The 57263-nt window shown below is 37.7% G+C and carries 54 protein-coding genes and 1 pseudogene; 16 read left to right on the top strand and 39 right to left on the bottom strand.

Going from position 1 to position 57263, the window contains the following annotated elements:
* Window positions 1-116: 116 nt before the first annotated feature.
* The 4 genes from Q0W04_RS05535 to Q0W04_RS05520 all read right to left on the bottom strand — a co-directional run bounded on the left by Q0W04_RS05535 (window position 117) and on the right by Q0W04_RS05520 (window position 3818).
* On the bottom strand, window positions 117-977 hold the full coding sequence (locus Q0W04_RS05535; RefSeq protein WP_298501141.1) for a hypothetical protein: 861 nt from the start codon (window positions 975-977) through the stop codon (window positions 117-119).
* A 523-nt stretch (window positions 978-1500) separates the two neighbouring features.
* Window positions 1501-1944, bottom strand: a complete 444-nt coding sequence (locus Q0W04_RS05530) for a hypothetical protein (protein ID WP_298501140.1) — start codon at window positions 1942-1944, stop codon at window positions 1501-1503.
* Window positions 1937-2449, bottom strand: coding sequence for a Panacea domain-containing protein (locus Q0W04_RS05525; RefSeq protein WP_298501139.1), 513 nt, complete (start codon window positions 2447-2449; stop codon window positions 1937-1939). The genes Q0W04_RS05530 and Q0W04_RS05525 overlap by 8 nt, the downstream gene beginning before the upstream one ends.
* A gap of 520 nt (window positions 2450-2969) precedes the next feature.
* Entirely contained in the window at window positions 2970-3818 is an 849-nt protein-coding gene (locus Q0W04_RS05520; RefSeq protein WP_298501138.1) for a hypothetical protein, read from the bottom strand.
* A gap of 363 nt (window positions 3819-4181) precedes the next feature.
* Between Q0W04_RS05520 and Q0W04_RS05515 the strand changes: the two genes are divergently transcribed.
* Entirely contained in the window at window positions 4182-4775 is a 594-nt protein-coding gene (locus Q0W04_RS05515) for an Hsp20/alpha crystallin family protein (protein ID WP_298501137.1), read from the top strand.
* Window positions 4776-4838: 63 nt separating this feature from the next.
* On the top strand, window positions 4839-5210 hold the full coding sequence (locus Q0W04_RS05510) for a putative zinc-binding protein (protein WP_298501136.1): 372 nt from the start codon (window positions 4839-4841) through the stop codon (window positions 5208-5210).
* Here the strand turns inward: Q0W04_RS05510 and Q0W04_RS05505 are convergent.
* Window positions 5207-6217 (bottom strand): SIS domain-containing protein, encoded by a 1011-nt coding sequence (locus Q0W04_RS05505; protein WP_298501135.1) that lies wholly within the window; start codon window positions 6215-6217, stop codon window positions 5207-5209. The two genes, Q0W04_RS05510 and Q0W04_RS05505, sit on opposite strands and share 4 nt — an antisense overlap.
* Before the next feature lie 91 nt (window positions 6218-6308).
* On the opposite strand from Q0W04_RS05505, the gene Q0W04_RS05500 reads away from it, so the two are divergent.
* Window positions 6309-6935 carry a DUF447 domain-containing protein gene (locus Q0W04_RS05500; protein ID WP_298501134.1) on the top strand — a complete coding sequence of 209 codons (627 nt, stop codon included), beginning with the start codon at window positions 6309-6311 and terminating at the stop codon, window positions 6933-6935.
* Here the strand turns inward: Q0W04_RS05500 and ade are convergent.
* The 6 genes from ade to Q0W04_RS05470 form a co-directional block, all read right to left on the bottom strand.
* On the bottom strand, window positions 6932-8647 hold the full coding sequence (gene ade / locus Q0W04_RS05495; RefSeq protein ID WP_298501133.1) for an adenine deaminase: 1716 nt from the start codon (window positions 8645-8647) through the stop codon (window positions 6932-6934). The genes Q0W04_RS05500 and ade overlap by 4 nt on opposite strands.
* Window positions 8648-8650: 3 nt before the next feature.
* Entirely contained in the window at window positions 8651-9871 is a 1221-nt protein-coding gene (locus Q0W04_RS05490) for a TIGR00300 family protein (RefSeq protein ID WP_298501132.1), read from the bottom strand.
* 111 nt (window positions 9872-9982) lie between these two features.
* Entirely contained in the window at window positions 9983-10786 is an 804-nt protein-coding gene (locus Q0W04_RS05485) for a zinc ribbon domain-containing protein (protein ID WP_298501131.1), read from the bottom strand.
* 9 nt (window positions 10787-10795) lie between these two features.
* Window positions 10796-11758 (bottom strand): zinc-ribbon domain-containing protein, encoded by a 963-nt coding sequence (locus tag Q0W04_RS05480; RefSeq protein ID WP_298501130.1) that lies wholly within the window; start codon window positions 11756-11758, stop codon window positions 10796-10798.
* Between the two features lie 9 nt (window positions 11759-11767).
* The gene (locus tag Q0W04_RS05475; protein WP_298501129.1) at window positions 11768-12313 is read right to left on the bottom strand and encodes a hypothetical protein; all 546 of its coding nucleotides are present in this window, start codon (window positions 12311-12313) and stop codon (window positions 11768-11770) included.
* A gap of 5 nt (window positions 12314-12318) precedes the next feature.
* A complete protein-coding gene (locus Q0W04_RS05470) occupies window positions 12319-12807 on the bottom strand; it encodes a hypothetical protein (RefSeq protein WP_298501128.1) in 489 nt (162 codons plus the stop codon).
* Window positions 12808-12921: 114 nt separating this feature from the next.
* Here Q0W04_RS05470 and Q0W04_RS05465 point away from each other — a divergent pair, with 114 nt between their 5' ends.
* Entirely contained in the window at window positions 12922-13203 is a 282-nt protein-coding gene (locus Q0W04_RS05465; RefSeq protein WP_298501127.1) for a winged helix DNA-binding protein, read from the top strand.
* Here Q0W04_RS05465 and Q0W04_RS05460 read toward each other — a convergent pair whose 3' ends face one another.
* From Q0W04_RS05460 to Q0W04_RS05445, 4 genes are all read right to left on the bottom strand, one after another.
* Window positions 13204-14025 carry a 4Fe-4S dicluster domain-containing protein gene (locus tag Q0W04_RS05460; protein WP_298501126.1) on the bottom strand — a complete coding sequence of 274 codons (822 nt, stop codon included), beginning with the start codon at window positions 14023-14025 and terminating at the stop codon, window positions 13204-13206. It lies immediately after the preceding gene.
* Window positions 14026-14089: 64 nt separating this feature from the next.
* Window positions 14090-14956, bottom strand: a complete 867-nt coding sequence (speB, locus tag Q0W04_RS05455; protein WP_298501124.1) for an agmatinase — start codon at window positions 14954-14956, stop codon at window positions 14090-14092.
* A 31-nt stretch (window positions 14957-14987) separates the two neighbouring features.
* The gene (locus tag Q0W04_RS05450; RefSeq protein WP_298501122.1) at window positions 14988-15386 is read right to left on the bottom strand and encodes a translation initiation factor IF-5A; all 399 of its coding nucleotides are present in this window, start codon (window positions 15384-15386) and stop codon (window positions 14988-14990) included.
* A 137-nt stretch (window positions 15387-15523) separates the two neighbouring features.
* Window positions 15524-15880, bottom strand: coding sequence for a hypothetical protein (locus Q0W04_RS05445; protein WP_298501120.1), 357 nt, complete (start codon window positions 15878-15880; stop codon window positions 15524-15526).
* A gap of 74 nt (window positions 15881-15954) precedes the next feature.
* Between Q0W04_RS05445 and Q0W04_RS05440 the strand changes: the two genes are divergently transcribed.
* From Q0W04_RS05440 to Q0W04_RS05400, 9 genes are all read left to right on the top strand, one after another.
* Window positions 15955-16401, top strand: coding sequence for a pyruvoyl-dependent arginine decarboxylase (locus Q0W04_RS05440; RefSeq protein ID WP_298501118.1), 447 nt, complete (start codon window positions 15955-15957; stop codon window positions 16399-16401).
* Between the two features lie 67 nt (window positions 16402-16468).
* Window positions 16469-18328: a bifunctional NADP phosphatase/NAD kinase gene (locus Q0W04_RS05435; RefSeq protein ID WP_298501116.1), complete on the top strand. Its 1860-nt coding sequence runs from the start codon at window positions 16469-16471 to the stop codon at window positions 18326-18328.
* Complete coding sequence (cfbE, locus tag Q0W04_RS05430; RefSeq protein WP_298501114.1) at window positions 18321-19739, top strand: coenzyme F430 synthase; 1419 nt, start codon at window positions 18321-18323, stop codon at window positions 19737-19739. The genes Q0W04_RS05435 and cfbE overlap by 8 nt, the downstream gene beginning before the upstream one ends.
* 143 nt (window positions 19740-19882) lie before the next feature.
* Complete coding sequence (hemC, locus tag Q0W04_RS05425) at window positions 19883-20752, top strand: hydroxymethylbilane synthase (protein WP_298501112.1); 870 nt, start codon at window positions 19883-19885, stop codon at window positions 20750-20752.
* 15 nt (window positions 20753-20767) lie between these two features.
* Window positions 20768-21727 carry a Gfo/Idh/MocA family protein gene (locus Q0W04_RS05420; protein ID WP_298501110.1) on the top strand — a complete coding sequence of 320 codons (960 nt, stop codon included), beginning with the start codon at window positions 20768-20770 and terminating at the stop codon, window positions 21725-21727.
* A gap of 4 nt (window positions 21728-21731) precedes the next feature.
* The gene (locus tag Q0W04_RS05415; protein WP_298501108.1) at window positions 21732-22343 is read left to right on the top strand and encodes an orotate phosphoribosyltransferase-like protein; all 612 of its coding nucleotides are present in this window, start codon (window positions 21732-21734) and stop codon (window positions 22341-22343) included.
* 70 nt (window positions 22344-22413) lie between these two features.
* Window positions 22414-24354: a cation:proton antiporter gene (locus tag Q0W04_RS05410; RefSeq protein ID WP_298501105.1), complete on the top strand. Its 1941-nt coding sequence runs from the start codon at window positions 22414-22416 to the stop codon at window positions 24352-24354.
* A 36-nt stretch (window positions 24355-24390) separates the two neighbouring features.
* Complete coding sequence (locus tag Q0W04_RS05405; protein ID WP_298501103.1) at window positions 24391-24777, top strand: HIRAN domain-containing protein; 387 nt, start codon at window positions 24391-24393, stop codon at window positions 24775-24777.
* Window positions 24778-24788: 11 nt separating this feature from the next.
* Window positions 24789-25730, top strand: coding sequence for an ARPP-1 family domain-containing protein (locus Q0W04_RS05400; RefSeq protein ID WP_298501101.1), 942 nt, complete (start codon window positions 24789-24791; stop codon window positions 25728-25730).
* On the opposite strand, the gene Q0W04_RS05395 is transcribed toward Q0W04_RS05400, so the two are convergent.
* The 5 genes from Q0W04_RS05395 to mtrA all read right to left on the bottom strand — a co-directional run bounded on the left by Q0W04_RS05395 (window position 25720) and on the right by mtrA (window position 29594).
* Complete coding sequence (locus Q0W04_RS05395) at window positions 25720-27381, bottom strand: N-6 DNA methylase (protein WP_298501099.1); 1662 nt, start codon at window positions 27379-27381, stop codon at window positions 25720-25722. The two genes, Q0W04_RS05400 and Q0W04_RS05395, sit on opposite strands and share 11 nt — an antisense overlap.
* Window positions 27382-27945: a restriction endonuclease subunit S gene (locus Q0W04_RS05390; protein WP_298501097.1), complete on the bottom strand. Its 564-nt coding sequence runs from the start codon at window positions 27943-27945 to the stop codon at window positions 27382-27384. It abuts the gene before it with no gap.
* A gap of 43 nt (window positions 27946-27988) precedes the next feature.
* Complete coding sequence (locus tag Q0W04_RS05385; RefSeq protein WP_298501094.1) at window positions 27989-28366, bottom strand: hypothetical protein; 378 nt, start codon at window positions 28364-28366, stop codon at window positions 27989-27991.
* A gap of 8 nt (window positions 28367-28374) precedes the next feature.
* Window positions 28375-28722, bottom strand: coding sequence for a hypothetical protein (locus Q0W04_RS05380; RefSeq protein ID WP_298501092.1), 348 nt, complete (start codon window positions 28720-28722; stop codon window positions 28375-28377).
* Window positions 28723-29036: 314 nt separating this feature from the next.
* Window positions 29037-29594 carry a tetrahydromethanopterin S-methyltransferase subunit A gene (mtrA, locus tag Q0W04_RS05375; protein WP_298501090.1) on the bottom strand — a complete coding sequence of 186 codons (558 nt, stop codon included), beginning with the start codon at window positions 29592-29594 and terminating at the stop codon, window positions 29037-29039.
* 100 nt (window positions 29595-29694) lie between these two features.
* Here mtrA and Q0W04_RS05370 point away from each other — a divergent pair, with 100 nt between their 5' ends.
* Window positions 29695-30225: a phosphatase PAP2 family protein gene (locus Q0W04_RS05370; protein ID WP_298501088.1), complete on the top strand. Its 531-nt coding sequence runs from the start codon at window positions 29695-29697 to the stop codon at window positions 30223-30225.
* On the opposite strand, the gene Q0W04_RS05365 is transcribed toward Q0W04_RS05370, so the two are convergent.
* Window positions 30222-30512, bottom strand: a complete 291-nt coding sequence (locus Q0W04_RS05365; RefSeq protein WP_298501086.1) for a hypothetical protein — start codon at window positions 30510-30512, stop codon at window positions 30222-30224. The genes Q0W04_RS05370 and Q0W04_RS05365 overlap by 4 nt on opposite strands.
* Before the next feature lie 275 nt (window positions 30513-30787).
* Between Q0W04_RS05365 and Q0W04_RS05360 the strand changes: the two genes are divergently transcribed.
* Window positions 30788-31045 (top strand): hypothetical protein, encoded by a 258-nt coding sequence (locus Q0W04_RS05360; RefSeq protein ID WP_298501084.1) that lies wholly within the window; start codon window positions 30788-30790, stop codon window positions 31043-31045.
* A gap of 8 nt (window positions 31046-31053) precedes the next feature.
* Here the strand turns inward: Q0W04_RS05360 and Q0W04_RS05355 are convergent, their stop codons facing one another.
* From Q0W04_RS05355 to Q0W04_RS05315, 9 genes are all read right to left on the bottom strand, one after another.
* Window positions 31054-31572 (bottom strand): nitroreductase family protein, encoded by a 519-nt coding sequence (locus Q0W04_RS05355; RefSeq protein ID WP_298501082.1) that lies wholly within the window; start codon window positions 31570-31572, stop codon window positions 31054-31056.
* 33 nt (window positions 31573-31605) lie between these two features.
* Window positions 31606-34254, bottom strand: a complete 2649-nt coding sequence (locus Q0W04_RS05350) for a glycosyltransferase (RefSeq protein WP_298501080.1) — start codon at window positions 34252-34254, stop codon at window positions 31606-31608.
* A 63-nt stretch (window positions 34255-34317) separates the two neighbouring features.
* On the bottom strand, window positions 34318-35118 hold the full coding sequence (locus Q0W04_RS05345) for an acyltransferase (RefSeq protein WP_298501079.1): 801 nt from the start codon (window positions 35116-35118) through the stop codon (window positions 34318-34320).
* Between the two features lie 61 nt (window positions 35119-35179).
* The gene (locus tag Q0W04_RS05340; protein WP_298501078.1) at window positions 35180-35653 is read right to left on the bottom strand and encodes a Panacea domain-containing protein; all 474 of its coding nucleotides are present in this window, start codon (window positions 35651-35653) and stop codon (window positions 35180-35182) included.
* A gap of 136 nt (window positions 35654-35789) precedes the next feature.
* Complete coding sequence (locus Q0W04_RS05335) at window positions 35790-36974, bottom strand: coenzyme F420-0:L-glutamate ligase (protein WP_298501077.1); 1185 nt, start codon at window positions 36972-36974, stop codon at window positions 35790-35792.
* A gap of 200 nt (window positions 36975-37174) precedes the next feature.
* The gene (locus tag Q0W04_RS05330) at window positions 37175-37435 is read right to left on the bottom strand and encodes an alanine:cation symporter family protein (protein ID WP_298501076.1); all 261 of its coding nucleotides are present in this window, start codon (window positions 37433-37435) and stop codon (window positions 37175-37177) included.
* Window positions 37436-37461: 26 nt separating this feature from the next.
* Entirely contained in the window at window positions 37462-37929 is a 468-nt protein-coding gene (locus tag Q0W04_RS05325; protein ID WP_298501074.1) for a DUF4411 family protein, read from the bottom strand.
* Between the two features lie 6 nt (window positions 37930-37935).
* The gene (locus Q0W04_RS05320; RefSeq protein ID WP_298501072.1) at window positions 37936-39054 is read right to left on the bottom strand and encodes an ImmA/IrrE family metallo-endopeptidase; all 1119 of its coding nucleotides are present in this window, start codon (window positions 39052-39054) and stop codon (window positions 37936-37938) included.
* A gap of 162 nt (window positions 39055-39216) precedes the next feature.
* Window positions 39217-46080, bottom strand: a complete 6864-nt coding sequence (locus tag Q0W04_RS05315) for an Ig-like domain-containing protein (RefSeq protein ID WP_298501070.1) — start codon at window positions 46078-46080, stop codon at window positions 39217-39219.
* A gap of 436 nt (window positions 46081-46516) precedes the next feature.
* On the opposite strand from Q0W04_RS05315, the gene Q0W04_RS05310 reads away from it, so the two are divergent.
* A complete protein-coding gene (locus Q0W04_RS05310; RefSeq protein WP_298501068.1) occupies window positions 46517-47392 on the top strand; it encodes an ROK family protein in 876 nt (291 codons plus the stop codon).
* 236 nt (window positions 47393-47628) lie between these two features.
* On the opposite strand, the gene Q0W04_RS05305 is transcribed toward Q0W04_RS05310, so the two are convergent.
* The 9 genes and pseudogenes from Q0W04_RS05305 to Q0W04_RS05265 form a co-directional block, all read right to left on the bottom strand.
* Window positions 47629-47928: a transposase gene (locus tag Q0W04_RS05305; RefSeq protein WP_298501066.1), complete on the bottom strand. Its 300-nt coding sequence runs from the start codon at window positions 47926-47928 to the stop codon at window positions 47629-47631.
* Window positions 47901-49136: an IS1182 family transposase gene (locus Q0W04_RS05300; protein WP_298501064.1), complete on the bottom strand. Its 1236-nt coding sequence runs from the start codon at window positions 49134-49136 to the stop codon at window positions 47901-47903. The genes Q0W04_RS05305 and Q0W04_RS05300 overlap by 28 nt, the downstream gene beginning before the upstream one ends.
* Before the next feature lie 195 nt (window positions 49137-49331).
* On the bottom strand, window positions 49332-50174 hold the full coding sequence (galU, locus tag Q0W04_RS05295) for a UTP--glucose-1-phosphate uridylyltransferase GalU (protein WP_298501063.1): 843 nt from the start codon (window positions 50172-50174) through the stop codon (window positions 49332-49334).
* Window positions 50175-50319: 145 nt separating this feature from the next.
* Window positions 50320-51417: a hypothetical protein gene (locus Q0W04_RS05290; RefSeq protein WP_298501062.1), complete on the bottom strand. Its 1098-nt coding sequence runs from the start codon at window positions 51415-51417 to the stop codon at window positions 50320-50322.
* 106 nt (window positions 51418-51523) lie between these two features.
* A complete protein-coding gene (locus Q0W04_RS05285) occupies window positions 51524-53734 on the bottom strand; it encodes a right-handed parallel beta-helix repeat-containing protein (protein ID WP_298501061.1) in 2211 nt (736 codons plus the stop codon).
* A 135-nt stretch (window positions 53735-53869) separates the two neighbouring features.
* Window positions 53870-54023: pseudogene (locus tag Q0W04_RS05280) on the bottom strand (sugar phosphate nucleotidyltransferase); the annotation flags it as partial.
* A gap of 202 nt (window positions 54024-54225) precedes the next feature.
* Window positions 54226-55410, bottom strand: coding sequence for a coenzyme F420-0:L-glutamate ligase (locus Q0W04_RS05275; RefSeq protein ID WP_298501060.1), 1185 nt, complete (start codon window positions 55408-55410; stop codon window positions 54226-54228).
* Between the two features lie 13 nt (window positions 55411-55423).
* Entirely contained in the window at window positions 55424-56587 is a 1164-nt protein-coding gene (gene metK, locus Q0W04_RS05270; RefSeq protein ID WP_298501058.1) for a methionine adenosyltransferase, read from the bottom strand.
* An 11-nt stretch (window positions 56588-56598) separates the two neighbouring features.
* The coding region (locus Q0W04_RS05265; protein WP_298501056.1) for an adenosylhomocysteinase at window positions 56599-57263 on the bottom strand (665 nt) is incomplete at its 5' end.

Raw genomic sequence — 57263 nt, 5'->3', positions numbered from 1 at the left:
ATTATTCCTATAATATCTTATTTCAATTTCATTAATAATAAATATTTTTGAAGTGCGACTTTGTGCAAAAACACAAGATTAAAATAAAACATAAGTGAAACCCGACCTCTCGAATATTATTTTTGAGTCATGTCTTTAATTTTACGTATGTAAAGAATTGCTATAAGAATTCCTGTTCCCCACATGATAGCTTTTCGGACAATACCCTCAAAAGATAAATCAATGTTAATTCCAGTTAAATTATTACCACCGGTGATAAAAAAGCATAATATCGCATAACATATTATTAATACACCAATATAAGCTAAAAAGCCGTTTATTCTCCTAACTTCAAAAAACAGAACTTTGTTTAATTTGTCTGGAATTAAAAGCAATACTTGGAATATTACTGTTATGGTGAATAGCATAACTGCTAAGTTAAAATTTGAATTCAATAAATTATCCACAGTCAGATAACCATAAATGCCTAAAAACAAACTCAATAATCCATATGCAGATGGATGATATCCAAAAATAATTTCATCGCCCTCAATGGAGCTATTGTCGTTGAAAACATCAGTCCTGAAAAATAAGGCTAAAAATGGAGGTAAGAATGCAAAAGCAATTAAGGATGCTTTTATTGTATTTTCAAGGATTAAACCTACAAATATAATATTTATTATCAGTCCCGGAATTAGATAAGAAAGAGTTTTGGAGATAATCTGATAGGTAGATCCAAACCTTATTTTGGAGTACCAACCATACTTTTCTTCATATTTTTCAAAATAGATTAACGGGTAACCTAAACCAATGAAAAATATCCAAATCCCAAACAACCATAAAAATATTAAAACCTCATGGGAAGTAACGAACATGTGCAATAACATGCAAGTTATAAAAATTAAAGGAATGAGAATAATGCCCATTCTTTCTGTCATTGACAAACTTCCAGGATCAGTTAAAATAATATATTTAAAAAATTTAGAATCCTTTTTCATAATATCAGAAACACATATACTTCATACAATCATAATGTAAATTATTTTAAACAATATATTTTAAGATACAATGTTATTTAAATTTATGTAAATTTCAAATTTTAATGAAATAGATACCGGAACATTATAAAAGATATTTGGTAACTATCAAACATTCCCATTTAATTTAACAAATTGAAAATTAATATAATCTGATTTTAACAATCTAAAAAGAATTATTTATATCATTGATTGGAAGATTCATAATTTTTTATAAAATAAAACATTATCACTATGATAAATCGAAAATTAAAAGAATTATTTTTTAAATAACTTTTAGTTACAAAAATAGAAAACTTTATATACTAACAAAAGGTAATGCAGAGAAAAATCGCATACTTACTATTTTGTCAGAATCTATCTAATCAAAAATTTCAATTTTGAGTAAGTATATTTTTAAAATTTTATTTACAAATGGTAACTACAAGAATAATTACATACTTACCATTAAATCAAATAACACTAAGACATCCTTATTCCAGAGTTAATTTCTACTTAAATATTCTTTTTCATGTTCATACAATTCATCATTGATTTCAACTTCTTTTACAAATAGTTCATTTATCCTATTCTTATCAGGAATTTTCTTTTTATTCTTATGGAACAGTTCGACAAAAATAAATTTACTTTCTTCTTTATCAAAGAGGAATGTTATTCTGAAACCTGAATTTACACCTTTATTTATTCCTTCACAACGGAACTTTTTAATAATGAATGCTGGCACGTTCACATGATTCTCTAAACCTGCCATACGCATACAAACATGGGATTCGAATTTATCTGATTCCGAAAGATGTTGGATTAAAATATCGTACAAGAGTTTAAAGTCGCTTTTAATTGTAGGGCATTGGTGTCTGGCGAAAGTTTTTTGAAACTCTTTTTTAAATTTATGATGGTATTCAAATGTGTAACCCTTGTACTCAGTCATCGTACTCCCTCACAGAATATTCAGGATCCCTATAAAAGACAGCTTCATAATTTAATATTTCACCATCTTTTGCTAATCTCCAAGGAATATCACCGTGAGAATATTTACTTATCTCTTCAGAATAGAAATGAGAAAGTTTATTGATTGTATCGTCCATTACTTGAATCTCATCAGAGGATAATAAACTGATATCCGGGTCTGTTAATGAGGAATATTTATATTTTAAATAATTTATAACACGTTCGGAACTCTCAGCTATTTTTTCTTCATCAATTAATTCACCAATAGCTTCAAAAAAGTGTGAAGGAACTGGTCCCATTTGTTTTCTAATATAAGTTTCACCGCTAATCGGTTTTTCATATTTCTCATAATTATCAAAATCAGAAAAATACAATAATTTATATAATACAACCCTAGCAAAATTATCCTTTGTGTGACATCTGCTGATAATGTAGTGTATCATTGATTTAAATTTTTCAGAGTCATAACTTATATTATCATTCATTTAAAAACCCCATTACAGTTTTAAACATTGAAAAAATAATTTCACAGTATAATATATGAAACCGAGCATATAAATAATATCGTGTAACTAGTTTTAATATATCATTCAATACCTTGAAGTTAATTATTATTGAAATTTTAATAATAATTAGTTTATAATCGTTTAAATATCTTTTTATTTGCTTTTAGAACAATTTTACAATATTAAATCAATTTTACAAACTCAAAACAATTTTTAAGAAAAGTTACTAGATTACAAAACATTTGAAAAAATGAAGAATTGAGTAAAACTTCAACTTGTGCAAAAATTGCACATGTTAAAAAAAAAGAAGGTAATCATCAACCATCATAAATTTTTTATTTTTAATTAAAACTATTTAAATCACAAAAATAAGTAATTTAATAAATTTTAAAAAATTAATCATCAACCATATACTATAAATATTTTTGAAATGTGATTTCGCACAAAAATACAGTATTAAATTGAAATATTTTTCGAACTGACTTTAATATGAAAAATATTATTCCCTATCCATATCTTTAATTTTCCTTACAAAAAGTATCACTAAAATAATAGTAATAATCCAAATAACAGATTTTCTTATAATTGATTCAAAAGAGAAATCAATATTATTAAAATTGATTCCATATGAACCTAATATCATAGATATTAAGAAAAATATTATAATTAATGAAATCAAAAGTACTATGCATCCTTTCTTTCTTCTAACTTCAAATGATAAGATTTTATTGAATTTATCTGGAATGACAAATAATATTTGAAAAATTAAAGTAATTAAACCTAAAGTTATTGCCATGGTTAAGTTACTTAATTTAAATGCATTAAAATAACCGTAAATTCCCACAGCCAAACTTAACAATCCATACCATGTTGGAATATAACCTAAAATAATTTCTTCCCCTTCAATACAACTTCCATCATTAAAAACATCATTTCTAAAGTATAATGCCAATGACGGTACAATGAAAGCAGAGGAAAGAATGATTCCTAAATTCAATTGGTTTAAAAAATAACTAATTGTAATTATTGCAATAATGATTCCTGGAACTGAAAATACCATCAATTTAGACAAAAATTCATAAGGACTGCCAAATCTAATATCTGACATGATTTTATATTTCTTTTCCAATCTTTCATAATCCAAAATGTAATAAAACCAAGGACTAAACAAAATGCAATATAATATCCAAATTACAATACTAAAAAAGTCATTTAAATTAATATATGTTAATATGGCCAATAATAAGAGAGGAACAGTGTAAATTAGTATAGAACATACTCTTTCCACCATTGATAAACTTTTAATGTCCAATGGAAACATTATTTTCAATATTCGTGAATTGCCCATATTCACCACCTGTAAATTATTTTTGATATATTACTATCACATTTAATTGTATAAAAATCTTGTGCAGTTTAATATTGACACACCCATTAAAAAAAAATAGTTATTTTAAAATTATACCCAATATAATTTAACTAATTGAAAATACATATAATCAAAATTTAACAATTTAAAAAGCATTATTTATATCCTTGATTGAAAAACTCATGATTATTATAAAATAAAGCATCACAAATATGAAAAATCAAAGATTAAAAGAATTACTTTTTAATTACTTTTAGTTATAAAAATAGAAAACTTTATATACTTACAAAAAGTAAATAAAATATGTTAATTACAAAATTATCAATATGGAGTGTGAAAACTATGGTAAGCACAGACGATATTGAAACTAAAATTTCAGACAAAAAAGAAGAATTTGATGAAAAAGTCGAAGACGTAAAAGAAGAATTCGATGAGAAAAAAGAAGAAGCAAAAGAAACCTTTGAAGACAAAAAAGAAAAAGGTAAAAACATTGCAGACAATGTGATTAGCGATTTATCAAAAACCATTGATGAATTCAAAGAAAATCTCAAAAACATGCAGAAAAATGCTGATCAAAGATATCAAGATTACAAAAAAACAACCGTGCAGACTTTAGACATTGATTTGGTGGAAACCAAAGAAAGTTACTTCATCAAAGCAGCAGTTCCTGGAGTCAGCAAAAAGGACATTTTAATTGAAGCTGGCGACAATGACATTACCATCGAAACTACCTTTGTTCCATACATCGAACAATTCGACGAAGAGGATGAAGCTGAAGTAATTGTTTCTGCAATCAAAACCGGAAGATGCGTAAAAACCGTAAGATTTGAAAACAGCATTGATATTGAAAACATCAAAGCAAAATTCAGAAACGGAACCGTTACTGTAACCCTTCCAAAATTAATCATACCAAAACATAAAGTCAAAGTAGAATAATCATTCTACTTTTCTACTCTTTTTTTCTTAAACCTTTATATTATACTTAAACCAACTATTTTTATGAAAGATAAAATTGCGCTTGCACCATGTAACGGAATGAGTCCCAACGGACTGGTCTGCCGTGTTGCGGTGGGAGATTTTAAAAAGGAAAATGAAAATGCAATATCCATCTGCATGGGCTCAACATCAGCAGACATTGAAAACAAAAACACCGAAATGCTTAAAAAATATCCAATAATAGCCATCAACGGATGTTCAAACAACTGCGTAAACACCATCCTGGAAAACAAGGGCGTTAGTGTTGCCAAAACAATTAATGCAGGTGACGTTTTAGAAAAATGTGATGTCAGTGCTAAGGATTCATTCAGACTGGACGGCGATGGTGAGGAGTGCGTAAAAATAATTAAAAAAGAGTTGGAAAAACTCTTTTAGTATCTGACTTTTCCGATGTGTCTGGTTGCACCTGGATCTTCGCCTGTGAAGTGGGCGAGATAGTATACAAACCATTCAAGAGGAATTACAAGAATAAACGGAGACAACAGTTTGTCCACGCTTGCATAATCCTTCAAATCGTAGAGTATTGTTTTTGCCTCTATGTTATCGCAAAAGTCAATTGCCTTTTGGGTTATCTCGTCGGATTCAAAGTCAGACCTTAAAACAATAATCGGAACATCTTTTTCTGCCCTTTCAATCAGACCGTGTCTGAACTCAGCTGCATATTCAGGACAGGCATGTTTTATTGCCCCTTCCATAAGCATTGTCATTGCAAGCTTGTATGCAAGTCCGAAGTTAGGTCCGCTTCCCATACAGTAGAAAATGTCTTCCTCAGCGTATTTTTCGGCCAGATCCCTGTTTTCATCTTCGGTTAAAAGCAGAAGTTTTTCAAGCATTTTAGGCATGTCTGAAAGTTCCGCCAACAGCTCATCCCTGTTTTCATAGTCTGATGCCTTGAATAGAATCTGATACAGGCAGGCAAGTTGGGTAATGTAGGTTTTGGTACCTAAGATTGCAGTTTCTGTGTCGCCTCTTGTTATTATTGGAGTTTTAGCTTCGGCTATCATTGAACTTTCAGGTTCATTTGAAATGGAAACTGTGTGGATACCGAATTCATTGGCCCTTCTCAATGCTGCAAGGGTATCTGCGGTTTCACCTGACTGGGATGTGAAAATAGCTATTGAATTTTCGTTTTCTATAAGTTTCTTGTTGTAGTAGAACTCATAACCGACATACACTTCAATGTCAATGTTTGTGGATGACATCCTAATTGCGTCACGGACGCTGTAACAGGTTGATATTGAACTTCCGCAACCGATTAAATAGACTTTGTCCGCCTCTTCGACTAATTTTGAGACTTCATCCATCTTTTCATATTCACTTTCAAACGTTCTTTGAAGTGCTTCTGGCTGTTCCATCATCTCATCATACATTTTATATTTCATGGCTTAAACTCCTTTAAAATTAATAACTAATATTAATATGTAGTAATTCAATATATAAAAATGTTTATCAAAAAATGCAAAAATGATTGTTATGCAAATCGATTTATCTTTAATTGGAATGGAAAAAGGAAGGCAATATGAAACAATAATAACCACCGAAAATGGTGAAGGTGTGAAAAATGCCGCTCCAATGGGTGTGATTTGCTCCGGCAGTGACATGATTTTAACCAGAATATTTAAGGGAAGCCACACTTTGGACAATATAATCACCCAAAAGGAGTTTGTTGTAAACATCACCCACTCTCCAGAGATTTTTACCTCTTCACTTCTTGGAAATCTGGATGATGAATGTTTCAATGATGATTTGTCCCTTAAAGATTGCAATGCATATTTCAAATGTGAAGCCATAAGCTTTACCGAAGCCGTAAAACAAAGCGATCCCATTAAAAAGAAAGGCGAGGCAATCATCATCAAATCAAAAGTCACAGAACTTAACATCAAAAAAGACACGGCTGCATTCAACCGTGGTTTCGGCTATGTTATCGAATCTCTGACCAACTTTTCACGCTTCGATCTGGTCGAAGGGGATTTGAAGGATTTTTACATAAAACGTTTCAGGGAAGCCTATCGTGTCGTAAAGAAAGTCGGAACCAAACAGGACATCAAGGCAATGAATAAAATAAAAAAAGAATTGAAAGCTAAAGGTCACGACATTTAGCTTCTTATGACATCCATAAATTCGAAACTGTCCCCATCAAACAGTCCCTTATCAGATATTTTGATTGACGGAATTACCAGAAGCGCCATGAACGCCATTGTCATGAAAGGTGAGTCCAGTGTGCATCCAAGAGCGGCAGTCATCTTGTGCAGGACGTCAAGCTTTTCGGCCACGACATATGCATCCTCATTGCTCATAAGTCCAGCTATCGGAAGTGCAAGTGAATCTTCAAAGTCTTCGCTTACAACTGCAATTCCCCCATGATTGTCTATTACCTTGTTGACCGCTTCAGCCATCATGTCAGAGGAATATCCAACAGCAATGATGTTGTGTGAGTCATGTGCTACCGAAGATGCTATTGCTCCTTTTTTGAGATTGAATCCTTTTATAAACGCATTTGAAACCTTGTCTCCACCATACCTTTCCACAACGGCAATCTTTAAAACGTCCTGATATATGTCAGGCTGGACCTTTCCGTCCCTAGTTTTTAAAACTGCAGTAGTCTTTTCTGTTAAAAGTTCACCGTTGAAGCATTTGATTACATTGACTTCGCATTCTTCACCGTCGAAATATACTTCAAAGTCATCAGCAACCTTTTTGGAGGTGTTGATTGAGTTTTTATGAGAAATTTCCTCCACATCAAACAATACGTCTTCACCGTCAAAGACGCATTCCCCATCAATATAAGTTTTAAGGACATTGAATTCACGCAGGTTGTCGATTATTACAAAGTCTGCTTTTGCCCCTGTAACTATTGCTCCTTCATGCAGGCCGAAGTGTTTTGCCGGATTGATTGTTACCATTTCAATTGCCTGAATGATATCTATTCCAAGGTCTGCAGCCTTTTTGACTGACTTGTCCAGATGGCCTTCAAGAAGGTCATTAGGATGCTTGTCATCGCTAACTATGAAGTCAAATATTGGAGAGTGAAGTCTTCTCTCGATTATTTCAGTCGGCACTATGCTGAATCCATCCTGTTTTTTCAAGTGGTTTAACTTCTCTGAAAAATCAAAGAGAGCCTCCATATTTTTAGCAGATGACCCATCACGAACCATAATTTTCATGCCTTTCTGCTTTTTTTCAATAGCTTCTGCAAAATTACTGCATTCGTGATCGGTTACTATATGTTGAGCCACATATTTATCCAAATCTCTTCCACTTACAAGTGGGGCATGACCATCGATGGGTTTGCCTGAAGCCCTTGCAAGTTCCAGTTTTCTTAGCACTTCAGGATCACCACCTATTACTCCAGGGAAGTTCATCATTTCAGCCAAACCAACGACTTCTTCCTTTTCAAGAAGATATCCTATGTCTTCAGCGTCAAGAACTGCTCCGGATGTTTCAAAAGAGGTTGCAGGAACACATGAAGGCGCTGTGAAATAAAAGTTAAACGGAACCTTTGAGGCATCCTCAATCATGAACTCGATACCGTCGATTCCTGCGACATTTGCGATTTCATGAGGATCACATACAACAGAAGTAGTACCGTGGCGAACGGCAATCTTTGCAAACTGCTGAGGTGTAATCATACTGCTTTCAATGTGGATGTGCGCATCAATGAATCCCGGAACAAGCAAACCGTCCACATCAATTTTGGTTTCTTCAGTAACGACAATCGGTTCGATTTCCTTAAAGAATCCGTCTTCGATTGTTATTCTGCCAGGATAAATAAATTCTGTTAAGACATCTAAAATATAGGCAGTGAATTTCATTTTCTAGTCTCCATGTAAAGCATTATAAAGAAGCGGCAGGAATGTACCGATATCGGTTACGATACCTACAACCTGAGCGCTGCCCCTGTCGGACAGTTTGGTAACTGTAGACGGATTGATGTCTACACATATGCTTTTGACTCTTGAAGGAAGCAGGTTTCCTGTAGCGATTGAATGAAGCATTGTTGCAATCATTATGACCATGTCCACTTCCTGGGCATACTTTCTCATTAGCTTCTGGGCTTCAACAGTATCGGTTATGACATCCGGAAGAGGTCCGTCGTCACGGATGGAACCTGCAAGAACATATGGAACGTCATTTTTAATGCACTCATACATTATTCCCCCTGTCAGTGTTCCGTCCTCAACTGCTTTTTGAATGGAACCGGAATTGTTGATTTTGTTGATTGCCCTCATATGGTGGGTATGGCCGTGAGCAACGATTTTTCCTGTTTCCACCTCGATACCAAGAGAAGTTCCAAAAAGATTGGATTCTATATCGTGGGTAGCAAGGGCGTTACCTGCCATGATAACATCAATGTATCCCTCTTTAACCAAGGATGCGAGATATTTTCCTGAACCGGTGTGTACGATTGCAGGTCCTCCGACGATTCCTATTTTTCCGCCTTTGGCTTTTATTTCCTTCATTTCCTTGGCGATTCCATTGATTAAGTTCATCAGAGGCTTTTCGGAAGATACTTCACTGTTCATGAACTCGAACACCTGCTGTTCGTCCCTTGATCTGTGAGGTGGAGTTACCCTTACACCGTCAAGGCCCACAACAATCATGTCCCCTGCCTTTACATTGGCTATTGGCTTTACAAAAGCCCTTTCGGCTTCCTCATCAACTACAACCAGACAGTCCATTTCAATCTCTTCAACCAGAATCCAGTTTCCCTTATAGTAGATGTGAGTTGTATGATTAGATGATGAATAAAAACCTTCAGGAGCAACCTTGTCTTTTGTTGATGCCACCAGTTTGACCTCTTTGATTTCATCTATGGATGCACCAAGAACAGACAATTCATCTAAAATTGAATTCAATAACTCGGGAGAATCTGCAGAAACTTCGATTTTAGCTCTACTTACATCTGATTTTTTACGTCCAACATCGATTTCCAAAATGTCAAATTCTCCGCCTTTGTCCATGATTATGCCCATTGTTTTTGTAAGTGTCAATGAGTCGATAATATGGCCTGAAAGCTCTATAGTTCTTTTATTCATAATATTTGCTCCAATAGTTAATATTATAGATTTATGTTATGGTGATATTTAATGGTATTGAAAAAAAGAAAATTTGAAAATATTATCTGAATAATATTTTCATTTAAAATATTAAATCCAAGTCAAATATTTTCCTGCAATGTTCTGAATGTTATCTTTCAGATAAATATTTGAAATGTATGCACAGACAATTCCAAGGATGATTAGAAGAATTATTTGTCCTCCAAAAATCCAGTCATAGACTCCTGCTACAAAACCCCCATACCAAAACTCGACCAACGGATTTTCCAATAGTCCTAAAAGCAAACCCACAATCAAACCCATTATGGTAGCGTTGGCTTCATTGTCAACAAGACCTGCAAAAAATCCTGCGCTAAGAATTATCGCAAAAATGAATGAAAGCCATGAAAATCCAATCAAGAGCCCTATTGAAGACAATACTAAAGCAACCACCAATGAAATTATTGTCGGCTTTATGATTGAATTCAAATCAATTTTATCGACGAACCCCTTATTTTCGATTATTGGCTTTGAACCAGTTTCAAGATTGGTTCCGCATTCCTGACAGAATGGATTTTCATCATCTATAGGGAAACCACAGTTAGGACAGGTCTTAACCACTTTAGGTGGTTGTTTCTGTTCCACTTTAGCTCCGCATGTCGGACAGAACAATACATTTTCAGGCACTTCAGAGCCACAACCCTTGCATCTGTTGCCATTATCTGTTTCAACTTTTGAACCACAGGAAGAGCAGAATGTTACATCATCTTTCAGTGCAGCTCCACAATTGCCACATACTTTTTCATCCTTTGATTCGACAGGCGCCTCTTGTGATTCTTCAAATGAATTTCCACAGTTGGGGCATGTATTAAATGAATCATCAACAGTAACCCCACAACGACTACATTTAACCATATTCTGCACCTAACCAAACAATAAATCCTTTTTAAACTGATCGAACTCATCTTGGGTTATTGCACCACTTTCAAGCAATTCCTGGAATTCCTTAATTTGCTGAGCTTTTGTCATTTCTGCAGTCTGATTTTCAATGACTACCTTTTGAGGCTGATTTCTTAAGCTTTCAAAAAGTTCAATCAGGTTCTGACCGAACTTGTAGCTTGGAAGTCTGATTTCATAGAATGTGTTGTCAACAAGCTTTATTAACAGTCTGTCAAACATGTCTGCACTGTCATTGTTTGCAATCAAATCCTTGAATCTAGTTGCTTTAAGTGATTGGATATCGTTTTGTATGACCCTTTTGATGTCATGTGCAGATGTTGGGGCTCTTTTAGTGATGTCCTCATATCTGCTTTCATCTCCAAGACCTAAGGTTACCCTCATTGAAACGATTTTGTCGAAATAGAAATTGTTTATTCCTGCATTGACCTTTTCCCAGTCCCTGTTGTCGATTTCCATGAACACAAACTTATCATCCTTTATCATGAAAAATCCATCAATCATTGTTTCATTACCAAATGCCTTGGAAACATTCATGAACGGAATTCCTGCTGAATCAAACAGGTACCTGTCAGTGAAAAGCGCATTAAGGGTTCTGTGCTTTGATGTTCCTTGTTCCAATTTGTTGAATCTGCGAACACTTGTCAAGAAATAATCCTCATCCTTAATGCCGAATTCCTCTGCAAGTTTATCGTATCTTTCAAGAATTTCATTACGTCTTGCATTCCATTCCTGCTTTTTGAATGATACTGAAGCACCGTTGGCCAATTTGTACCCACATTCGACGCAGAAATTTGTGTCTTTGGAGTTTTTTGCACCGCATTTTGGGCAAATGCCAGAATCGCTTTCAAATCTTTCTACCTTTTCTCCACAGTTAAAGCAAAAGTCAGATCCAACAACTTCCGCTCCACAATTACTACATTTAACCATCATTAACACCTATTGCTGATTGATTGTTTTTCTGATTCTGTTTCCCCAATCCTTTTCTTCGATATTATTTACGGTAGACTGCAGGTCACTGGAGACATCCGCAATTGAAGAGTTTAGGGAATTGATTTTGTTTTCCATGATATCGATTTCAAGCTTCATGAACCCCTTCTCAATATCAGTATATGTTTTAGAAGTTTCTTCTGAAATCATCACCACTTCAGTACCCTCGTTCAACAAGTCCATCAGTCTTAAGAATACATGTTCCTGATGCTGCTTTTCATATTCTTTAATATCTGAAGCACTGTAGATTCTATCAAGAAGCATTTTAATTACATTAATGAAATCCTGCCTGTCTGAGTGTTCATTGACATTGTTTGGAAGAATATCTGTTTTAAGCAAAAATACTGAGTCAATATTTTCGTCTTCCTTTAAAACCAGAGAATATCCTTTTCCTTCAATGTAGACTAAAGCAATTGATTGGTTGTTGTAAATTTCAACTTCCACCTTTGAAAATTCCTTTGGAATTGACAAAAAGTCTAAATTTCTCACTAACATGTTTTTCACCTAAATTTTATAGTATTTGCATAATGAATCAAATCATCAAGGTTATGACCACCAACAAAAACGACTTTGCTTGCATCGCCATTCACTTTACCAACGAGATATGTGGGAGTATTGTGCATGGAATAATCTGTTTTTAGCACCAAAGAATTTTCATCATCATTATGAATTTCATACAGATATGTATAAGTCAAATCATCAACTGCATACTGCAATACATTTGATTCGCCATCACCAAGTAAAGAATCATCATAGTAATAAACTACCATCTCATTTTCATCCAAATCGCAGCCGGCATTCTCTTCCCAATATTCGTCCGCACAGCCCAATGCACCATTGGCCCTGCACCAAGCAACATTGGAGTAATGGCTGCCAAATGGGACTTCCATCGTGAAATTCCCATCGAAATCCTGAGTGGAAGTTATTGGCATTATCAAACACAATGCAATGATGACAACCAAGATTAAAATGAAAATTTTTTTGTTCATGGACTTTCACCTTCAATGTTAATATATAGGATATGCACCTCATATAAACATTGCTATTAGCATGCTACTATCGTATACATATCAATAAAATAGCCAATGAATAAACTAAAAAATATGAGCAAAAAAGATGACATGAGCATAATATCTTTACTTGCAAGGTCCAAAAAAAGAATAAGCGTGCTAAAATCACTTGAAAAGGAAGACAAAATTCCTTCAAAAATCAGCAAAGACATAAAAGACAACAGCAATCATGTCTCTAAATATCTAAAAACTTTAAAAGAAGCGGAACTTGTGGAATGCCTCAACGAGGATGACAAAAGATACAGATTCTACAGCATCACCGATAAAGGCAAATACTACCTGGATAAAGTTGAAAATGAATATAGTGATGATTAGCTATACCTTTAAGGCATCCTGCTTGCATGAATGAACACATTCGAGACACAAAATGCATTCCGTACCGTTGACCCTTTTTTTTGAATTATTCATCATGTCCACATCCATCGGACATGATTTGATGCATTTGTTGCATTCAATGCATTTTTGCTTATCGACAGTTACTCTTAAAATTGAAAAATAGCTTGAAATCTTTAAAAATACTGTAATTGGACATACATACTTGCAGAAAGCACGATTATCCTTAAGTTTAAATGCCAAAACAATTCCGACAGCATAATAAATGATATTGCCAATTATAAAGAGATAAAACATTATCAGGTCCAAATCAGATACTTTAAATATGAATAATCCGGCTACAAAGCAAAATATTAAAGCAAACAATATGTATCTTACATATCCCCAATTTTTTCTTTCGTTTTGGGAAGTATTATATGGAAGCAGATCCAGAATCATTGCTGTCCAGCAGGCATATCCGCACCATCCACGGCCAAAAAGGAATGGCCCTGCTATCTTTGCGATTAAATAATGAATTACTGCCGCTTCAAAAACGCCTGAAAAAAGATAATACCAAAAACCTGACATCAACATGTTTTCATGGCCCATTATTCCAACATAGATTAGGATGTATGAACCAACCGCAAGCATTATAATGTTTCTTGCATAACTCTTGTTTTTAGCCATTAAGAATAATTCTAGCGAAATAGCTGTTCCGATATATAGGAAATTGTATATGAAAAACGTGTTTGAAGTTAAAGTATAGACTATAACCGCTATTGCAATAAAAATCGTTTCCATTATAATTGGTGCCTTGATGTCCATAATTAACATATTTCAAAACAAGATACTAAGTTTTATCATGAAAGACTTTTTAGAGTAAAAAAAGTTATTCCACCAATGTTAAAAAATCATAGATTATTTTGGCTGCAAGAACTGCAGTGTTTTCACCTAACTTGTTGGTTGCGGTTTCAACAACATCAATGCCCACCACATTTTTGTGGGACAAAGTTTCAAGAATAATTTCAATATCAGAAACTCTTAAGCCCCCTGGAGTAGGATTTCCAACGCTTGGCGCTATTGCAGGGTCAACCACATCCATGTCTATTGAAATGTAGATTGGACCGTCGATATTGGTGAGATAATACTCCAGCGCATCCATGTGCTTGTGGGTTTCCTTGTTTTTGAATGTCTGGATGTTGTATGTGGATTTTACGAAAAGCTCCTCGTCTTCTGAAGATGATCTTATTCCGATTTGAACCAGATCAGCACCCATTTCATGAGCCCTTCTCATTACTGTTGCATGAGAATATTTTTCGCCTACAAACTCGAATGCGAGGTCTCTGTGGGCATCCAGATGAATCACTGTGAGTTTTTCATATTTTTCTGTCAATGCCTTGATTGCGCCGATTGAGGCTGAATGCTCTCCGCCGATTATTATTGGCTTTATATCCATGTCAAGAAGTTCGTTTACTGTGTCCTCTATTATCCTGCAGGTTTTCTCACAGTTTCCAGGAACGACATTGACGTCTCCGAAATCATAGAAGGTGGTGGTCAGGTCTTTGTTAAAAACAGTATTGTATTTTTCAAAACCAAATGATGCTTCCCTAACAACAATTGGTCCCAAACGTGAACCGGAATGATATGAAGTGGTACTATCAAACGGAACACCAATTATTCCATACGAATCATTAACGATTTCGTCATTTTCTGCAGAAAATGCAAATTTCCATGGTTCATAAGTATTCAAAAGCATAATTTTCAAAAGTGAAAATAATTAAGAGAATCTAGTTAGATCCTCTGGTTCTCATTATTTTCATGTTTCCTAAAGCGACTATGTATTCAACTTCAATACCTTCAACGATTGCGTCTTTTAAGTCTTCAGGCATTGGCAAGTCGATGGTGTCGTAGTTTTCCATATCCATAATCTGTACATTGTCACCTTGGATTGAGATAACTTGTCCTAATCTTTTGTCGATGATAGGAGTGTCCACTTTACTGTCCACTGGTTTTACGAGACTTCTTTTTTGTCCGTCGAAAACACCGATTGCTTCGATTCTTGCTTTTGCAGCACCGTGTTTACCAGGGGATGAAGTAGAGTAACTACTAATTTTACATGCTTCACCGTCTAAAACGATGTATTTTCCAACTTTTAATGTTTTAATTTCTACAACTTTTGTTGACATTAATTTTCCTCCAAATTTATAAAAACCGGTTTTTAATCTTATAATAAGGAATATTATTAGATTAGTATTAACTATCTATTCTATTTTATATAAAGTATTCGTTTATTTCGGATTTTTTTATAAAATGAAAAAAGTTTTTAATGAATTAATCCGTTATTTACCAAAAAGAGCCCAAGAGCCACACTAATCATAACCAAAATCACAACTACCCAGATTACAACAAACAGCTTTTTGGAATCGCTTTCGCCTTTTGTAATGTAGCTTTCGCCTTTCTTGTCTGAGGATATCTGGCGGTTGTTCTTATATTGACTGTCGTTTCTCAGGTAATTGTAAAATGCCCTTGAGATGAAATAGAACACCACAATCAATACCAAAGCCACAGCAGAGTATCTGCTTAGGGATTTGTTTACCAGAGTCAGTGAAGCCATTATCAGCACCAGCAAAATGAATAAAAGAACTGACAGTGCCATTGAAATATACTTGTTGAAAATCATTTTAGGTACACCAAAATTATTTTAAAACTTCATTATATAAATATGTTCCACCAAATATTAACATAAGTGATATAATGAAGATAGCTATTGTAAGTGGAAAAGACGAAGGCCCGACAAAACTGAATGCATTTGACAATGCCCTCACCGATGCCGGAATCGGTGACGTCAATCTCATTAAGGTATCAAGCATGCTCGGCCCAAATGCCGAAATCGTTGACTTGCCAAGCCTGAAACCCGGAGCCATGGTGAATTGCGTTCTCGCAGAGGTTACTTCAGACGTTGAAGGAGCTGAAATTACCGCAGCAGTTGCGCTTGCTATCGGAGAGGAGCTTGGATGTGTTGTCGAAACATCAGGAATTGACAAAAACCCTGATGACCTGATAGATGAGGCTCGTCAGATGGTTGAATACATGATGGACAAACGTGGAGTTGAAATAAAGGATTTAATTGTAAAACATTCCACAACCCGTGTAGAAAAGATAGCTTCAGCCATTGCTTCGGTAGTCTATGTTGACGATTAAAGGAAATGCTTTAGCCAATTTATATAACGATGAAAATATAATTATTACCAAAAAAGAGGTGTAAAGAATGGATGCTCAAGACAAGAAAATTGCAACCGACCTTGCATATGAAATCATAAAGGATGTAAGCAGAGCCACAAGACCTTATTTCGGAACCCCTGAAGCCGGTGCCAAAGTAAAAATCGGTGCAGACGGAACTCCCACATCCTACATTGACATCGTCGCTGAAGAGATTGTTATTCACATCCTGAAAGAAGCTCCCGTTTACTCATATATCATTAGCGAAGAAATCGGCGAGTTGAGATTGGGTAAGGGAACCAAAAGAAGCATCACTTTAACAGAAGAGCTCAGGCGTGATGACATTCCCGAAGATGAAAAACCGAAGTTCATCTTTTTGGTTGACCCTATTGACGGAACAACAAATGCAATCAAGGAAATTCCTGCTTTCGGTATTTCAATAGCTGTTGCAAGCGTTCCGGACGGCAGACTTGCTACGCTTGATGACGTTGAGCTTGCATTTTTAAGCAACCTTGCAAACGGTAATTTCTTTGAAGCCGAAAAGGGAAGAGGCTGCTGGCTTAACAACGAACAGGTTCAGCCAAGCGACATCGTAAACATAAGCAACATGACCCTTGGAGGATTTACAAAATCCAGTACAATAGAAGCGTCAAAGCTTGTCGACAATGCAAGAAGAATGAGGGTTTTGGGAAGTGTGGTTCTCGAGCTTTCATATGTGGCAAGCGGGAGGTATGACGCATTTCTTGACCTCAGGGGCTCAAGGATAATCGACATTGCCGGCGCAAAGCTTATTGTTGAAGAGGCCGGAGCAATCGTAACCGACAAGTATGGTGAAAAGCTAAACAACAAATTAAGCATCCATGAGCGAGCCATAGTCGTTGCGGCAAACAACCAGGTGCTTCACAGCCAGCTGATAGATATTCTAAATGACAATCAAACTGATTTAATCGCAAAAATTGGAGTCATAAGCAGAATCGATCAGAACAGGTCAATTCTCTTTTCAGCAAAAATCATCGATTACCTTTTAAGAAACGGCCGTGATGTGATTATCGAAAAGAGGCTGGCCCATAAACTGAGCGAACTGAAGCAGAATCCCGATTTGGAAGATGCTATTGCTAAAACCCGTAAAAAGCATCCGCAGATGGCCCATCTTCTTGAGGACATCAACTTCAACATTGACTACGATGCGCTTTCATGTGCGATATTTGACTTTGAATGCGACATGGCAATAATCCTTGGAGGGGACGGTACGCTTCTAAGGGCTGAATCCAAGATGAAGCCTGAAATTCCTATTTTTGGAATTAACATGGGAACTGTCGGATTTTTAACCGATACCGAAGTTCAGGATACATTCACATCCCTTGATGAAATCCTCAAGGGTTCATATTACAGGGAAAAAAGGTCAAGGCTTGTGGTATCCCACGAAAACAACAATTACTCAGCTGTAAATGAAGTGGTAATCATGACCGACCAGCCTGCAAAGATGCTTCACTTTGAAATCAAGGTGGACGGGGAAATCATCGAGCAGGTAAGGGCTGACGGACTCATCATTTCAACCCCGAGCGGTTCTACAGCATATGCAATGTCTGCCGGAGGACCTATTGTGGATCCTAAAGTCGGCGGATTCATCATCATTCCAATCTGTCCGTATAAGCTTGGAGCAAGACCGTTCATTGTCTCCGACAACAGTGAGATTACCGTGAAACTGCTTAAGAAAGGAAAAAGCGCAGTGTTCGTTATGGACGGTCAGAGAAGCGAAGAGGCAAGATATGAAGAGGAAATCAAATTCAAGAAATCCGAAAAGGACGTCTACTTCATAAGAACCTCCACCAAATACTTCTACAAGAAAGTTAAGGACAAACTCAACGAAGGCGGATTAAACGAAACTCCTCGGTGCAATAATGAATAGATTAGTGATTGACCTAACCCACGGAGGCGTAAAGATTGCCGTAAGCCTTGCAAAAAAGGGTAAAAGTGTCCTTGCATATGACATCTACAATACCCTTGGAGACATTGACAGGCAAATGCTTGAGGTCTATGATGTTGAGCTTATTGAACTGGAGGATTTAAAGGATTTCAGGGGAGATATGGAAGTTATCTATCCAATTCACCTCCCATTAACCTTAGATGAGATTGCCGCACACAATCCCGATTTGAACTATACTTTCAAAACCCATCATGAAGCTGTTTTTGATATTTTGGATGGATGGGGAGACGACATTGACAAAATAGAGATTACCGGAGTCAAGGGAAAGACCAGCTGCGCATTCATGCTTAAGGAAATACTTATTGATGATGATCCCCTTATTTTATCAAGCCTTGGCGCCATCTTATATGAAAACGGGAGGGAAATGATTCTTAAAAAGGACATTTCAATAACGCCTGCAAACATAAAGGAGACCATTGATCTGGCCTATAAGGTTGCAAATCCGATTTGTATGATTGCTGAAGGCAAAGTAAAAAGCGAAAACCTTAAAAAATACTCATCAGCAATCTTTGAATCATCACTCGGCACAAGCGGTATAGGCGATGTCGGGCTTTTGACAAACATAGCTGAAAACTATCCGATTGCCAGAAACAGAAGCACCGCAGCCGAAGCCAAAAGGCAGGTTTTCAGATGCGGCATTGTTGTGTGCAACAGGAAAAGCCTTGATGAATACTACCTTGATGTCGAACATCCGAAAATCAACTCATTTTCAATTGACGATAAGTCTTCAAATCTTTATGTCAAAAACGTGAAATATTCCCTTGATTTGACAGAAATTGAGATGGAATACAGAGATGTTTCGACAAAATCCGGCGAAATCATAAGCGGTGAAATTTCACTTAAAACATTTGCACCGGGCCACCATCATGTTTCAAACGTTTTGGGAGTTGTTCTAACAGCATTATCATTAAACATCCCCCATGAAAAGATAATAAATGGATTGGCAAACTTTAAGGGAATTACTGGAAGGACCAACAAAAGAAGTAAGGGCAATTCCACAATAATTGAAGAGATAAATCCCGGAATCAATACTGAGGCAATAAGGCAATCCATCGCGATGATTGAAAATACTGGCGACTATTATATTGCAGTCGGAGGAGACTACGGAATAACCTGTGAAGAAATAGATGAAGACAAGGTTTCAAAATATTTAGACACAATTAACTCACAAATTATCCTTACAGGAGACGTGGGCCTTTCAATAGCCGAAAAAATGACTAAAAATGCAGAATATATAAAAGATTATAATGACGTTTATGATAAGGCCATTAAAGACGGTAAAAATCTTCTGTTCATCTACAGGTCCGATTACAGCAAATTGTCACAGAGATAATTTTAACTATTTTTTACATATAAAATTGAAACATTTAATAATAAATAGCTATAAAAATTAACAATGTAGAACTAGTTATAAGTTAAAACTTGTTTCTAGTAAATATTGATTTTTCTAGAAAGAAAAATTCGGAGATTAAAATAATGATTGTTGGAACTCGCGGAAGTCAGCTGGCTCTTGCTCAGACAAATCAGGTCTGTCAGGACCTCACAAGAATAACTGGCGAATCTATTGAAACTCAAATTATCAAAACCAAAGGAGACAAGATTACCACTTCCCAGCTTTACAATATGGACTCAAAAGGTCTTTTTACCAAGGAATTGGATATTGCACTGCTGGAAGAGGAAGTCGACTTTACTGTACACAGTTTCAAGGACCTGCCTAGCGAACTTGATGAGGACCTTGAAATCGTTGCGGTTCCAAAAAGAGAATCTCCACATGAAGTCCTCATATCCAATAAGACTTGGGATGAACTGGAAGCCGGTTCCAAACTTGGAACAAGCAGCCTTAGACGAGAAGCATTCTGCAATCTCTATGAAAAGGACTTTGACCTACAGCCGATTCGAGGAAACATAGAAACCAGAATCGACAAAGCCCTGAACAGTGATTTGGATGCTACAATAATGGCTGAAGCCGGACTTAAAAGATTGAATCTGACCGAATACATAAAGCAGGTATTCCCTCTTGATTACATCACACCTCCGGCAGGTCAGGGGGCGCTGGCCATCATCACACGTAAGGATTATGACAGAAAGGACAAGATTGCCAAACTGAACGATTACATTTCAATGCAGGAAGTTCTTGCAGAGAAAAAGGTGCTTGAGGAACTTGGTGTCGGTTGCCAATGGCCAATTGGTTCCATAGCGCAGATGAAAGGCAATGAATTTAATATTTATTCAATATTATTAACTCAAAAAGGAGAGATCCTTAAAGAGCAAACTGAAAAAGGTTCTATTAGAGATGCACTTGAGCTTGGCAGGCGCATCGGCGGAATTTTTGCAGATTATGTATAAACGGAGGAATTGAAATTGAAAACTGTTAACGTAGGAGTTATCGGAGTAGGAGCGATGGGTGAAAACCACGTGCGTGTATACCACAAACTACCGGAAGCAAACCTTTTAGCGGTTAGTGACGTTAGTGAAAGGGCACTTAAAAAAATAGAGAGAAAATATGGTGCCAAAGGATACACCGATTATTGCGAACTGCTCAAAAACCCGGAAATTGAAGCTGTAAGCGTATGTGTACCGACTACATTCCACCATGGCGTGGTTATGGAAGCAATAAAATGCGGCAAGCATGTTCTGGTTGAAAAGCCAATCGCATTTACATTGAATGAAGCTGAAGAAATGATTGCTGCTGCCAAAGAGGCTGGAGTAATCCTTGCTACAGGACATGTTGAGCGGTTTAACCCTGCAGTTCAAAAGGCTAAGGAACTTGTTGATGACGGCGTAATTGGAGATGTAGTATCCGCCTTTGCAAAAAGAGTAGGACCACTGCCACCTAGAATCAAGGACGTAGGTGTTTCAATAGACTTGGCTATTCACGATTTAGACATTATGAATTACTTATTTGAAGAGGAAGTTACCCAGGTTTACGGATCAATGAACAGCAGTTTTGACGATTCAGAATTTGAAGACCACGCTGAGATAATGGTCAACTTCGATAATGAATCCACAGGAATCATTGAAGTGAACTGGCTGACCCCATATAAACGCAGAGAGCTTGAACTTACAGGTACCGCAGGAATCATCTCTGTGGACTACATAAAGCAAAGTATCGAGGTATACGGTAAGTTCGCTCAAGACATTCAAATCAAACATGAAGAACCACTTAAAGGAGAGCTCACTTCATTTTTAAATGCCGTTGCAAATGATGAAGAACCTGAAATTACCGGTGAAGACGGACTTAAAGCTCTTAAAATGGTTATTGCTGCTAACAGATCATCTCAAGAACACAAACCAATTAGTTTTGATGAACTAAAAAAGTGATAATATGAAACAGAAATTAATCGATAAGGCTCAGGAATTAAGGCAACACGGTTTTACCACTGGTGAAATCGCTGATGAACTTAATGTAAGTATGGACACTGCAAGATGGCTGACACTTCAAAAGCAATCCGAAGTGAAAGCTGAAGCACCAGTGGACTTTGCAATCAACTGGAAAAGCATCGGAGGAAACTCAACCCGTTTGAGTTACGTTTCAGGTGCTTTAAGTGACATGGCTTTAACACACGGTGAAGCTGATGTCGTTTGCGGAATTGCAGTCAGCGGTGTTCCATTTGCAACTGTAATGGCTGATTTTTTAGAGGACATGACAGGAATTGATACTTCCCTTGCCATTTTCCACCCGAACAAACACAGAAAAGACAGTGACGAAAGCGATGACGAAGGTACCATCAGTACCAACTTCGGAAGTGTTGAAGGCAAAAAGGTTGTAATCGTCGATGACGTTATAACCAGTGGAAAAACAGCCAAAGAAGTAATCCACACAGTAAAGGATTTAGGCGGAGAACCTACATGTGTTACTGTGCTTATTGACAAAGCAGGCCTTTTGGAAATTGAAGGCGTGCCTGTTGAATCCCTAATTAAAGTTAGTAGATTATAATCTACTACAATTTTCTTATTTTTAAACCCAACCATCTACAGTTCAGATTCTGATTTTAAAAGAGGCGAAAATGAATATAATTCTACTTCAAAACATGTCGATAATACTGATTACTGCGGTAATCGTATTGCTGATTTTCAACAAGCTGAAGCTGCCGACAATGATCGGCCTTTTTATAACAGGTATTGTTCTTGGCCATGCCATCAACGACACAACACTGATATCAAGCCTTTCAGAGCTTGGCGTGATATTTCTGCTTTTCATTATCGGTCTTGAGTTTTCAGAAGAGAAATTTTCATCGATAAAGCGCTATGCCCTTATAGGAGGTATCCTTCAGGTAGTCATAACGACATTTCTCATAAGCATTCTGGGAATGTTTTTAGGCCTTAACCTTAACAGCGCAATATTTCTGAGCTTTCTTGTGGCATTCTCATCAACTGCAATCGTCATGAAGGTCATGCAGCAAAAGCACATTACCCACTCACAGCAGGGAAGGGTAACGCTGGGTATTCTGATATTTCAGGACATTGCGGTAATCATCGTGATTCTTCTAACCCCAATTCTTGGAGGCCAGCAGCTTGAGATGGCAGCCCTTCCGACAGTTCTTTTGAAAGTCGTCGGACTTGGAGCAATCATATTCGTCGGAGCCAAATGGTTCATTCCCCTGGCGCTCAGGGATGCTGCAAAAACCAAAAACAGAGATCTGTTCCTATTGCTGACACTGTTCATCTGTATGGGAACCACATTTGCAACAAGCCTGATTGGAATAGGACCGGAGCTTGGAGCGTTCATTGCAGGGCTTCTGATTTCAAATACCGACTATTCCCATCAGACATTGGGTTACATCCAGCCATTTCAGGACGTGTTCTTAAGCCTGTTTTTCATAAGTATCGGTCTTATGGTCAATCTGCATCTGTTTTTGGCAAACATCGGCATTATCATCGCACTGACAGCTGCAATACTTCTAATCAACTTTACTGCAACGCTCATTACAGGAATGGCATTGAAGCTTCCCTCCAAAGTTTCAATAAGCATTGCCATTCTTTTAAGCCAGATTGGAGAGTTCTCTTTTGTTCTTGCCCGTGAAGGAATGGCATATGGGCTTATGACAAAGGAGTTCTTTTCAATATTTCTGGGAGTAAGCATCCTTACAATGTCCTCCACACCGTTTTTAGAAAAGCTGACTCCTAAAATCGTTAAGGCATTTTCAAAAATCAGTTATTTCAAGGTGGATGAAGATTTAAAGACCCTGCCGGAAGAGATTGAGGAAGCACAGGAAATCCAGGACCATGTGATACTGGTCGGTATGGGTCTCAACGGAAAGCAGATGGCAAAGGCATGCAGCCAGTTTCACATTCCCTACCGCATCGTTGACATGAATCCTGTGATTGTTGAAAACAACCAGGCTCTTGGAATTCCCATTATCTATGGAAAGGCATCCAATGAAAGTGTTTTAAAGGAACTCAACATCACATCCGCACTCTGCATAGTCATTTCGGCCTCAACACTTGAGGAAACCCTCAAGACAATCGATGCCGCCAAAAGACTTAATCCCGACATTCACATCATCGTGCGTACACGCTATCTCAAATATATTGATGAGGTAATTGATGCGGGAGCCGATGAGGTCATTCCTAAGGAGTTTGAAACAAGCATCATGATGTTTACACGCATCATGGACTACTACAACAAGGACATCGATGAGATTACCGATGCCGTAAACGACCTCAGATCAGACAACTACGATGCATTCAGAAACGTCACATCAGAAGACATTTCATCATATCTCAACTACAAATACACCGATTTGGAAATCGATTCTCTAAGAGTGAGTGAAAATACTCATCTTGACGATTTGCCGTTCAAGGAAAACAACCTGAAGGTTACAGGCGTTGTGCGCGGAGAGGACACATTCATTGAGGTCGGCTCCGATTTCAAGTTCCTGGAGGATGATTTGATACTGTTTATCGGCCACCGGGAAAACATCAACAAGTTTTTTGAAAACATTTAAATAGAATGAAGCACAATATATACACAAGGTGATAATATGTATATAACAATAATTGCATTCAACAATATGCATGGCGCCAAACCATTGAAAATTGACTCAATAGTCAAGCTTGTCAAGGACCCCGACAACCATTACGACTCAGAAGCTATAGCATGCGAAATGAGACATTTTGGACAAATCGGCTATGTGGCAAACAGTACCAAAACCGTTGTAAAAGGATGTATGAGCGCAGGAAGACTGTATGATAAGATAAACGACATATATTTTGCCAGAATTCAGTTCATTACAGGATCAACTGCAATAGCAAGAGTGCTGAGCTCAGACGAATACATAAATGAAGTTGAAAATCCCGAAAGTGATGTGCATTACCTATGCGACAATCCGTCAAAAGTCGATGTGGATTTCATCAAAAAACATTTCTAGGAGGCAATTGCATGATAAGTGCCCTTAAAAGTGAAATCGAATTTTTGGACTCCCAGGTCCACAAAAACATGGCAATAATTCCAATCAAAACACCGATAAACTATAACATTGACATTCTCACCCTTAAAAAGGGTTTTGAACTTGGCCTTGTTGAAGTCAAGGAATGTGAAAAGCCACAGGTAAACACCCTTATTGTAGTAAACAACTCAGTCAGCCCTCTTCTTTTGGTTGACGGTGAGGAAATCATAGGAGGAGACCAGAACCGTATCGTAAATGCGACCGTCATTATAGATGCGCAAAGCGAGATGCACATTCCTGTAAACTGTACAGAACACGGCCGCTGGGGATACAAACATGAATTCAAACCATCAGAATATATCCTCAACTCACGAACACGCTTTGCAAAGACACACGCAAGAAGATCAAACAGGGACGTTCAAACAGAAGTCTGGAATTCAATCGACAGACTTGAAAGCCTCCATAATGTCTCATCCAAAACACAAGCAATGAGCGAAACCTACGAGCGCAAAAAAACAGATTTGAATGAACTTGTAAAGTCATTTGAGATTTGCAAAGGCCAGACCGGCGTTGTCATTATCATTGACGGTGAGGTAAAGGGCTTTGAAATCTTTTTCAACGCTGAAATCTATGCGGAATACCATGAAAAGATTCTTAAAAGCTATCTTATCGATGCCGAAATCAAGGATTCAGCATTTACTGTCAATGTCGATACCGCACGTGAGATTATTTCAAAGGCCTGTGAGAGCGAATTTAGTGAAGTCGGCTCAACCGGTCTTGAGAAATCCTTTGAATTTAAAAATGAGGAAGGACTGGGAAATCTCTACAGCTTTAAGGATGAAATAATACACGTATCATATATGATTGGTGATGAAAAGGAATTTGGAATGGATGAAGCTCACCCGAACTCAGGCCGGGCTGATTTCATAGTCTGATGTTTAAATCATCCATCATTTTTTCTATTTTTTTATTTAGTCTTTCGATGTTTTGCGTAATTTCCTGCTTTTGGTTTTTCAAATCATCAAGATCAATGAATTCGCCTTCGAAAGTATCAACGTATCTTGCAATTGAGAGATTGAAATCATCATCCTTTATTTCGGATACTTTGACTACATTTGAGAACCTCTCAACAGTCTGGCGGTTTTTATAGACATCATTTACTCTTTTTAATGTGGCCTCGTCAAGAATCAGGTTTCTTCTAAATGCACCCTGAGTTGCGTATGGCGCCTTTTTGGTTTTAAAGTCATTTGACATGTCAATGAATATTATGTCATCTGTCCGTTTATGCTTTTTGAAAACCACAATGACTTCTACCCTTGAATGTCTTGTAAGCTCATCCGGAATGGATATTATTGCGTCAATGCAGTTTTTCTCACATGTAAGGTATTTTCTAAGTGTTTCAAGTGAGTTTTTAACAAGAAAGCTTTGAGACATTGACACTACCATGATTCCGTCGTCCTTAAGGCTGTTTATCATGTTGATTAAAAAGAGGTATTCGCTTCGCTCAAGTGAAGCATACTGGCCTGTGAATCCAGGACGGGTGTCGAGATCCATCTTGCTTATCAGATTATCAAGTGCGCTTTTAAGCTCGTCGTTGTCCTCAAACATCTCCGGGTTCATGTCGAAATTCTTGGAAAGCAAATCCTGGATTTCGTTTTTGCGGGTCTGCCTGACAAGATTGTGGTTTTGAGAGAAGTTAAGTCTTCTTAGGTTTCTTGAGGTGATTGGTGGAATTCTTGACATTATAACATCAAAGCTTACTGCAGAATCGCTTATAGGCTCAAAAGGAGTGTCGAGCTCTGAGTAAACCCTATCCAAATCAAAGTGATTCATCAAAAGCTTTACAATGCTGCAGCAGTAGGTTATCTGGTCATGGCTTTTTGCATATGTCCTATCCCATGAAAAGTCCCCGTTTGAGTAAAGATTGACAAGCATTGATGCATCGTTTAAAAACGGATTGAATACAGTTTGAGGACTTTCGGCATTTGATGAAACGATTGATGATATTATGTAGCTGATGTAGTCGGGATCGTGGTCTACAAGAATAGGTTTTGTCTGGCAAACCCTGTCAAACACCCTGGAGTATGGAAATTCCTCTTCAAACACGTCAAGGCTTGAAATGCCATGGATGATGTCCTTCATTATCAAATGCTTTTCTCCTTCAAACTCGAATTTGTTGAAGTTGACCGATTTGTGGACGCTTTCAAAAATAAATGAGAAATAGTTTTCATAGTTTGAACCCGGCTGAAATTCCACGTTTCCTGCAAAGGCTTCGAAAAACTTGTGCATGTAAAATACTCCGTTTACAACATCATCCATGAAATATATGGAATCATGGATGAAATATCCGAATGTCTCAAGGGATTTCTCTCTGAATTCCATTCGTGTCTGTTTGTCAAGAAATGCCTCATCCAGGGTCATTTCCCTTGTCTGGATAAGGCTCATGAGATAATCCCTCAGGGTATCTGAGCAGTATTTGTATAAAAATGAATAGATGAGAAGATACTGTATGTCCTCGGACGGGTCGAGACGTCTGATTTTAGATGAAATCAATCGCATGATTCTATAGTTGTTGGATTTTGGCATCTATAGCTCCTCCCATAGCCTGTTAAGGATTCCTTCCTTAAGGTTTCTGTCATAGACCACAACCTTCATGTCTTCTGCCACCTTTTCGTTGATGGTATCCAGAAGCTCGCCGTATTTCTTTTGGATTTCAAAATCGGGAACTGCAAGCTCAAGCTCCTTAATCTGTTTTAGTGATGCGTGAGGAATTCTTTCTGTGCTTGCAAATTCATAAAGCTGCTTTTTTACATGAGCGTTTGTAAGCATGTGGGCTATAAAGGAAGGGTCATGGCCTTGCCTTAAGCGGATTACGGCAATCCTGTCACTTATCACCAGATTGGCCCTTTCAACACAAACGACATCATAAGGATACGGCATTTTCATCAGGACATCTCCCGGTTTGGTGAAATGGTGTGGTTTGATGCTTTCGGATTTCAGTCTGATTTTTTCAAAGTCATCGAGGATTCCATCCTTTTTGATTGATCTCTGGACGATGACTTCATGTTCGTCTCCTGTGTCTGTGAGATATCTTCTGTATGAAAGCCCGGAGAGGACCTCTGCGATATCCTTCAGTTTTACTTTGTTCATGTTTAACCTCTGGTAATATTTTTGGGTTTTCAAATATAAAAAATTAGGTCCCGAACACCCGATTCGGAACCATTTTTGCCCCAATGTGTCTTGCCCACATTGAGATGTGGTGCGGTACGTTGTGGTATTGTTCTATGTATGTGAAAAAGGTTGCCCTTTTCCACAGCATATACATTGATTTAAACAAGGTGAGTTGGCTGAAATAAGCATGCTTGCGGTTGTATGATTTTTGCCATACCTGCCGCTCCTGAAGGGAGAACAGGTATTTTATCTCCCTTCTAAGCCTATCCATTTCCTGGTAATTGGGTGATGATTCTAGGTTAAGTGTGTAATACTTATTTTGAAACTCCCTGATTTTTCTGTTCAAAAGCAGCTCCCTTTCATAGTAGGAGCTGTTTTTGGTTTTTTTCCGGCGTTTCATAATCGTCCCTATTGGTACAATCCGTCAACGTCATCCAAAAGCGGCACTTCGCTGACTTCTGATGAATCCACTTTTTCGGCGGATACACCTCCTATTACCCCAATGCTTTGTATGTTGTCCTTAAGGACAGTTGTTGAGGTAATTCCAGGGCCCTGCGGTGAAAGGACGAACAGATCCAAAAACAGGTCGTCTTCACCTACGATGAATGCAGGTTCAATCGGTTCTGATGATTTGGTTTGAACCTTAATCAAGATATGTTTTGCCTCGCTTTCACCTTCCATTCCGATTTCCCGTCTGATGGTTTCGTCAAGGCTTTTTACTTTGTCGCTCCAGTTGATTGGTACATGGTTGTTCACATTATCACATCCTATTTGATACTTTTCCACTTTCTGTGGTGGCGTTCGACTACATTTTCTTGAAATAAATTTGTTATTTCAAATGTATTTTTTTACATGAGATACAAATTTGTAATAATAGGTTGTATACAATAGTATATAAAACTTTCTATTTTGGTTAAATTTTCTAAAAAAATACAACCTAACTTACTACATACTATATTCTTGGTCGAGGTTATATATAAATGTTTTGCATTTTTTAAAAAAAAGCAGAAAAGTGAAAATGTGCAAAAACACAAAAATTAAAAAAAAATAGTAAAAAAAGCCAAAAAATACTATTCTTCAGCTTCTTTTTTGTCCTTCTTGACGATTCTCATCTTTTGATTTTCCTCGTCAACTTCCATAACTATAGGCTCTGATTCAACAGCTCCAGGGTCTTTTTCAACACATTCATTGATTTTCGCCTGGATTGTGCCGATATCTTCGGTGTCGATCAAATCAACTATTTCAAGCTGGTTCTGGAACCTTTCAATTCCTTCGAGGGGAACATTTTCAACAAAAGGAATCGCACCGGTTGCTCCGATGATTTTCTTTTTGTCCGGATCCGCTCCGCTTTCATATAACGCCTTGATGCTCTGGCCTGTAATGTGGCCCTGAACCTCAGCGCCTGTCACGATTAAAAAGCGAATGTTCGGGTTTGAAATGATGTTTGCAACAACCTTTTCTATACCTAAATTTTCTGTTTTGCATGGTCCTGCAATGGCCGCACCGGTCAGTTCAGCCTCGATGTGAGAAGCAAGAGTTGTAACGGCAACCGGACTTTCCGGATCGCCCACAACATAATCTCCGCTGATTACAGGCCAGCCGTCTGCAGGAGCTTTTTTATCAGCCATGATTAATCCTCCGTAATATGTATGTTTTTAAATATAACTTGAATTTATTTAAATATTTTCATGACAAACTATTTTTAACATATAACTCAAAGTAATAACAATGAATCTGGACACTGAAATATTCTATTTTATCAATCATGATTTGCAAAATCCGGTTTTTGATGCGATAATGCCAAATCTCACCAACTTCGGAGGGTTTGTAACACTTCTCTCGGCATGCATTGTTGCTGTCATTTTGCTTAAGTATTTAAAAAAGGACAGATATCTTGAAATCGCCAAGATGTGTCTGATTGCACTTATCCTATCCGGAATCATTGCCGCATGTGTGAAACTTTTAGTTCACCAGCCAAGGCCATTTGCAGTCCTTGACAATGTCCGCCAGCTTACGATTCCATCGGAGTCAAATTCGTTTCCATCAGGCCACACCTCATCAACGCTGTCCATAATAACGGTTCTTGTTTGGAAATTCAGAGATGAAAAATGGCTGGTTGCATTGCTCGCATGTTTTGGATTTCTTATCGGATTTTCAAGAATCTATTGCGGAGTGCATTTCCCACATGACATTCTGGCAGGTGCTTTAATTGGAATAATAAGTGGTGTGGTTGTATTAAAACTTAAAAAACAGTTTTAGAAGTATAAATCAGATGGCTTTCCGATATACTCAAAGTCATCCTTGTTTTCAAGGTATTTTACGCCTATGACCTTTCCGTCGGAAAATACAGTCACTACGCTCATGCCGTCATTGACATCTATGACAATGACCTTTTTGTTTTCGCCGCTTTCAGCTTCGATTTTAATTATATCCCCATTTTCAACCAAAATTGGTTCTTCAAATTCAGCACCAACGTCTGTGGAAAACCAATGTTGTGGCAGTTTAACCCTAATTCCTAAATCATCCAATACATCTTTTACATGCATATTAAAAACTCCTAAATTTAATTTTGTTATATCTATATGTCTTTTATATTTTAGAGAATATTTAAAGATTTTGTCACTAGTCAAGGGTTAACAGTAGACATAACCATTGTCCCACTTCGTAAAATTTATCCAAGAAGAGAATATTTATTTTAGTCTATAAAATTTACTCAAGAGTTTAAAATTGATTTAAAGCAATATTAAAGAGTTATACAATCAATAGATTTATATAATATCGATTTATAATAATTTACCTGAGAAACATGGGAGTAGTGCAAATGACTGAAAAAATACCAAGATACAAAAGGCTTAGCGAAGAGGTTGAAGATTACAAAAACACCATAATCCAAATGGATAAAGCAATTAATGAAAAAGAAGAAGAAATCAACAAAAAAGACCAAAAAATAACTGAAAAAGAAGAAGAAATCAACAAAAAAGACCAAAAAATAACTGAAAAAGAAGAAGAAATTAAAAAATTAAACGAAAAAATCAAAAGATTAAAAGAAAAAATTAACCGTCTTGAAAATGGCGGTTAAAAAACCATTTAAATTAAAAAATGAATCTTGGATTTGTCCAAATCATCGGGAGTGTGAGGTTCTGGCAATTTATCGACATGGCCTAAAGCCAGGATTCCAACAATCCTGTATTGGGAATCCACTTTGACAATGTCTCTTACAACTTCCTCTGCATCCACACCATCCCTGTCCCTTAGATGGATTTGAACCCAGCAGCTTCCCAAACCCAAATCAGTTGCCATCAGATGCATATATGTCAGTGCAATTGATGAGTCTTCACACCAGGTGTCAGCTAAAAATGTATCTGCAAGTACGACTATTGCCTTGTTTGCCCCTGCAAGCAGTTCGGCTCCATGATTTTTGGCCTTTGCCAATTGCTTTAATGTTTCCGGCCTTTCGACAACAAGAAAATTGCACGGTTTTCTGTTCATACTTGTAGGCGCAAGAAGCGCTGATTGAAGTATTTTTTCAAGCTCCTGTTTGGTTACTGGTTCGTCAGTGAATTTTCTTGAGCTTCTTCTTTTAAACATTACATCAATAAGTTCCATGACTAAATCTTTGTTTTGAAAAATATAAATAGGTTAGTAGTAGTCATCCAAATCAAGGATTGCTTCATAAACCCTTCTGGAGTTGTTTTTGTCATGGTATTTGAAAAATGTGTTGACCCTTGACTTGTACATGAGATTCATCCTGCAGTCGTTTTCGACAAGCTCCAGAATCTCGGCCTTCAAATCGTCATGGCTGTCCACTACCGGTCCGAAACCGTCAAGCTTATAGCTGAAATATGCGCTTTCGACATCGAAGTGATAGTCATTGTCGAACTGGTAGTATATCACCGGCTTTTTCATGTATGCAAAGTCAAAGGACACCGATGAAAAGTCGGTAATCATGATGCTTGCTGAGTTGAAGATTTGCCTGTAGTCGGTAAGGTCCAAATCGAACCTGACATCGGGATGGTGAGTGAATGTATCAATGAACTTGTGAAGGTTTCTGTGAGGCTTGAATATCACCTCAAAGCCCTCCTCGTTAAGTCTTGAAATCAGATCGCTGTCACTTATAAGCCCGTTGAAGTGCCTGTAGAAATTGCTTTGGACAAATTCGCTGGCGGACAGCTGGTCTAAGCTTCGCCTCCATGACGGCATTATGACAATCTGCTTTTGGGGATTGCTGTTTAAGCTGTCAAACCTTGGAAAGCCCAATGTCTTTATGATTTTTGGCGAATATCCGTAATCAGGATTTAAAAATGATTTTCTCTCGGCTTCAGAGGTTGTAACAAGCAATGCAAGAGGCTTGTCAAATTCATTAAGCCAGCTTGAAACGTTGTCCTTGGTAACGCCGTGCTGGAGAAATACCGTTCTTGATTTGGCGATTCCTGAAAGATACGGATAGTTTCCCCAAAACGGATAAATAAGAGCGTTGTCGGGGTGTGAGGTAATGATAAAATCGCTTAAAAGAACAAAAAGCCTGTGTTTGATTGAGCGGTATGCAAGGACATTTCCTACCTTTCTGACTTTCTCATACTGTTTTGAGCCCTTTCCGATGCCCAGCCATCTTTTAAGCTTGTGTGATTTTGAACCTGAGTGGTATTCATACTCGCTTTCCGGAGACTTGTCCAGAACAAAATAGGGTTTGATATCGGGATTTTTCTGTGCCGTTACATATTTGAAAAGCTCAAAGGCATTGTCTCCGGCAGCATTTGGCAGGTCCATGAAAATCCATATATGCCTGTTTAGGTAAAACGGAAATGCAAGAACATTGAGAAGTCTTAAAAATATGGCGGTCATCCATCCCTGGGAGCGGTTTTTAAGCATTGCCAAAGTGGTTTTGAACTCCAAAAACAAGGTTTTATACCATTTCTCCTTTACTATTGTAATGTCATTGTCTCCGATTATTGCAACGTCATGCTTTGACAGCTTGAATCTGGATGACTGGTTAAGCCTTGAAGTGTGGTTGTACTCGATTTTCAAATCGTTGTACTGTGTCTTGAAGGAAATGTTTGTGTTTGTTCTGAACAGAACGATTGACTTGAAGCAGTGGTTGTAGCCGTAATTGAAATTTAGCGAATAGTTGTCCCTTTGAGGATATCTTAAAGGTACTGCATCAATTTGCTTTCCGTCAACCTTGGCTATGATTTTTGTATCCTTTGTAAAGTTTGTCAAAATCCCCGTGATGTGGATTTCATAGTTGTTCATGAACTGAAAATTGTCTATAAACAGTGTGTTGAGCTTGAAGTTGTCAACGACATCATCCTTGTTGTCCAAATATCTCCAGCCATGCCTTTTCATGAGTATCACGTGAGCCTTCAGCGCCGCAGGTATTGAAAGCTGGGATAAGATGACATCCTCATCGATGTGTTTTAGTATTTCAAAGATGTTTTCATAAAGGCCCTTGATTTCAGCGCCTGTAAGGATATGGTCGATTTTTCTTATCTCAACAATCCACTGCAAATCATACATGAGCACATACTGGATGAATTTTGGAATCTCGCCGAAATTCTCCTTTGTATATTCTATAAGCTTTAGGAAATATTCCTCTATCCTTGTTGTGAAATATGATCTGGTGTTTGACGACGAGGTAATAAGGGAGTTTTGCGATCCGTCCTTTCTGTAGTGATATTTGTCTGTGGATAAAAATCCGATGTTGGGATTGTCCAGAAGCATCTGGTTTATCAGAAGGGCATCCTCTGAAACCTTCAGACTGTTGTTGAATGAATAGTTTTTAAGCTTTCGGGCTCTGATGAATGATGAAGGTCCTGAAAGTTGAATATAATTGGGATTTTCATAAAGATTAATGACCTGGCTTTTTTCAAACTTGAAATTCAGGTTATGAGGTCCCCTTTTAACCCCAAAATACTGGATAGGGATTGAAACTATGTCAATATTTTTGTGCTTTTCAAGAAACTTGTAGGCATGAAGAAAAGCGTTTTTAGACATTACATCATCGGCGTCAAGAAAGTTTATGATTTCTCCTTCAGCGTGTTTTAGCCCCTCATTTCTTGAATATGCAGGCCCCATGTTTTTTTCGTTTTTTATAAGCGTGATGTTTTTGGGATATTTTTCGGCGTACTCCTCAAGAACTTCCAGCGTATTGTCGCTGCTTTTATCATCAACAAGTATTATCTGGATGTTTTTTTTAAAATCAGTGCTTTGGTTGATGATTGAGTCAATGGCTTCACGGACATAGTCCTTTTTATTGTAGATTGCCATGACAACTGAAAACTTAAACGCCAAAATAAAAATCCTCCTTGCTATAATATTAGGTGTGAATGTATATAAATAGTGGGATTGGAAAAATCATTTTACGCAAAATCTGTTTTTGCCTGTGAAAAGAAGCGCTGTAAGATAGACTATCACATCGTCTGGAGATGAAAATCCGTTCAGGGTTTTCTCGATTTCATCAAAATCAAGAGTGTCTTCGTCTGGCTCATAAACAAACAAATCTGAATCGGATTTTTCCATCATTTCAATTTCCTCCTCGCCCCATCCGTGGGTTGAGTGGGGAGTCCAGAAGGTATCCTCATGGATGATTCTTAAAGGAGCGCCCGCATGGGTGGTGTTTGAGCGGACAGTCTTGTTTGAGACAACAGAGCCTGCCCCTATAATTGAACCTGAGCCAATCCTTGAGTTTTTAAAAACCATTGCGTTCTGGCCAAACCACACGTGGTCACCGACATATATGCTTCCCGCATGGTTTAGACGGTCCTTGGCGTCGGTATGGTAGATCGGATGGCCGTCTGAAGTCCTGAAAATCACATTGTATGAAATAAAGCATTCATCGCCCAGAATTATGTTTTTGGACTCTGATAAGACCAGACTTGTCCTGCCGTTGAAGAAATTGTTCTTTCCGATGAAGCATACGCTTTTTTTGTGAAGTGCAATGTTAACTGAATAGTCATGGATATTGCTTGAGAGGTATAAAACTGAATTGTCGAGGTTGAAATCGATTCTGGAATTCCACAGGTGCACGCCTTCCTCACAAATCAGTATATTGTTTTTTCCGGCAAAATTGATTTGGGAATTTGTGAGTTTCGGCAGCTCGCCGACGAATTCGTTTTCCTCAAGTTCAAGAAGTTGATTTGCATCTGTTATCTGCACGTTTTTCACCTTAGTATTAATATGATGTGGAAAATATTTAAGTTTTGCCTAAATGGACGTCTTAATATGCATAATCCCTCACGGAATATTGAGGTTCCCTGTAAAACACAGCTTCATAAATCAACGGTTCGCCGTCATTTGCCAACCTCAAGGGGATATCGCCGTGAGAATGCCTGCTTTGCTTAAAATGTGAAATCCCATCAATGACATCATCAATGACTTGAATCTCATTTAAAGTCAATGAGCTCAAGTCCGGCTCAGCCAAAGAGGAATATTGATAATTTGGACATTCTTCTATTTTTCCATCACCAACCAACTCTTCTATGGCTTTTTGGAAATGTGAAGGAACAGGACATCCTGTTTTTCGAACATATGTTTCTCCACTAATCGGTTGCTCATATTTTTCATAATAATCAAAATCGGAAAAATACAATAGTTTAAACAATGCAAAATTGTCACCTGATTCGCATCTGCTAATTATATAATGAATCATTGCTTTGAACTTATCTGAGTTATAGATTATGCTGTTATTCATCTTAAAACCTCAGCATTGTTAATATTCTATAACCTTTTTGACATATTAATATTTTCAAATGCCACGATAATTATTGCAAAAAAAAAAACAGATGTTTATGGCATTGGTTTAATGAAAAAGAAAAAAAGTGGATAATTTAGTCATCTGCTAAATTATCAAAGTATCCCTGGATAAATATGACTGGAGTTCCCTTATCTCCGGAACCGCTTGTCAAGTCACAAAGTGAACCGATAAGGTCAGTCAGCCTTCTTGGAGTTGTTCCTTCGGTAATCATCTGACCGGTGAGGTCCTTATCCTTTTTAAGGATTTCATTTTTGATAGCTTCCTTAAGCTCGTCGCCTTTCAAGTCGGCGTACTTGTTGTCTGAAACGTATTTCAGTTTGATTTCATTTGGAGTACCTATAAGTCCGTCTGTGTGTGCAGGTGATACTACAGGGTCTGCAAGCTCCCAGATTTTTCCGACAGGATCCTTGAAAGCGCCGTCACCGTAAACCATTACTTCGATTTGTTTTCCGGTCAGGTCAATCAGTCTTTTTTGAACTTCCCTTACCAGTGCGTCACCGGTTCTTGGGAAGAGTTTGAGTTTCTCTTCGGTTGCCTTGTTTGATCCTAGAAGTCCGTAGTCAGGATTGTAGCCTGAATTGCCAACAGGTTCTGTCAGTACCTGGTGCATACCGTATACGTTGGCTCCCAAATCCTTTAAAAGTTTTGTGGTCTTGTCCCTTGTGTGGATGTCACAGGTCAAAACGTCATTGGTATAGTCAAGGATTGTCTTAACGTCGTTTGAAAATACGAATTCGACTTCACAGTCTTCGCTTTCAATCAGCTCACGGTAAAAATCAATCATGTTGATTCCGGTGAAAGGGTGAATCCATGAACCGAAAGTCTCGTAGTATTCGTCTTCTGTAATTGTGCTTCCCAAGTGGTATTCGCTTTTATCCAGAATCCCTTCATCCAAAATTCCGTTTCCCACTTCATCTGCCGGGAAGGATGTCTGAAGTGTAATCTTATCCATCCCTCTTGCAATACCCTTGAGGACAATTGAAAATCTGTTTCTGCTTAAAATCGGATTTACAACCCCAATATTTTTGGAAGGGAATTTGTTTTCCAAATCTTTAGCAACATCATCTACGGTTACATAGTTTCCTTCAGAAATTCCCACAACCGCTTCTGTGATTGCGACAACATCCTTGTCCTTGAACTCAAAGCCTTCGGCTTCCTTTGCATTCATCAATGAATCTACAACTATTGTAGCCAAATCATCGTTTTCCTTAATAATCGGTGTTCTTATACCACGTACTACAGTACCCACACATCTCATGAATATTTCTCCTAAAAAAATGTTGGTTGGAAATGCATTTCCAACAACCCATTTATTATATATAATTCAAGTTATATAAGTTTTAGAGTCGGCAAAGCTACTTCCACCAGTCGAGTTCTGCCTCGTTGAGGCCCATATCGGATGGCCTGAAAAAAGGGTTCATACCAGTTTTATCTGTTTTTTGAAGTCTTTCAAACATCCTATTGCAATATTGTGGTTGAAACACCGATGATGTTACCTGTTTCGACCCTTGAGGCAGTGGATACAAGCATCACCTGAAGAGAGGATATAGAATCCTTATCATATGAAGGTTCAAAAAGAAGTCTTACCGACTCCCGAAACAGTCTTATCTGAACGCCCTTTGTTTTTATTCTAAAATAAAGTTCGACGATTGTCATTACTATAATCAAAACCGGACAGTACATGAAACCATCGATTTGAGTTAAAATAGTAACCAGCATGAATTTTCCCCATTAATTTATTTTGATTACCTAATATTAATTTCATCCAAAAATTGCAACACTTTAATGCAACGGACACCCAATTGTTCACAAACAAAGGGCATACTTCTTTGAGGATGATTTCTGGAACTCTCTTCAGAAACCACAGTAATGTCAGAATCTGCCATAGCACATGCTATCAAATGAGGATCAGCCCAATAACCATCATTTTCATTCATACCGTGAGAGATAAATACAGAAAATTCTTCGGAATTTAATAATTCCGCCACATTACCTGATTCTTTATCGGTAAGTTCTCTAAAATATTCTTCATAATCATCCCAATAACTTTGAGAATCTTTTAATTCCTCAAATGCTTCCCTAACAGAGAATAATTCACCACATTCAAACATTTGATTTAATTTATGGTATATCGGTTGAAAAATAGGAATATCAATAGGATAACGCACTTCCAATTCAATAAGGGAAGATGCATCAATAACATATTTTACCATTGCCAATCACCCAAACAATATTTCCTGTAGTTTTGGGATTTGATTTTGACCTAGATTAGCAAATTTAGAAAATTCAAGGGAAGTTATTATTCCACTATCATATGCCTCCAAAATCAGCGCATAAAATGGCCTTCCATTGTATTTAATTTGGTTATATAAATAATTTCCACCAGATTCATCAAAGTTAACATTCCCATTATTCTCAAAATCCTGTTCTGTTCTTAAATTATATTCTGCCTGGGAAATGTTTTTAGTGTCAAGCAATCGCCTATAAATCACGTGCTGACTTACGCCATATCTGTTAGACAAATCTTTTACTGATTCGTCAATATTTTCAAACAAATCGCATCCTGGCACTAAAAATTCTCCTGCAACGGAATTGCAGAAAATTTCAATATCCCTATCCAAATCATCACCACATATTGCACTTTCACCCAACAGCAAATGTGTTAACTCATGGAATAATGTGAATATCCTTCCATTTGGACTGTCTTTTCCATTCAGTAAAATTATGGGCATTTCATCGTGAAAAATGCATAATCCTCTCATCTCATTAATAAAAACACCTTCAGTTTCAAATATAAGCACTCCTAATTTTTTTGTAATGATATTTTTCCAATTATTCAGATAGGAGTAATGTTTCTTTTCAATATACCAAGATTTTTGAGTTTCTAAAGAAACATCCAACACATCACGAATATAATTTGAAAACATTTTTTTATTATGGGTCAAATTGGGTATTTCAAATTTTATAACATCCTCATTCAACTCTTCAAGCAATTCCCTAAAAATAAGCCTTCTTCTTTCTGATTTATGAATGCATTCAATTAAAGCAGGTGAATTTTCACCCGGAATGGATTCAAAGTCCAGTTTGCGATAATTAATCAAAGTTGGCAACTCATTTAAAATAGGTGGCTGGTCCATGAAAAAGAAGGCTGTAGGCACATTAAATTTTTGACTGACCTTTCTTAATTGTTTCCATGTGGGATATACATCCCCTTTTTCCCATTTATGGTATCTAGTTTTAATATCAAGGGGTAAATCATCCTCATATCCATTTGTAAAGCCTGCACGAAGCCTGGCCCATTGCATCATTTTCGGATTTATTTTTGCCCTATTACCCATATTATCAAACCTTACTTTATTGTAACATTTGATATATTGTTTTAAAAAGTATAAATAGTTTTTCTTTTAAGTTCAAAGCATTATTACAAAGATAGAACAATTTTACGAACTGAGAGCAATTTTGATATTAAAAAGAAAAGAAGTAGAGAGAATTCAATCTCTCTAGTTAATTTTTATATTTGCGGTTGTTTTACTGGAAGCGTATGTGTTGTCACCTGCGTAGCTGACGGTGGCTTTGAAGGTTCCTTTCTTGTTGATGTTCAACTTGAAGGTTGCCTGACCTTTAGCGTTTGTTTTTGCTGTGTAGGTCTTGCCGTTTACGGATAATGTAATTGTCTTACCAGATCCGAGATATGTTTTGCCGTCTGCTGATGAACCCTTGATTGTTTTAAGGGTTACTGTGTAGGATTTGGTTTTTGCGCTTGCCTTGTATGTTTTTGCCGGAGCGGTGAGACTTGTGGTCTTTTTGTTGATGGTGATTTTGTATACTTCAAATGAAGCGTCGTATTTATCATCACCTAAAAATGCTACAGCAAATGTTAAGGTGTTTGCAGCAAGCAGGTTGATTTGTACCTGTACAAATCCGTCATCATCACTTACCAGAATTAGGCATTTACCGTTGTATCCGATGTTTACTGTTTTATTTACCAGCGGTGCGCCGCTTGCGTCTGTTAATTTGACTTTGAAGTAGCCTCCCCTTTCACCGGCGAAGTAATCCACTGCGTATTGGGTGTAGTTTTCACCGATGATTTTTGTAGCGACCCTTACGGGGACAATGTTTTTAAGGGTTACTGTAGTGTTTGAAGCCATGAATGCGTCTTTACCTTCAAAGATTACTGTAACCTGGGTGTTGTCACGGGCCTGGAGAGTGAATGCTCCTTTTTCATCTGTTTTAACAGTCATGTTTGATGAGCCCACTTTAACTGCGAGTTCAGCATTTGCAATTGCGTTTCCTTCAATGTCTTTCAGTACCCCTTCAACCACACATTTGCCGGTTACCTGAGTAATGGAAATGTATGTGTAGATGTCATCGACTTTAATTACACCGGATTTGGTGAACGCAGAGTATTTGTCGTCACCTGAGTATGTTACGGTGTAATCGTAGCTGCCTTTAGGAAGCTTGTCTAAAGTGACGCTGACTTTTCCGTTTTTGATTGAAGCAGGATAGTCCTTGCCGTTTACGGTAACTGTCACGTTTCCTGTTGCATCTTCAGGCATTTCGAAAGTGAGATTTGAATCTTTTTCTGAAACTGTCTGAGGGATTTCAACATCAGATGCGTTAACCTTCTCGACTGTGACGTTTACGGATACCTCACCGGCCTTGAACAAATCATCGCCTGCAAAGGCAATGGTGTATGCGTAGTTGCCGGCAGACAAATTCCTGATTTCGTATTTTGCACTTCCGTTGGTTATGCTTACTTCAGTTCCGTTTACTGTGAGCCTGCCTGTTGCGTCCTTATCTATTGAGATATTGATTAGGCCAACATCTCCGACATTGATTTTGACGTTGTCGGCTGCAAGGCCTGCGTCCTTTTTGGCATAGACAGTAACTGTTTTGGTTTTTGAAGCGTCGAGATATTTATCGTCACCTGAGTATTTGACTTCAACTGTAAGGTTTCCGGCTTCAACGTTTGCAATTGTTGCATCTGCAGCGCCGTTAGTCAATGTGTATTTTTTGCCGTTTACTGTAACTGTACCGGTTGCGCCCGGAACTGTCACTTTAACAGTGAGGTTTGATCCTTCTGCAATCCTGTCAGCTGAATCGATTGCGATTTGTGCGGCAAGTTTGTCTACATTGAATGATGCTGTGGCTTTGGCTTTAGCAAATACGTCATTTCCATCGAATTTTACGGTCACGTCATATTTGCCTGCTGTGAGATTTTCAAAGGATTTGGTTGCCTTACCGTTTTTGATGACAATTGTATAGTCGACTTTGTTTACGGTCAGTGTTGCGTTTGCGTTTAAGGTAGAGTTTGCCTGGATGTTAACAACAGCAACCCCGCCGACGTCAATGTCTGATGCTTTAACTGTGAGGTTAGGGTCAATGAGGTCTGTTTTTTCTTCAGTTACGTTAACTGCCCTGTTTTTAAACCCGGCGTAGTTTTTATCACCGGAGTAGAAAATTTCGACTTCATCAGCAGTTGCATCGAATGTGACTTCACCATCATCAAGTACGCCGTATAAGTACTCATCACCGATTTTGGCAATGACCTCACCGGTTACGTTGTCGTCAAATGTGACTTTAATGCCCTTATCTGATTTGGAAACCTCCACATCAGCCTCTTTTTTAAGCACTTTCAATATAAGGTTATCGTAGTAATGTGAGGCAATATGGGTGTTTTCATCAACATATTCAAATGAGAATACATATCTGTCTGCTGAGAAATTGAAAAGCGGTATGATTGCCTTACCGTCTTTGAGCTGCTGTTCGATTACTACACGAGTATCTCCTCTGAAATAGACAGTTATATTGCCGTTGAATCCTTCAGGGAATGTGTATACTACATATTCATCATCACCTGCAGTCATTGTTTGCGGATATTCCACTACAGGAGAAATAAAGACTACAACTGAACCTTCAAAGTGATACTTGTCGCCCTTAAAGACAAGACTAAAACGATTATGGCCTAATTTAACTTTGTCTGTAAGGTTGAGAGTGACTTTTCCGTCCGCAACAGTCTGATTCATGACAAGCTTGTCGTCAATGTCAGAAACCAGAAGGTCTCCGTTCATGTCGCTTACAAACTCTATCGGAATGACAACTTCACTGCCGAAAACATATGAGCTGTTGTAATCACCGTATTTAGGATTAACGCTTATTGCTCCGTAAAGTGAATATACTCTGCCATCATAGTCACCGGAGTAATATGCATAAATGTCATAATAGCCATAGTCAAGACCTGTGAGGTTTACGTATGCCTTTCCGTTTTCCAAATCTGCAGAGCCGTAGACTTTATCGTCAAGCTCGACAATGAGTTTTCCTTCTGCGCCTTCAGGAAGTTCAAGTGCAATTATCACTTCATCTTTAGGAGTTACTTCGATATATGAATCTTCATAGCCTTTGATGAACGGTGAGCGTGGAGCAAGTCCTGATTCGACAGTAATGTTTTGTGATGAAATGTCGTAGGCAGGATAATTGCCGTCACCAAGATATTTTGCGGCCGCTTCATAAACGCCCGGAGCAATTTCATCTATGTGGAATTCTGCCCATCCTTCTTCAGCTTTTTGTGTGTACTTTTTGCCGTCAACTGTAAGCTCGACGTTTCCGGTTGCGTTGTCAACTACTCTCACCTGAATGGTTGTGTCGTTTTCATAGCAGCGCACATCGTTGATGTATCCTCCGTATACGACTGTGAAATTCTGGATTCTGGTGAGTGCCTCATGGCTGGCGTCACCTGAATAGACGACTTTCAATGTGTGGTCTCCAACAGTAAGGTTGGCCAACTCAACACCCACATACAGGGATGCGAAATCAGTGCTTATAACTTTACCGTCAAGATAAACATTTACAAATCCTGTTGTGTTTTCATCGAAGTAGATTCCGGAAGCATAAGTGGAATCTCCATATATTCCAACTTCACCTAGTTTATCGGCGACCATGCAGGTTACGTTGAATGATGCTGATGCGTTTTTGGCAAGATAATACTCGTCACCTGAGAACTGGACAGTTACAGTGTGAGTTCCGTAGTCCAAATCGCTGACGTCCAATGAAATGTCATCGTAGAATCTTCTGTAGTAGTCACCGTCAATATAGACGTTTGCATAACCTGCATTTGAGTCCTTGTCGTTTCTGTAAGGTATGTTTGTCTCAACTTCAACATAACTGCGTTTCAATACCTCGGAAGGCATGCTGATGTCAAATCCGAAATCTGAACTTTTTGGAAGAACAGTCGGGAAATAGTATTCGCTATATTCTGTGCCGTTATCCAAAGCAACGGTTATTATGTATCTGTTTTGAGGCTTTTCGCTCCATTTAGGTGTGATTCCATCAAATTCTGTAAGCCTTACGCTTGCATATCCGTTGATGATGTCTGTTGTGTTTACAACCACATTTTCATATATAGGACCATCATACCAGTCATAGTCAACAAAAACCCTGTGCTGGATGATTAACTTTCCGCTGTAGTTGCCAGACATGTTTACTGTAATGAGTGCTCCCTCTTCAATTCCGACATAGTCAGGGTAGGTTATATTGTAGTTGTCATAATAAACAAATATTGAGCCTATTTTATAGTCATCACCGACATATCTTGCATAGAGTTCGTATTCACCCAAGTCAAGTCCGCTTAAATCAACGCTTGCCTTACCGTCTGTAAGGTTTACTGTTTTGAATTCTGTCTCATCAATACTGACAACAAGGGCACCTGTTGAATTTGAAAATGAATCTATGACAACCTTATCCCCTTCAATTGAAATTGACGGAGCTTTGTAATAGGAATTTGAAATTGTCTTGGCAGGATATTTGTCGTCACCTGCGTAAGTTACGCTATATTCGTTTTCTCCCATTTTAACATTGTCGATGACAAATTCTGTGTAGTCGTGTGCTCTGGCAGTGTATTTTTTGCCGTTGAAGTTTAGTGTGACATCAGATTTTACATCATAAGGCATGCGGACCACTACTGCATAGGTTTTGCCGTCCTCTTTAAGTTCAGCGTCCATAGAGTATGTGAAATTGAATGAACCTGTGAATGTCACTTTATCGTGGGTTGCATCTCCTGAGTAAACCATCTCCCAGTCATGAGTGGCGAAATCCAGATCCTCAATGCTGAAGTACGGTGAATGCCATTCATCAATGTTTATGACATCATATTGCACGCCGTCAATGAAAAGGGTAAGGTTTCCTTTCAGACTTTCATCGACAGACGCATATGCATAATCCTGCAGTACGATTTCTTTTGGAATGTCAAATGCAATGTATGTGACATTGAAGAAGTATGCTCTGTTTTTGGAAACATAAAAACCGTCTGAATCCTCATATCTGAATTCTATTTTGTGTTTTGTGAAGTCCAATTTTTCAGGGTACAACACTATTGTGTATTCTTCAAGATCATAGTCGTAATCAGGCCTTGCGGTAGCATAAAAGACATCATCGAAATAGATTTCATATGTCCTGTCCATTTTATCGTGAACTATGCACTCCATCCTCTTGCCATTTACGATATCAGGAACGTCAATTTCAAAGTCAATGTCCCTTTCGTAATATTTCATTGTCGGACGGTATGTATGCTTGTATGTGTAGTCTTCGCTTACAAATTCCAGGCGGAACCTGTTGTTTGCATTATAGTCATCTTCGCTTCCGTCATCGAATGTGGTTATAAGGACAGTTGCCTTTCCGTTTGTGATTTGTGTGGAGTTTACCAGGGTCATGTAGTCTTCATCTTCCTGCCAGTACTCTCCGTTGAACTTGTAGATGTTGAAAGTGCCATTGACGTTTTGAGGCACTTCAATTGTGACTAATGCTCCTTCGTAGTATCCGACGAAATCAGGAGCTGTGATTTTAGGTGTGATTTCAAATGAATCGTAAACGGAACCCACTTCAAAGTCATCACCCTCATAGTATGCCCCCAGATCGTATATTCCCATTTTAAGCTGGGAAAGTGAAACGTTGAATATGCCTGCTTTTCCTGAAACGTTTGCAAAGTCCTTATCGTCAATTCTTACAATGAGATTGCCATTTGCTGATGGCGGCAAAATCAGTGAAATGTCTTTGGTGAAGTCCATTTCATCTTCGTATCTGATTTTTGTATAAGTGTTTACTGTAACGTTCAATGATTTTTTAGGATACTTTTTGCTTTCTGTGTATGAAATGGCAACTGTGTTTTCGCCAAGGCTGAAATTGGACAGTTCCATATCCACGCTAAATGTGCCTTCCCTGTCATTTGACCTGTTGAAAGGAAGTTCAAATGTCTTGCCGTTTAAAACAGCTGTGAGTTTTCCTGAAGCGTCAAAAGGAAGGCGAACGCTGATAGTTGCGCTGTCGCCGTAAATGACATCCTTATCATAAGCCTCAAAGACATAATCCACATCGAATGTTCCGTTGACGGAAAATCCTTCAAAGTAATCATCATCGGAATAGATAAGTTCATATGTGTGGTTTTTAACTGTGACATCTGATATGTCGATGGATGCATGGCCCCAGTAGTCCTCCAAATCAATGGATGTGAACTCCTCACCGTCAATGAGAAGTTTTACAGTACCTTCAAGACCCTCCGCCAAATATACATCAATTCTGTCATCCGAACCGATGATGACATGTTCAGGCACATTGTAGCGCAGATAGAGGACTTTCATTGTTCCGTTCAAAGTCACCGGATTATACCTGTCGCTTTCAAGGCTGAGATTCCAGTTGAACAGACCCAGTCTAGGAGGATAATACTCAACGTCATCCCAGTACATGAAACTTGTGTCTGAAAACACCACAGATTCGTTTAACTTGAATACCACAGTACCCTCGAAATCTGAAGGAAGCGGAATATCAAAATAATGTTCATCAGTTCCTACAACCTCTGATGGAACGAAATCACTTTCAAAGGTCAAATCCTTTTTGACGATTTCAATGTTGCCGGTCAATGTCAGCGGACGGTAGTTTTCATAAAAGTCACTGAATGTCAAATTCCATGCGTATGTTCCGACAGGAGGGCAGTACACATGAATATATGCCTCACCACTACAGTAATAATCATATTTATAAGTATTCTCCTCGTCAGCAAAGATTTCAAAGGTTACTCCACCGTAGAAGTCATCCGGCAGGGCAATATCAAAATCAACATAATCTGAAATGTTGGCCTTTGAAGGCACAACACTTGAGTCTATATCCAAATCCTTCTGCTCGCCGTTACCGACGAGATTGTCATCAGCAACAGCCGTTTTTTCAAAATCCAAATTATCTTGAGTTGGGGAAGCTATAACATTCTGGTTTTCCCCACCCAAATCGGCAGCTGCAAGGTCATCTGCGGCGCTTACAGCTCCGATGGTTATGAAAGCCAGCAGCAGACATGCCACCAGCATTACCTTTTTATTAATCATAATAAAAACCTTTTTAAAATTTATATCCAAGTAAGATATAATATTGTATATATTTTCAAGCAATATAAAACTTATTTTTTAAATTTCGGAAATTGCGGGAATTTCATTTAAGGATTTTTTGAAATTTATGAATGAAATATGGTTTAAAATGTGATTTAGTGAGGATTTTTCATATTGTGAAGATGATTTTTTGGAATTTGGAAATTTGGCATTTGAAAGCCAGGAACTGTTTGAGTTTGCTGAAAAATGATTATTTTTTATGTAAAATTTTGGCTGATGGTTCATCTGATAAATTTAAGATTCACCAAAGATGAAAGTTGGGGAGACATGCAATCTGGAATGTGGAATAGCTTGTGAAAAACGTTAGCATAATATAATCAGCCGTCAATAACCATTAATATCTGAAATGAAAAAACATTAACATAGGAGATTGGTTATGTGTGATGAAAGATACCTGGCGATAGATGTCGGAGGAACAGCGATAAAATACATCCTCACCGACAGGAATGCGGAAATTTACAAAATCAATGAAATGAAAACTAACAGAGCTGACGGAAAACTCTTAATCTCATTGGATGAAATAATTGCTCCCATGTTAGATAACATTAACGGCATTGCACTGTCATTTCCGGGAAAAATCAATGTTGATGATGGAATCGCACATACTGCAGGAGCGTTCAGGTGGATTTGCGATTTGGAGCTGAAATCAATTCTTGAGGAGAAATATTCGAAGAGAGTGTGGGTTGAAAATGACGGCAAATGCGGAGCTCTGGCGGAATTGTGGAAGGGAAATCTCTCCGGTGTGAAAAACGGCGTGTTTATCGGACTCGGCACGGAAGTGGCTGGTGGAATAATACTTGACGGTAAGCTCTATCGGGGATCTTTCGGGTCATCCGGGGAATTTTCAAGTATGTTAGGTAGTCTTGAAAATCCCGATAATGAAGAGCGCTTCGGAAAGATTGGCGGTTATTCCAACTTGATTTCAGATTTCACGGACAGTTATGAGTTCTTTGAAAAGTACCATGTGGGAGATATGGTTGCTGCAAAGGCACTGAAGGAGTACTCAAGGACAATAGCTGCCGGAATCGTCAATATCCAGTCCGTACTGGACGTGGAGAAGTTCTGCATCGGCGGCGGAATTTCATCTCAGGATGTGGTGATTGATGAGATACGTCGAAGCTTTCGGGAATTTATCACTGTTAAATCCGGAGAAGCGATTAGCGAACCTGCAATCGAGAAATGCCATTTTGGAAATGCAAGCGGATGTGTCGGTGCATTATATAACTTTTTGATTAGGGAAAAAATCATCTGAAATTTGAAAACTGCTACCTACCATACCTTCAGCGTCGATGATTTAGATTAACAATATTCTGCCCATAATTTCCATTGAATCATATGACATTTTTAATGTATAATTTCAGTGCTTCTTAAGTCAACTATAACTATAATTTATGCACAAGTTAATTTAAGCAAAACATGAAACTAAAAAGAGGGCGACTCAAAATTAATTATTTTTTAAAAATTTTTTTGCATTAATTTTTATTATTTTTAGGTATTTTGTTTGTTTTGTTGGTGTATGAGTTCATTTTGTATTGTTTCATTGTATATTCGTTTTAAATTATGTGATATTGCTAGTAATTTTGCTTCTGTTTGTGTTCTTTTTAATCCTGTTGTGTTGAATTCTGTTACTTTTAGATTTTGTTTTATATTTCCAAATGGCCATTCTACTGTTTTTGATCGTTTTTTGTAGATTTCTTGTGCCCATGGTGTTTCCATTTTTCTGAGCATTTTTATTTTGTTTGGATTTCCGTAGTCAGTTATTAGTCGGTTACTTCTTTTCCACAGCATTCTTGGTGTTTTGGGCATGTTTTGCAGTTGTTTGTCCAATATATGATTCTTGGTTTGATTTTGAGTGTTCTTTGGTTTTCGAGTATTTGTCCCATTGGACAAATATATGTGTTTTTTTCGTGATCAAAAGTGAATTTGTCTTTTCCGAAGGGTTTATCTTTTTTGTTGATTTTTTTGAGTTTTCTTGAGAGTTTTCTGGTTGATATGTATCCGTCCAAATGATTTTCTGCGAGATAATCCATGTTTTCGTTTGTTGAGTAACCATTGTCAGCTGAAATTTGTGTATTTGGCGGTAATTCACCAAATGTTTCATTTATTTGTTCTATTTGAGGTATTAGTTCGAATACGTCTGTTGGATTTTGTGTGAGTGATGAAGATATGATTATTCCTTTGTAATCATCTACTCCTATTTGTAAATTGTAATCAAATTCCCATTTGCTTTTTTTGTTTAGCATCCATCGTGATTCGGGATCGTTTATACTAATTACGTCGTTTGTTGTCTTTTTTAGTTCTGTATCTATTTTTTCGACTTTTTTTAAAATTTTTTTGGCTGATTTTTTATCTTTTTTCGCTTGGTCCAGGAGATTTTTACTGCTTCTTCGTAGTTTGAATTCGTTTCTATCGCCTTTTGTGGTTTCTGTTACTTTTTTATAGATTTTTTCGAATGATTCTTTGTCGATTAGTTCTTTTGGTACTGAATTTCCTGATTCATCTCCGAGAATCTCATCTTCTTCTTCATCGAGTTCAATACTTTTTTGTAAGATGTCTTTTAAGAGATCTACTTGTTCTTGATTGGTTAAATTATTTATTGATGCTTTGGCTTTGATTTTTGTTCCATCAATTGCAATATGTTTGAGTTTTACTAAATCTAATTCTTTAGCCATTAGGACTGTTGTTTTAAATGCGTCGTCGATTAGTTCTGCATGATCTACTTTGAATCTGTTGATTGTTCTGAAATCTGGTTTTTCCATACCTGCCAAATACATATAACTGACATCTGTAGCTGCTTTAGCAGCTACTTGTCTTCCAGACAATCCTCCATCAAAAGCACCCATTAAAACAAGTCTTAATAACATTTTACGAGAATAAGCAGGTTTGCCTGCTTTATAACAATAATTCAAATCGACTTTCGAAAAATCAATTTCATCCACAACATTTTGAATAAAATAACATGGATGATCTTTTGGAATCAACTCCCTCAAGTCCAAAGGAACTAATAATTGCTGACCAATTTTATCCTCTCTCAAAACCATAAAAAACCCAACCAAAAAGTTAATTAACTCTAATAATAGATTGTACTTCCTAGTATATAAAATTAAAGGATAATAAAATAAGAAAAATATTTTAAACACAAAAATTATGAGTCGGCCTCAAAAATAAAAAAAGTTAAATGAAGATATAGATTAATCAATGAAAGTTTTCATGTATTGAATCAGTTCATCCCTTTCAGCATCTTCAAGGCCGAATTCGATTGAAGCCTTAAGCCAATCAAAACGGGTTGCAATGTTAAATGTTTTTCCTTCAAAAAGTACTCCATAGACTTCATCCAGTTTTGTAAGTGCATCGGTCAGCTGGACCTCACCGTCGACACCGGGTTCTGTTTCTTTAATCTTGTCAAAAATGTCTGGTGTTAGAATATATCTGCCGACCATTGCAAGGTTTGATGGTGCCTCATCAATTTTTGGCTTTTCGATTAGGTGATTGATCTTATAGAGATTTGGTTCAATCTGACTGCCGCCAACAATGCCGTATTTGTTGAGCTTATCTGTTGAAATCTCCTTTAGGGAGAGTGTTGGCTTTTCAAATCTGCTGTAAACATCAATTAATTGTTTTGTGCAGGGTGTTTTTGACTTTGTTATGGTGTCTCCTAAAAGGACTGCAAATTGCTCGTCACCGATGTGGTTTTCAGCCTGCAGGATTGCATCACCCAAACCGTTCTGCTCTTTTTGCCTGACATAGCAGACATCCACAAGATCTGTGATTTTTCTAACTTCCTTTAAAACCCTGTCTTTTCCTGCTTTTTGCAGAGTCTGTTCAAGTTCATATGATTTGTCGAAATGGTCTTCGATTGACCTTTTGTTTCTGCCAGTTATGATTAGAATGTCATCAATACCTGAAGCGACTGCTTCTTCTATTGTATATTGGATAATCGGCTTGTCATAAACAGGCAACATCTCTTTTGGTTGTGATTTGGTTGCAGGAAGAAACCTTGTTCCGAAACCTGCCGCCGGGATTACCGCTTTCATAATTATAGTTAGGCATTAACGGAATATATAATGTATGTTGACAGCACCTCACCAGATTACAGATGTTAGCAAAATTTGCAAAATAACAATGGAAAACACACGTTCAATTAATCCGCTTGAAAAAAAATAAAAGAAAAAAAAGATTTTATCTTTTAACTCTTGTGATAAGAACAAATACGACCAGCATCAATAATCCTAAAGGATTTCCGGTATTGTTTTTCCCATAAGCAGTGCCTATTTTATTTTGAGAAATGTCATCTGACGGATTGTCCAAATAATTGTTTTGGGCAATATCATCTGACTGACTATCCGAAGAATTGTTTCGGGTTGTATCATCTGATTGGTCCCCATTGTGAGGATAATACGGATCGCATATATCATCACAACCGAATTTTGCATGGTTGTTTTCAAAAGTGCAATTGTGAAGTTCACTGTCACTTTCCTGATAAACCGCTCCCCCGTGGTCTGCAGAGTTATCGCTTAAAACGGAATCATAAAGTTTACTGGCAATCTGATAGATTGCACCGCCGGTAGCTGCATTATTGTCTTGAAAAACACAACTGGCTAGGATACTGTCACTCTGATAGACTGCACCTCCAGACGTTCCGGCTGAATTGTTCCTGAAAACGGAATCTGACACACTGCTGTCCAGCTGGAATATTGCGCCGCCTGCTTCATCTGCATGATTGTCCGTGAAAGTGGATGAGTAAGTCGAACCTCCATCACTATAAACGGCACCGCCTTCGGCTGCGGAATTATTTACAAAATCAGAATCATAAATATAGGATTCATCCAGATAAACCGCACCACCACGACCTGCACGGTTGTTTTCAAATGTGCAATTGTTTATTTCACTATCCGGAGCTAAACGAACCGCACCACCATCACCATCGGTTTTACCGTTGATAAATACAATGTTTTTTAAAACAACACCTGATGCGGACACATCAAATATTCTGGAGTTTGAATTTGCATCAATAATATGATTGTTTCCGTTGATGGTTATCGGCTTGTTTATAACAATTCCATCAGGAAAATCATCATTTCTTGAAAAATAATCCTGGCTTAGAGTTATATTTGAATTTTCAGGCAAATTCTCAATCAATGCATTGAGATCAGCAAATGACTCCTGATTTGTGTTTGAATTGATATTGTCAGAACCGTTAACGTCGTAGGCAACAGAAACGCCAAGAGTTAAAAAGAATATTATTGAACCTAAAATCAACAATTTCAAAATATTCATGTTAAATATTCTATACATTCTCATATTTATAGTCGGACCTGACTGATATTGTCTCTCACTAAAAGATTAAATTCGAAAAAAAGAAGATAAAATAAGGAACGAATCCTTATTTTTTAATTTTTGCAGTCTTTTTAACTGTATCCTTAAGGTATGTTGCCTGATAGGTTACCTTTTTTCCGACCTTAAGTTTTTTAAGGACAATTGATTTGACGGTTACCTTTGCAACACCCTTGGAGTTGGTTTTTGCCTTGTATGTTTTGCCGTTGAACTTGAAGGTCACCCACTTGTTTTTGAGATACTTATTGTTGACTTTGCCAAGATTTGCGCTCAGCACAAGCTTTTTGGCGGATCTTTTGACAGTCACTGACTGAAGGCTTAGGACATGGTTTACGGTCAGTGTTTTTGTAACTGACTTTCCAAGTGATGTTATGGTCATCTTGTAGGTTCCAGGAGCGTTATCAACCTTGAACTTGGCAACGCCCTTGGAGGTATACAGGGTTTTGAAGGTTTTGCCGTTGATTTTAATGACCACCTTAGCGCCGTCGGCAGGCTTTCCGTCAGCTCCTTTGACATTTATTGTATAGTATGAACCTGCAGAGTAGGTCACCTTGGCATTTGAAGCTGTGACTTTCGCCTCACCGATGATGAGTGTTGATGTCTTTTCAACATCCCAGTTCTGTGATGTGATTTTGATTTCATATGTTCCGGCAGCCAAATCCTTTAAACTGAATTTAAGATAGCCGTTTTCAGAATCTTTTAAAAGAGAGTATACCGCTTTACCTCCTTTTAAAACATCGACAAAAAAGCTGACCGGCATGTCCTTATTGTAGCTGACTTTTGCAGGAATCTTTATTTCAATGGTTTTTGCAGGAGCGAAAGTGAATGTTTTAGGCATGTCAATTTCAATTCCTTCGCTAACAGTGGCGAATGAATCGTTTATTAATACCTTTGAATAATATCCACAGTTTTGTCCGTTGACTTTAAGATTTGAATTTTCAAGCTCGACTGCAACATTGGAGTTTTCAGAGAAATTGGATGATTCAACTGAAAGATTGGAGTTCATACAATGTATTGCACCGGCGGTTGGAGCTGAATTGTTTTTGAAACTGCACTGAATTATGGATGCATTGCTGTTTTGAAGCAGAACAATGCTGCAATGTGCGTAATAACTGCTGATTCCGGTTACCCGATTGTCTGTGAAAGTGTTGTTGAACATGCTGCATTCGGCAGCTGTAATGCGTATGAGATCATGATATCTGATGGAATTGTTTGAAAAATCATTATTGGATATCTCAATTGTTTCTGCTGAAAGTGTGATGAAATCGGCATATTCAACATCGCCACCTGTGAAAGTGTTGTTTTCAATCACGACTGATTTGGCTGAGGCGCTTAAAACCAGACCGTCGGGGTTTATGAAATCAGAATTCAATATTGTGCATGAATCATTATTTTGGCCATATGTCTCCAGAGTTGACCTGTCGTTGAATTTAGAATTATTTACGCTGATTGAACGGCCGTATTTTGAACGTGCACCGTTGAACTCACATCGCAGAATTACCAGATTGTTTTCGGCCTCGATATCGCAAGTTCCAAAATAACTGTATGAGGACACAGTTGTATTGTCCAGGATTATGTTTCCTTTGGCATGTATTGTGGTGGCACCGGCATTGTCCTGGCCACCGTAATATTCCATTTCTCTCCAGACTTCGGTGCTGAGTGCTCTGTTTGCCGACAGTTTGGAGTTCAAAACTGTAAGATTGTCTCCGCAGTAGATTGCACCGCCACGGGCAATAGAATATATTCCTTCATACACCTGCAGATTATAGATTTCCTCTGAGGACAGTCCGTTGTCCCCATTAAAATCCACCACATTGTCTTTGAATGTGCAGCCGTCAACTGTTAATGATTCTGCGGCATAGATTGCGCCGCCACAGTTGACAGTGCTTTTGGCGTTTGTGAAAATAATGTTTTTCAATGTGACGGTGCCTGAAGTGATGTTAAGTATTCTTGATGAGGAATTGGCGTCGAGTACTGTAGCGTTTCCAGTTCCTTCAAGAGTGATGCTTTTGTTGATTAGAATTTCCTTACCTGAACCGACATATGTTCCGTTCAGGATTACGGTTGAGTTTTCTTTAACATTGTTGATTTCGTTTTGAACATCTTCAAACGAATGCGAACTTTCCTTGACACTGATGCTTGCGTCATCGACCGATAATGTGTTTTGCGTTAGATTTTCATTGGCTGATACTGTGGTTAATGTTAGAACCGCCGACAATAGCAATAGCATCAGAACTATTTTTCTTGTTTTTGTGTACATGATAATAGTTTATTGAATACCATTTATTAAGATTGTTATTAATAATTTTTTGGATTATGTATCATTTTGCCATCCCAAAAATTTTCTATTCAAAATGTATAAAATTCAAATAACCTTTTGTTTCTGCGGGTTACATATCAACATATCATCAATACCTGAAGCTAAGTCATCTTCAATAACATGTTGAATTGTAGGTTTAGTCATAAACAGTATCATTTCCTTTTCGTTGTGATTTTGTAGCAGACAATAATCTAGTTCCTAAACCTGTAGTAGAGATAACTGCTTTCATGATAATCTCCCCAAATATAAATTTGACAATAAAACATTTTAAAGGTTAGCATGGTTAATTAACCAATATTATTTTTCCACAAACTATCCCCATTTTGGAATAAAATTCCAAACTTATGTGGATAATCTCAACAAAAAAAAACATTGAAAAAAGAGGAGATTTCTAATAAAATTAATCAATAAAAATAGAAAAAAGTGATAATTTAGTCGTCTGCTAAATTATCGAAGTATCCTTGGATAAATATGACTGGCGTTCCCTTATCTCCGGAACCGCTTGTCAAATCACACAATGAACCGATGAGGTCTGTAAGCACTCTCGGCGTGGTTCCTTCAGTAATCATCTTTCCAGTGAGATCATTATCCTTTTGGCGGATTTCGTTTTTGATTGCTTCTTTCAGCTCATCACCTTTTAAATCAGCGAATTTATTGTCTGAAACGTATTTAAGTTTGATTTCATTTGGAGTTCCAATTAAACCGTCGGTGTGTGCAGGTGATACTACAGGGTCTGCAAGTTCCCAGATTTTTCCAACAGGATCTTTGAATGCTCCGTCACCGTATACCATTACTTCAATCTGTTTTCCAGTCAAATCTATTAATCTTTTTTGAACATCCATTACTAATGTGTCTCCGGTTTTTGGGAAGAGTTTTAACCTTTCTTCGGTTGCCTTGTTGGAGCCTAAAAGTCCAAAGTCAGGGTTGAATCCAGAATCTCCAATAGGTTCTGTTAAAACCTGGTGCAAACCATATACATTAGCACCTAAATCCTTGAGAAGTTTTGTGGTTTTTTCTCTTGTGTGAATGTCACATGTCAAGACGTCATTGCTGTAATCAAAGATTGTTTTTACATCGTTTGAAAATACAAATTCTACTTCACAGTCTTCACTTTCAATTAGCTCACGGTAAAAGTCAATCATGTTGATTCCGGTAAATGGATGAATCCATGATGCAAAAGTTTCATAGTATTCGGCTTCGGAAATTGTGCTTCCCAAATGATATTCGCTTTTTTCTAAAATCTCTTCATCCAATATTCCATTTCCCACTTCATCTGCAGGAAAAGATGTTAAAAGAGTAATCTTATCCATTCCCCTTGCAATTCCTTTAAGGATAATGGAAAATCTGTTTCTGCTTAAAATAGGATTGGTTACCCCAATGTTTTTTGACGGAAATTTCTTCTGCACATCAGCTGCAACATCATCCACGGTCACATAGTTACCTTCCGAAATTCCAACAACCGCCTCTGTAATTGCAACAATATCCTTATCTCTGAATTCAAATCTTTCAGCTTCTTTTGCCTGCATCAGTGAATCTACAACAATAGTAGCCAAATCATCATTCTCTTTAATAATAGGTGTTCTTATACCTCTCACCACAGTACCAACACATCTCATAGTCCGTTCCCCATTAATATTTAATATATTTCTTTAAATCTTCAATTTTGTCCGTTTCTTCCCATGGCAAACCTTCTATTCCAAAGTGACCGTATTTAGCCGTTTGTTTGTAGGAAGTGCTTCTTAAATTTAGAGTTTCGATAATGCCATCAGGAGTTAATTTAAAGTTTTCACGTACAATTTCATCAAACGTTTTATCTCCAATATCTGCTTCAGTTCCAAATGTATCCACCATTACTGAAGTCGGTTCGGCAACACCAATTGCATATGATAATTGGATTTCACATTTTTCTGCAAGTTCGCTTGCTACAATGTTTTTAGCAATGTATCTTGCCATGTAGCATGCACTTCTATCGACTTTTGTGCAGTCTTTACCGGAAAATGCTCCGCCACCATGCCTTGCATAACCACCATAAGTGTCTACAATGATTTTACGACCGGTTAGGCCAGCATCTCCATGAGGACCACCAATTTCAAATTTGCCTGTAGGGTTGATGTGTTCTTTGGTGTTTTCTGTCATCAATTCCTGCGGAATAACTTCTTTGAATAATTTTTCACGAACATCTATTTTTAATTTGTCCTGGTTGTTAGATACAGACTCATCATGTTGAGTTGATAGGACAACAGCATCCAGCGATGTGACATTACCTTCATCATCATAATTAACTGATACCTGTGCTTTACCGTCAGGTCTGAGATATGGGATTTCTCCAGATTCTCTAAGTTCAGTTAGTTTGTTTGTGAGTTTTCGTGCCAAATCAATTGGGAAAGGCATTAAAGAATCAGTTTCATTGGTTGCAAAACCAAACATCATACCCTGATCCCCCGCTCCACTTTCACCTTCCCTGTCAACTCCCTGTTTGATATCAGGAGATTGTGAATGGAGCCTGTTTACAACTTCACAAGTATTTCCATCAAATTCCAAATAAGGATTATCATAACCGATTTCTTTGATAGTATCCCTTATGATTTTTTCAATTTCTTCATCAGTAATTTCAGCATTGGAAGTTATCTCGCCAAATACCATACAAAAATCAGTAGTAACACAGGTTTCACATGCAACATGAGAATATGGATCTTGTGCCATATATGCATCCAATATTGCATCAGATATAATGTCTGCAACTTTATCTGGGTGGCCTTGTGTTACAGATTCAGATGTAAATGTTCTAGCCATTATTTCACCACTTATGTTCCTTCTTGCCAGTTTGCTAAGTATGCTTTTTGGCTGTCTGTTAATGAGTCGATTTCAATGCCCATTGCTTTTAGTTTCATGGATGCTACGTTGTAGTCTATTTCGTCAGGTGCTTTGGTTACGCCTACAGGTAAATCGTTTTCGAGAATGTGTTTTGCTGAGAGTGCTTGTACTGCGAAACTCATGTCCATGATTTCTGCGGGGTGTCCTTGGCCTCTTGCTGCTGAGAGGTTTACTAAACGTCCGTCAGCGAGCAAGTAGATTTTTCTTCCGTCTTTTGTTGTGAATTCTTCAATACTTTCACGGACTTCTTTTACGCTGGTTGAGATTGCTTCAAGATCCGGGCGGTTGATTTCTACGTTGAAGTGTCCGGAGTTTGCAAGCATACATCCGTCTTTCATGTATTTGAAGTCATCTCCGCAGATGATGTCGGCGTTTCCTGTTACTGTTATGATTAGGTCTGCTTGTTTTACTGCTTCTCTGATAGTCATTACTCTGTATCCGTCCATTCTTGCTTCGAGTGCTCTGATTGGATCGACTTCTGTTACGATTACGTCTGCTCCGAGTCCTGCTGCTCTGAGTGCGATTCCTCTTCCGCACCAGCCGTATCCGCATACGACTACGGTTTTTCCTGCGATTACCATGTTGGTTGTTCCCA

Origin of the sequence: uncultured Methanobrevibacter sp. (genome assembly GCF_947170395.1) — an archaeon.
Lineage (GTDB): Archaea > Methanobacteriota > Methanobacteria > Methanobacteriales > Methanobacteriaceae > Methanocatella.
Note: the sequence above shows the minus strand (reverse complement) of the source record. Positions and strands in the feature narration are given on the sequence as shown.

Excerpts from the sequence above, each read along its gene's own strand:
- Q0W04_RS05385 (WP_298501094.1), bottom strand. The coding sequence starts at position 28,366 with ATGAAACGCCGGAAAAAAACCAAAAACAGCTCCTACTATGAAAGGGAG.
- Q0W04_RS05390 (WP_298501097.1), bottom strand. The coding sequence starts at position 27,945 with ATGAACAAAGTAAAACTGAAGGATATCGCAGAGGTCCTCTCCGGGCTT.
- mtrA (WP_298501090.1), bottom strand. The coding sequence starts at position 29,594 with ATGGCTGATAAAAAAGCTCCTGCAGACGGCTGGCCTGTAATCAGCGGA.
- speB (WP_298501124.1), bottom strand. The coding sequence starts at position 14,956 with ATGCTTTTGAATACTTATGAACCATGGAAATTTGCATTTTCTGCAGAA.
- Q0W04_RS05530 (WP_298501140.1), bottom strand. The coding sequence starts at position 1,944 with ATGACTGAGTACAAGGGTTACACATTTGAATACCATCATAAATTTAAA.
- Q0W04_RS05460 (WP_298501126.1), bottom strand. The coding sequence starts at position 14,025 with ATGGACATCAAGGCACCAATTATAATGGAAACGATTTTTATTGCAATA.
- Q0W04_RS05535 (WP_298501141.1), bottom strand. The coding sequence starts at position 977 with ATGAAAAAGGATTCTAAATTTTTTAAATATATTATTTTAACTGATCCT.
- Q0W04_RS05525 (WP_298501139.1), bottom strand. The coding sequence starts at position 2,449 with ATGAATGATAATATAAGTTATGACTCTGAAAAATTTAAATCAATGATA.
- Q0W04_RS05310 (WP_298501068.1), top strand. The coding sequence starts at position 46,517 with ATGTGTGATGAAAGATACCTGGCGATAGATGTCGGAGGAACAGCGATA.
- Q0W04_RS05490 (WP_298501132.1), bottom strand. The coding sequence starts at position 9,871 with ATGAATAAAAGAACTATAGAGCTTTCAGGCCATATTATCGACTCATTG.
- Q0W04_RS05290 (WP_298501062.1), bottom strand. The coding sequence starts at position 51,417 with ATGAATATTTTGAAATTGTTGATTTTAGGTTCAATAATATTCTTTTTA.
- Q0W04_RS05440 (WP_298501118.1), top strand. The coding sequence starts at position 15,955 with ATGAAGATAGCTATTGTAAGTGGAAAAGACGAAGGCCCGACAAAACTG.
- Q0W04_RS05435 (WP_298501116.1), top strand. The coding sequence starts at position 16,469 with ATGGATGCTCAAGACAAGAAAATTGCAACCGACCTTGCATATGAAATC.
- metK (WP_298501058.1), bottom strand. The coding sequence starts at position 56,587 with ATGGCTAGAACATTTACATCTGAATCTGTAACACAAGGCCACCCAGAT.
- Q0W04_RS05410 (WP_298501105.1), top strand. The coding sequence starts at position 22,414 with ATGAATATAATTCTACTTCAAAACATGTCGATAATACTGATTACTGCG.
- Q0W04_RS05445 (WP_298501120.1), bottom strand. The coding sequence starts at position 15,880 with ATGATTTTCAACAAGTATATTTCAATGGCACTGTCAGTTCTTTTATTC.
- Q0W04_RS05480 (WP_298501130.1), bottom strand. The coding sequence starts at position 11,758 with ATGGTTAAATGTAGTAATTGTGGAGCGGAAGTTGTTGGATCTGACTTT.
- galU (WP_298501063.1), bottom strand. The coding sequence starts at position 50,174 with ATGAAAGCGGTAATCCCGGCGGCAGGTTTCGGAACAAGGTTTCTTCCT.
- Q0W04_RS05485 (WP_298501131.1), bottom strand. The coding sequence starts at position 10,786 with ATGGTTAAATGTAGTCGTTGTGGGGTTACTGTTGATGATTCATTTAAT.
- Q0W04_RS05355 (WP_298501082.1), bottom strand. The coding sequence starts at position 31,572 with ATGGAACTTATTGATGTAATGTTTAAAAGAAGAAGCTCAAGAAAATTC.
- Q0W04_RS05335 (WP_298501077.1), bottom strand. The coding sequence starts at position 36,974 with ATGAGATGTGTGGGTACTGTAGTACGTGGTATAAGAACACCGATTATT.
- Q0W04_RS05515 (WP_298501137.1), top strand. The coding sequence starts at position 4,182 with ATGGTAAGCACAGACGATATTGAAACTAAAATTTCAGACAAAAAAGAA.
- ade (WP_298501133.1), bottom strand. The coding sequence starts at position 8,647 with ATGAAATTCACTGCCTATATTTTAGATGTCTTAACAGAATTTATTTAT.
- Q0W04_RS05465 (WP_298501127.1), top strand. The coding sequence starts at position 12,922 with ATGAGCAAAAAAGATGACATGAGCATAATATCTTTACTTGCAAGGTCC.
- Q0W04_RS05305 (WP_298501066.1), bottom strand. The coding sequence starts at position 47,928 with ATGCTGTGGAAAAGAAGTAACCGACTAATAACTGACTACGGAAATCCA.
- Q0W04_RS05325 (WP_298501074.1), bottom strand. The coding sequence starts at position 37,929 with ATGGTAAAATATGTTATTGATGCATCTTCCCTTATTGAATTGGAAGTG.
- Q0W04_RS05415 (WP_298501108.1), top strand. The coding sequence starts at position 21,732 with ATGAAACAGAAATTAATCGATAAGGCTCAGGAATTAAGGCAACACGGT.
- Q0W04_RS05510 (WP_298501136.1), top strand. The coding sequence starts at position 4,839 with ATGAAAGATAAAATTGCGCTTGCACCATGTAACGGAATGAGTCCCAAC.
- Q0W04_RS05315 (WP_298501070.1), bottom strand. The coding sequence starts at position 46,080 with ATGATTAATAAAAAGGTAATGCTGGTGGCATGTCTGCTGCTGGCTTTC.
- Q0W04_RS05475 (WP_298501129.1), bottom strand. The coding sequence starts at position 12,313 with ATGTTAGTGAGAAATTTAGACTTTTTGTCAATTCCAAAGGAATTTTCA.
- Q0W04_RS05470 (WP_298501128.1), bottom strand. The coding sequence starts at position 12,807 with ATGAACAAAAAAATTTTCATTTTAATCTTGGTTGTCATCATTGCATTG.
- Q0W04_RS05520 (WP_298501138.1), bottom strand. The coding sequence starts at position 3,818 with ATGGGCAATTCACGAATATTGAAAATAATGTTTCCATTGGACATTAAA.
- hemC (WP_298501112.1), top strand. The coding sequence starts at position 19,883 with ATGATTGTTGGAACTCGCGGAAGTCAGCTGGCTCTTGCTCAGACAAAT.
- Q0W04_RS05360 (WP_298501084.1), top strand. The coding sequence starts at position 30,788 with ATGACTGAAAAAATACCAAGATACAAAAGGCTTAGCGAAGAGGTTGAA.
- Q0W04_RS05450 (WP_298501122.1), bottom strand. The coding sequence starts at position 15,386 with ATGTCAACAAAAGTTGTAGAAATTAAAACATTAAAAGTTGGAAAATAC.
- Q0W04_RS05400 (WP_298501101.1), top strand. The coding sequence starts at position 24,789 with ATGATAAGTGCCCTTAAAAGTGAAATCGAATTTTTGGACTCCCAGGTC.
- Q0W04_RS05395 (WP_298501099.1), bottom strand. The coding sequence starts at position 27,381 with ATGCCAAAATCCAACAACTATAGAATCATGCGATTGATTTCATCTAAA.
- Q0W04_RS05330 (WP_298501076.1), bottom strand. The coding sequence starts at position 37,435 with ATGCTGGTTACTATTTTAACTCAAATCGATGGTTTCATGTACTGTCCG.
- Q0W04_RS05365 (WP_298501086.1), bottom strand. The coding sequence starts at position 30,512 with ATGCATGTAAAAGATGTATTGGATGATTTAGGAATTAGGGTTAAACTG.
- Q0W04_RS05285 (WP_298501061.1), bottom strand. The coding sequence starts at position 53,734 with ATGTACACAAAAACAAGAAAAATAGTTCTGATGCTATTGCTATTGTCG.
- cfbE (WP_298501114.1), top strand. The coding sequence starts at position 18,321 with ATGAATAGATTAGTGATTGACCTAACCCACGGAGGCGTAAAGATTGCC.
- Q0W04_RS05275 (WP_298501060.1), bottom strand. The coding sequence starts at position 55,410 with ATGAGATGTGTTGGTACTGTGGTGAGAGGTATAAGAACACCTATTATT.
- Q0W04_RS05405 (WP_298501103.1), top strand. The coding sequence starts at position 24,391 with ATGTATATAACAATAATTGCATTCAACAATATGCATGGCGCCAAACCA.
- Q0W04_RS05500 (WP_298501134.1), top strand. The coding sequence starts at position 6,309 with ATGCAAATCGATTTATCTTTAATTGGAATGGAAAAAGGAAGGCAATAT.
- Q0W04_RS05320 (WP_298501072.1), bottom strand. The coding sequence starts at position 39,054 with ATGGGTAATAGGGCAAAAATAAATCCGAAAATGATGCAATGGGCCAGG.
- Q0W04_RS05340 (WP_298501078.1), bottom strand. The coding sequence starts at position 35,653 with ATGAATAACAGCATAATCTATAACTCAGATAAGTTCAAAGCAATGATT.
- Q0W04_RS05505 (WP_298501135.1), bottom strand. The coding sequence starts at position 6,217 with ATGAAATATAAAATGTATGATGAGATGATGGAACAGCCAGAAGCACTT.
- Q0W04_RS05370 (WP_298501088.1), top strand. The coding sequence starts at position 29,695 with ATGAATCTGGACACTGAAATATTCTATTTTATCAATCATGATTTGCAA.